We start from the raw sequence: 44,883 nt of genomic DNA, 5'->3' as shown, positions 1-44,883 counted from the left end.
GCGCCCGTCGGGCCGGTGGGGCCGGTCGGGCCGGTCGGGCCTGTCGCGCCGGTGGCGCCGGTGGCGCCGTCAGTTCCTGCCGCGCCGGTGGCGCCCGTCGGGCCGGTGGGGCCGGTCGGGCCGGTCGGGCCTGTCGCGCCGGTGGCGCCGGTGGCGCCGTCAGTTCCTGCCGCGCCGGTGGCGCCGGTGGGGCCGGTGGGGCCCGTTGCGCCGGTGGCGCCGGTGGCGCCGTCAGTTCCTGCCGCGCCGGTGGCGCCCGTCGGGCCGGTGGGGCCGGTCGGGCCGGTGGGGCCGGTCGGACCCGTCGCCCCGGTCGGACCCGTCGCGCCCGTCGGGCCCGTGGGCCCGGGGACCCAGGTGCCGTCTCCGGGGCCGCAGAACCAAGGCGGTAGCGCGTGGCACGGGCTGTTCAGGGTCTGGTCGGCCACATCGGGGGTGCTGCCCCCGCCGGTTGCCGCGCTGGCCACTCCTACGCCTGCCGTGCCCGCGAAGATGGCGCTTGCCATGGTCACTCCGCCGGCCAGACCCCAAAGCCGTTGACGGCGTGCCCGGCTGGATATGGCCCGCCTGGATCGTTCACTCATCAGCTCACCTTTGTGAGAGAGGGAAGGAAGTCGCCCGACGCAAGGGGCGACAGGTCCATGCTCACTCCAGGCGACTGGTCATGCACTCCGAGTGGGCTATTCGAGCGCGGCTTGTCCGCCGTGCGTCCCTGGCCGCCCGGCCATTCCGCCATGACGGCAGCAGCGGCTCGTGATGTGCACGGCAAACAGGTGGCAGGTCCAGGATTGTGGACTGATTCCAGGTCGCAACGAGGACCCTGTGTTGTCGAGGTCGTCCGCTCCGCTGATGAGCTGCCGCGCTGGGCGGGTGGGGCGGCTTCGCCCCGGCTGGCGGAGCGGGCGCGCGGCGTCCTGTCCCGGTGCTGATGGCACGTCAAATACGTTTGCTGCGGCGGAGAACGGGGTTTCCTGGGCGACGATGGGCAGGTGGCCTTCCCGGTTCGCGGCCCGGCGACTGGCCGGCTTGACGGATGTGCCGCGGCCGGGTCGTGTCGACTCGTGGGGCGCTGCCACAACTCGTCGGGACGGCAGTGGTGTTGAGTGTGAACGAAGGATTCAGGTCGAGGCACTGGGCGGGTTCGCTTGCACCGGCTTGCGTGCGACCTTTCATGGCGTCAGGTCAACCCGTGCGAATCCCTCCGCCCACCCGCGGTGGACCCGTCCGGCCCAGTGCCGGACGGGCGGCTGAGGCATGCGGCTGAGACGCCGTCAGTCCGGTAGCCCAGCCCCGGTGGCGGGGACCGGCCAGCGCCCATAGCTTCGATTCGGTGGGCACACGCGTCGCGGGCGTGCCCGATGGAGCACCTCCCCGGGACTCCGCGGGCTCAGATCCGAAGGAGCGTCACCCACCGCACCGCGTCCACCGCGATCGTGCCCGAAACTGCAAGGAAAGCAGGTTACGACTCATGCCCAAGCGACGGGTTCCCCACCTTGCCGGGGCCACGGCCACCGCCTCGGCCCTGGCCCTGATCACCCTGGGCGCCGCACCCCCCGCCCACGCCGCCCAGACGCACCTCGTACGCCCCGGCGAATCGATTCAGCAGGCCGTCGACGCGGCCCGGCCCGGCGACACCGTGCGGCTGCTCCCCGGCACCTACACCGGCAGCGTGCTGGTCACCACCTCGGACCTGACCATCCGCGGTGCCGGCCCGCAGAGCGTGATCAACCCGGCGGCCGGGTCTACGGGCGCATGCGCCGCCGCAGGCCACGGCATCTGCGTCACCGGTACGGAGGGCCACCGGCTGACCGACGTCCGCATCGAGGCGCTGACCGTCTCCGGCTTCGCGAAGAACGGCATCGCGGCCTCCGAGACCGACCGGATGACCGTGCACGCCGTGCAGGTGCTGGGCAACGGCCAGCAGGGCATCAGCCAGGAGAAGTCCACCCGGGGTGTGATCACCGGCAACGTGGCCAGAGACAACGGCCAGTCCGGGGTCTTCCTCGCCAACGCCGTCGAAAACGAGGGTGGCGCCATCGACACCGAGGGCGCGGTGATCGGCCAGAACCGGCTCACCGGCAACCGGATCGGCGTCACCGTCCGCCGCGCGCGCACGCTGACGATCGGTGAGAACCGGATCAGCGGCAACTGCGGCGGCGTGTTCATCGTCGGCGACGAGGGCGTCCCGCGCGCGGGCGCGCTGACCGTCAGCCGCAACGTGGTGGAGTCGAACAACAAGTACTGCCCGCCCAACCCCCGGCTCGACTTCATCCAGGGCACCGGCATCCTGCTCACCGGCGCCGAGGACACCGTGGTGACGGGCAACAAGGTCCGCGACAACGTCGGCGCCTCGTCGATGTCCGGCGGCATCGTGCTCTTCCGCAGCGTCGTCGGCGCGGCCAATGCCCGCAACACCGTCAGCGACAACCTGGCCATGGGGAACGGCCCGGCCGACCTCGCGGACCGTGACACCGGTACGAGCAACGCCTTCGTCCGCAACCGCTGCGCGGTCTCCGAGCCGGCCGGCCACTGCTGACCCACCGTCCGCATCGCACGCCCCCGTCGCACGCTCCGCCCGCGCCGCACGCCTCGCGCCGCAGGTCCCGCCCCAGGCCCCCCGCCCCACCACCCACAGGAGAGCTGGCCCCGATGACCACCGCACCAACCACCACCCCGCAGGCCGCGATGCGCCTGCGGGAGATCGTGTTCGGCGCCGCCTGCGCCGCCGCCGTCCGGGCCGCCGCCCGCCTCGGCGTCGCGGACGCGCTCGGCGAGGAGCCGACGCCCGTCGCCGAGCTCGCCGCCGCGCTCGACACCGAGCCCAAGCCGCTGCGCCGGCTGCTGCGCGCGCTGTCCTGCTACGGGATCTTCGCCGAGACGGAGGACGACCTCTTCGTCCACACCGAGATGTCCCGGCTGCTGCGCGAGGACGCCCCGAACAGCCTGCGCTACATCTCCCTCTGGTGCACCGAGCCGTGGACCTGGGAGGCCTGGCCCCGCCTGGACGAGGCCGTCCGCTCCGGGCGCAACGTGTTCCCGGACGTGTTCGGCAAGGAGTTCTTCGACTACCTGCACACCGAGGGCGGCGAGTCGGCCAAGGTCTTCGACAAGGCGATGACGACGTCCTCGCGCCAGTCGGCGGCGGACTTCGCCGAGTACCTCGACCTCACCGGCATCTCCTCGGTGGTCGACATCGGCGGCGGCCAGGGCCATGTGCTGGCCAGCCTGCTGGAGAAGCACCCGGCGCTGCACGGCACCCTGCTGGACCTGCCCAAGGTCGTCGCCAACGCCGATCCCCGGCTGCGCGAGGGCGGCGCCCTGGCCTCCCGCGCGCGGCTCGTCCCCGGCGACTGCCGCGCGGCGATTCCGGTGGAGGCCGACCTCTACATCATCAAGAACATCCTGGAGTGGGACGACGACAGCACCCGCCGTACGCTGGCGAACGTCGTCGCGGCGGCTCGCCCGGGCGCCCGGGTGGTGGTCGTGGAGAACCTGGTCGACGACAGCCCCTCGATGCGCTTCACCACCGCCATGGACCTCCTGTTGCTGCTCAACGTGGGCGGTGCCAAGCATTCCAAGGAGAGCATGGTGACCCTGATGTCGGCGGCCGGCCTGCGGGTCGGCGAGGTCCGCCCGGTCAACCCCTACCTGCACGCCTTCGAGGCCACCGTCCCGGCCTGACGGCCCGCCACGGGCCCCACGGGCCCGAGCCGTACGGCAGAACCCGCCGCCCCCACGGGGAGCCGGCGGGTTCTGCCGTGCACGCGTCGGCACCTGCTCGCGCGCGCTCGTACGCGTTCAGGCCTTGTGGGAGGACTCCAGGTGCGCGAAGACCACCACGTTGTCGAGGTAGTCCTTGCGCTTCTTGTCGTACACGCCGCCGCAGGTGATCAGCCGCAGCTGGGCCTCACCCGTGTCGCCGTACACCTTCTGGTCGGGGAAGGTGTCCTTGGCGAAGGTCTCGACGGAGTCGACGCTGAACACCGCGACCGTCTTGTCCGCGCGGGTGATCTCCACCTTGCTCCCCGGCTTCAGCATGTTCAGGAACAGGAAGACCGCGGGGCCGGTCTTGGTGTCGACGTGCCCGGCCACCACCGCGCTGCCGCGCTCCCCGGGGGTCGGGCCGCCGCGGTACCAGCCGACCAGGTTCTTGTTGTCCGCCGGCGGCGGGTTCAACGCCCCGGCCGCGTCCAGCGTCAGCTCGGTGAACGGCGCGTCGACGACGATCTGGGGGATCTTCAGCCGGGTCGGTACCGAGCGCGCCAGCGCCGGCCCGCGCTTGACGGGTGGCGAGGGCGTGCGGGACGCCGTGGCGGCGGCGCTCGCCACGGGGGCGGGGGCGGCCACCGCGGCCGGCGCGGGCGCCTCGTCCACCGAGTTGTAGATCAGCAGCAGACCCAGGGCCGCCGCCCCCATGCCCAGCTTCAGCAGCCGGGGGCTGCCGCCCTCGCCGTGCGCCGACTGTCCGCCCGTCATGACTCTCCACCCCTCATGACCCACCTGCCTCTTCCTCTCCGGCTCCAGCGCCGGTCCGGGCCAGCCAGACCCGGAAGTGGTCCGGAACGGGGTCCGGAACAAGGACGCCCTGCCGTGGCCGGCGCACTGCGACGGCCACGGCAGGGACACGCGTACGGGAACGGCCGCCGGAATCAGACCGCGACGCCCACCGGGGCCTTGCGGCGGCGCAGCGCGAAGGCGCCGGCACCGAGGCCGCCGAGCAGCAGGACGGCGCCGGACGCCAGGCCGCCGCCGGAGAGGGCCAGGCCGCCGCCGCCGGTGTGCACGCCGCCGTGCGGGGCCTTCTCCTCCTTCTCCTTGGAGTAGGACGAGGAGTCGTCCTTCTTCTCCGCCTTCTCGGACGTGTCGGACTTCTCGGTCTTCTCCGACCAGTCCTTGGAGGTGTCGGTGGTCGCGGCCTTGTCCTGCTTCTCCTCCCAGGTCAGGTTCTTGCCCTGGTCGGTGGAGCCGTCCGCGAAAGCGAGGGGGGCGCCGACGGCGACGGCGGCGGCGAGGACTGCGCCGGTCAGGAGGGTACGTGCGGAACGCATGAGGTCGGTCCTTCCAGGTGCCGGGTGCGACGGCCGACACGTCATCGGTCTTGGGATTCGCGGGGGCACCTGAATCAACGTCAGCCAGATCGGCGCGGCCTGCCACCCGGGTGCGCCCGTAGTGGTAATGCTGTGCGCCCTTCGGGTGGTCCGCATGTGATCTTCACTCGCCTGCCGCCCGGCGGGCGCACCGATGCCGGGCACCGAAACGCAGAACACGGACGCGGAGGACCGGACGCGGAGGACCCCGGACGCGGAGGACGGAACGCGGAAGCACACGGGACGCCGAACACCGAACGCCGCCGCCGGCGATCCGGCGGCGGGTCCCAACGCCGTCCAGCCGGTCCTGGCGGACCGGCTGTCGACGGGCTTCGGTGCGGCGCGGGGCCGGTCAGTTGAGGCTGCCGCGTTCCCAGCGGTAGAACTCGCGGGCCATGGCGTCCTTGGGTTCGCGCCAGGTCATCGGATCGTACGCCTGGACGTAGGCGGTGAGCCGGTCGCTGACGCTCCGGAACTCCGGGTGACCGGCGACCTTGGCGACGGCCGGGCCGGGTGGCCGGTCGGCCTCGATCAGGTGCAGGTACACGTCGCCGAACTGGAACAGGCTGCGTCCGGTGACGCCGATCAGGTGTGGCAGTTCGCCCCGGTCGGAGTCGGCGAAGATCTCGGCGATGCCCTCCGCCGAGTCCGGCTTCATCCGGGCGACGATCAGTGCGCGGTGCATCTGGTTCACTCCTTGCCCGCCTGCATCTCGACCTTCTCGCGGATCAGCTGCATCTGGATGCGGGAGTTGCGGTTGATGTGGTTGGTCATGCCGTTGTCGTCGACCGGTGCGGTGGGCTTCATCGCGAAGTCCTGGATCCAGCGCATCCGGGTGCCACCGGGGTGCTCCGCGTACTCCCAGCGGATGTCCATGTACTCGAACGGGCCGGGCTCCACGCGCCGGGCCTTGACGGCCAGCGAGGGGCGGTCGGTGGTGCGCTCGGAGACCCAGCTCCAGACCTGGCCGTTCTCGTCCGGGTGCATGGTGAGCCGGAAGGTCGTGCTGTCGCCCTCGCGCTTGAGCACCTCCACGGAGGCGTACTCGCTGAACAGCTGCGGCCAGTTCTCCAGGTCGTTGGTGATCTCCCAGACCAGGTCGACGGGGGCGGCGATGACGATCTCGTTGTCGGTGTGTCCGGACATCTCAGGCACCTGCCTTCGCGGCGAGGGAGGCGTTGACGACGTCGAGGAACTCCAGCGGCGTCCGGGACATCTCGGCGCCGGCGGTGATCCGGGTGCCGTGGCGGTTCTCCAGCTCACCGACGATGCCGAGCAGGCCGAGCGAGTCGATGCCGTACTCCTCGAAGGTGGCGTCGGGGCGGTGCTCCATGTCGGCCGGGTCGACGGCGATGCCGGCCCTGTTCTTGATCAGACTGGCCAGTTCGGCATAGGTCAGGGCGTTGCTCATGGAACGTTTCTCCTGGTCAGAGATGATTGTTCGGAGGGCGGTCGGTTCGGTCGGTTCGGTTCCGGTCAGGCCCGCTCCGGGCCGGCAGACGGGTCCGGGCCGGTCAGGTCCCGTCGGGTCCGCCGGGATCGGCTCAGGCCGGATCGCCGGAGCCCCGCCGCAGGACGAGTGCGGCGTTGGAGCCCATCAGCCCGCGGCTGAGCACGAGCGCCGTGCGGAGCTCGGCCGGGCGGGGGCGTCCGGTCACCAGGGCGAGGTCGTGGGCGACCTCGGTGACACTGGGGGTGGGCGGTAGGACGCCGTACTCCATCGCGAGCACGGCGGTCGCGACGTCCAGTGGGGGAGCGCCGCAGTAGGCCCGCCCGATGCCCGCCTTGGGGGCGGTCACCGGGACACGTTCGGCGTACGGGCCGAGCGCCTGGGCCAGGGCCAGCGCCTCGGCGCGGTCCGCCGCCGGGACGCCCAGCGCGTCGGCGAAGACCACGTCGATCTCCTCGGGCGCGCACCGCGCCTCGTCCAGCGCGGTGCGGATCGCCCGGACGAGCCCCTCCCGGGACTCCTCCCACCGCGAGGCGCCGGTGAAGGTCGCGCCGTGGCCGGCGAGCACGGCCCGCACCCTGGCGCCGCGCCGTAGCGCGGCCTCCTCGGCCTCGACCAGCAGCATCGCGCCGCCCTCGGCCGGGACGAAGCCGCCGGCCCGGGCCGAGAACGGCAGGTAGGCGCTCGCCGGGTCGTGCGAGAGGCTGAGCTCGGGGTAGCCGAGCTGGCAGACCATCGAGTACGGGGCGAGCGGGGCCTCGGCCGCGCCGACCACCACGGCTTCGGCCCCCCGCCGGATCGAGCGGGCGGCGTGCGCCAGTGCGTCCAGGCCGCCGGCCTCGTCGCTGGCAACCACCCCGCAGGGGCCCTTGTAGCCGCCGCGGATCGAGATCTGGCCGGTGCTGGCCGCGTAGAACCAGGCGATGGACTGGTACGGGCCGACGAACTTCGGGCCCTTGCCCCACAGCTGCTGGAGCTCGCCCTGGCCGAACTCGCCGCCGCCGGAGCCCGCGGCCGTCACCACGCCGACCGCGAACGGGGCGTCCGGATCGGGGGTGAAGCCGGCGTCCGCCACCGCGAGGTCGGCGGCGGCCATCGCGTAGTGCGTGAAGCGGTCGGTCTGGACGCGGTACCGGCCGTCGATCGACTCCTCGGCGTCGAAGCCCCGGACCTCACCGGCCACCTTCAGCGGCAGGTGGCCGCAGCCCGGCCGGGAGATCCGGTCCAGGACGCTGACGCCCTCCCTGGTCGCCTTCCAGAAGGCGTCCGCGCCGACGCCGTTCGGCGCCACCACGCCGAGGCCGGTGATCACCGCCCGGCGGTCGTGCTGACGTGCCGTCATCTTCTCACCCCGTTCTGCTCAGCACTACGGCCGACTGGAAGCCGCCGAATCCGCTGCCGACCGAGAGGACGGTGCGGAGCGGCACTTCGCGTGCCGTGCGCGGTACATAGTCGAGATCGCACTCAGGGTCCGGCGTCTCGTAGTTGGCCGTCGGCGGTACCACGCCGTGGGCCAGGGCGAGGGTGCAGGCGACGACCTCGATCGCCCCGATGGCGCCCAGCGAGTGGCCGACCATCGACTTGATCGAGCTCATCGGGGTCCGGTACGCGTGGGCGCCCAGCGAGCGCTTCACGGCGGCCGTCTCGTGCCGGTCGTTCTGTTTGGTGCCCGAGCCGTGCGCGTTGACGTAGTCGATGTCGTCGCTGTTGACGCGCGCGTGGGCGAGCGCCTGGTCGATCGCCTCCGACATCTCCCGGCCCTCCTGCGTCAGGCCGGTCATGTGGTACGCGTTGCCGAAGGTAGCGAAGCCGCCGATCTCACCGTAGATCCGGGCGCCGCGACGGCGGGCGTGCTCCAGCTCCTCCAGCACCAGGACGGCGCCGCCCTCGCCGAGCACGAAGCCGTCCCGGTGGGCGTCGAAGGGGCGGGAGGCGTGCGCCGGGTCGTCGTTGTTCTCCGAGGTCGCCTTGATGGCGTCGAAGCAGGCGACCGTGATCGGGGAGATCGGCGAGTCCGAGGCGCCCGCGATGCAGATGTCGGCGCGGCCGTCCTCGACCGCGTGGAAGGCGTAGCCGATGGCGTCCAGCCCCGAGGTGCAGCCGGTGGAGACCGTCTGGACCGGGCCCCGGGCGCCGGTGCGCTCGGCCACCGCGGAGGCCAGCGTGCTGGGCGCGAAGGCCCGGTGCAGCTGCGGCTCGGCCTTGTGGTGGTCCACGTCCCAGCGGGCGCCGCCGGCGCTGACCAGGGCGTAGTCGTGCTCCAGCCGGGTGGTGCCGCCGACGGCCGTGCCCAGTGAGACGCCCACCCGCCAAGGGTCCTCGGCCTGGAGGTCCAGGCCCGAGTCGCGGACCGCCTCGGCGGCCGCGACCTGCGCGAACTGCACGTAGCGGTCCGCGGCCTGGATCTCGGCCGGGCCGAGGCCGTGCTCGGCGGGGTCGAAGTCGCACTCGGCGGCGATCCGGGAGCGGAAGCCCTCCGGGTTGAAGAGCGTGATGCCCCTGGTCGCCGTCCGGCCGGAGGTGAGCAGGTCCCAGAACGCCGGTACGCCCACGCCGCCCGGCGCGACCACGCCGATGCCGGTGACCGCGACCCGTCTGGTCATCGGGCCACCGCCGCGTGTTCCGGCGGCCCGGACTCGACGGTCTCCTCGGTGTCGACGTGCCCGAGCTCCGGGCGGGGGGCCAGCGGGCCCAGGTGGAAGACCATCCGGGCCTCGGTGGTGCCCACGTTGCGGAAGCGGTGGCGCATGTTGAGCGGGATCATCAGTCCCTGCTCGGGCCGCAGTGGGTGCGGCTCGCCGTCGAGGTCGACCTCCAGCTCGCCGCACACCACGAAGACGAACTCCTCGGAGTACGGGTGGTAGTGCTCGCCGATCCGATCGCCGGGCTGCACGATCGCCAGGCCCATGAAACCGCTGGTGGCGCCGCAGGTGGTGGGGGTGAGCATGGCGCGCAGGTCGCCGCCGCGCCGGGTGTTGGGCGCGGCCTCGTCGACGTGCACGATGCGTGGGTACTGCGTGGTCATGATTGCTTCCTCCAAGCGGATCGGTGGCCCCCCGCCCCCCGGAAGGTGGTCAGGAGACCTGCGAGCTGCGGTCGGTCAGCGGGTGCATGTCGCAGTGGGCGAGGGCGCGGCCCATCCCGGCGACGGTCCGCAGGTCGACCTCCGGGCGCAGATCGAGCAGGCGCGCGAGCTCGGCGGCCTCCCGCTCGCCGGCGACACCGAGCGCCGCCGCGGGGTGGTCCTCGGCCGGCACCCGCAGGTCCACCAGCCGCACGACGCCGTCCTCACGCTGGAAGACCGTGCTGGCCGCGACCGGGCCGGTGGGATCCGCCAGCGCCGCCCGGTCCTGGGCGGCCAGCAGCTCGGCGACCGCCGCGCCGTGGCCCGGCCGCACCGGGTAGAGCAGGGCGTGCCGGCGCAGGTTGCCGCGCGGGGGCGTGGCCGGCACCGCCTGGTGCACCGCGGGCAGCGCGGCGCGGGCGAAGAACGCCCGGGCGGCCTCCGGGTTGCCCAGCTCGCGGTGCTCTTCCAGGTGCGGGTTGATGGCCTCCTCCACCGCCCGGACCTCGGGCTGCATCGCCACGTGCCGCAGCGCCGCGCCCAGGTCGCCGACCACCTCGACGGCCCGGACCACCCGGTTGCCGTGCATGAAGAGCGAGGTGCGCAGCAGCCGGGTGTTCTCGTCCACCTCCGCCTTGGGCGAGGCGTAGCCGGAGAGGATCTCCGCGACCTTGCGCTCACTGCCGGGCTTGACGGTGAAGGTCAGCGCGTGGCGCACCACGCCGTCGGGGCCGGGCACCGCCTGGGGCATGCCCGGGCGGCCGGCCGGGCGCGGGGTGCCGGCCGGGACCTCCACCGGCGGGCGGCTGCCGGTGGCGCCGTGGGCGGCGGAGGTCTCCCGCAGGATGCTGTAGCGCATCGAGCGGAACCGGTCGCTGACGCAGCCGTGCATCGGCTTCACCATCTCGCGGTGCGCCGGGCTGTCCACCCAGGTGAGGAAGGAGTGCTGGTCGTCCCACTCACTGGTGATGAGCCACTGCCGGGGATCCTCGATCGACTGGCAGAGCTGGTCGCTGACGTGGCCGGGCACCGAGGCCACCTGGTGGCGCAGCTGCTCGTAGACGTCGAGGAAGCGCTGCTGCGCGCCGTCCTGGATCTCCAGCATCAGCACCACACGGAGCCGGGAGTCCTCGCTCGCTGAGCGCTGCTGTACCTGCGGTTCGGACAGAGTCGTCATGTTCCACTTTCTGCTCGTGGCCGCGGTCGGCGGCGCTCGGCCGAGCGGGTCGGCCGGATGTGACGGTCGGTCAGGTCTCCTGTCGGCCGCCCGCCCGGACGTCCCGTCGGCTGCGGGCCGTCCCGTCGTGTGCGGGGGGTCGGCTGCTCCTGCCGGTGGTCGGAGGACGAGGCCTGAGTTCGATCGTGATGCGCTTGCACGGATGGCGCGAGATATGCGAGCCATCCGAGCGAAGGGGGCGGACAAGGCACCCGGGACGGGGGATGGACGTAGCGGGGCCTGGGCTGTCCGGGCCCGCCGATGGCGGCACCGAGCCCACTGCCGGACCGCCAATCCCCGTACAGGCTGGAGAAGTTGATGAATCCAAAGGTCGACGACCGGGTGCCGGTCCTGATCGTGGGCGGCTCCCTGGTGGGGCTGTCAGCCTCGCTGTTCCTGGGCCGACTGGGTGTCAGACACCTGCTCGTCGAGAAGCACGCGGGCACCTCGCATCACCCGCGTGGCCGAGGCAACAACGTCCGGACGATGGAGCTCTACCGGGTGGCCGGCGCCGAGCAGGCGATCCGCGAGGCGGCGGACGTGCTGGCCGAGAACCACGGCATCCTGCAGGCGGACACCCTCACCGGCGCGGAGCAGGAGTGGCTGTTCCGCGAGATCGACCCCGGCGGGGCGCTGGCCAGGTTCAGCCCCTCATCCTGGTGCCTGTGCAGCCAGAACGACCTGGAGCCGGTGCTGCTGCGCCAGGCCCGCGAACTCGGCGGCGACCTGCGCTTCAGCACCGAGCTGCTCTCCTTCGAGCAGGACGCGGACGGGGTGAGCGCGCTGCTGCGCAACCGGGAGAGCGGCGAGGAGCGGACGGTCCGGACGCAGTACCTGGTCGCCGCGGACGGGCCGCGCAGCCCCGTCCGGGAGCGGCTGGGCATCGGCCAGTCGGGCAAGGGCGAGCTGTTCCACAACGTCAGCATCACCTTCCGCGCCAAGCGGCTGGCCGACGCGGTGGGCGACCGGCACTTCATCGCCTGCTACCTGACCAACCCTCAGGGTCCGGGCGCGCTGCTGCCGGTCGACAACCACGAGGAGTGGGTCTTCCACGCGCCCTGGCACCCCGAGCAGGGCGAGCCTCTGGAGGCTTTCACCGACGAGCGGTGCGCCGAGCACATCCGTACCGCCGTCGGGATCCCCGGGCTGGAGGTGGAGATCACCGGCAAGGCGCCGTGGCACGCCGCCGAGCGGGTCGCCGACCGCTACTGCTCCGGACGGGTGTTCCTCGCCGGGGACTCCGCGCACGAGATGTCCCCGACCGGCGCCTTCGGCTCCAACACCGGCATCCAGGACGCGCACAACCTGGCCTGGAAGCTCGCCGCCGTGCTCGGCGGCTGGGCCGGGCCCGCGCTGCTGGAGACGTACGGCGCCGAGCGCCGGCCCGTCGCCCGGGCCACCAGCGAGCGTGCCTCGGCCCGCTCGGCCGAGCACCGCCACCCCGGGTACGACGCCGTGCCCGGCACCGGGCGGCAGGCGGGCGTGCTGGCGGTGGCGCTCGGCTACCGCTACCCGAGCGGTGCGGTGGCCGGCGCCGACCCGGCGCAGCCGGTGGTGCCGGAGAGCTTCAGCGCCAGCGGCGAGCCGGGCAGCCGGGCCCCGCACCTGTGGTTGCTGCGCGCGGGCGTACGGATGTCCACGCTGGATCTGTACGAGCAGGCACTGGTGCTGCTCACCGGGCCCGAGGGCGCGCCCTGGCAGCAGGCGGCGCGCCGGGTGGCCGACCGGCTGGCGGCGCCGTTGGACGGCTACCGGATCGGCACCGGCCCGCAGGACGACCTGGCACCCGAGCCCGGCGTGGACTGGGCGCAGCAGCACGGCGTCGGCGCGGACGGCGCGGTGCTGGTGCGCCCGGACGGGTTCGTCGCCTGGCGCTCCCCGGGCCCGGTGGCGGACCCGGAGGGCACGTTCGAGCAGGCGCTGCGGACGGTGCTCGGGCTGTCCTGAGTCGAGCGTGCCCGGACATGCGGGAGGGCCCGCCGGATGTTCCGGCGGGCCCTCCCGGCGTCCTGGACGCGGTGGTGCGGGGGGGCGGTGCGGGGTCAGTGACCGCCCGCGTCGACGACCTCGACGTCGGCGACGTTGCGCTCGATCTCCTCGGCGGGCAGCGCCACGCGGATCGCCCAGAAGTAGATCACGAGGGCGAAGCCGGCGACGGCGGCCATGTCCCACCACATCGGGATGTTGCCCTGGCCCTCGCCGAAGCCGCCCTGCCACGAGATCAGGCCGAGGCCGACCAGGTAGACCGGCAGCCACTGGGCGGCGCGCCAGTCCAGACGCGGGGCGTTCGGCAGGCGCTTGCGGGTGGCGTAGAAGGCGTAGCTGCCGAGCAGGACGTAGCCGAGCACGATGGCCATGCCCAGGCGGGACAGGGTGTGCCAGCCGGCCCAGTAGATGATCAGGCTGGCGACCACGAAGGCCAGCGGGGAGATCACGCCACCGGCGGGCAGCCGGTAGGAGCGCTCACGGGCCGGCAGGCGGCGGCGCAGCGCGCCGAAGGCCAGCGGGGCGCCGGCGTACATCAGGACGCTGGCGGAGGTGATGAAGCTGACCAGCTCCTGCCAGCTGGGGAAGGGCAGGAAGCAGATGACGCCGGTGACGAAGGAGAGCACCAGGCCGAACACCGGCACGCCGCGCTTGTCGATGCGCTCGAAGGCCTGCGGCGCGTAGCCGTTCTTGCTCAGGCCGTAGGAGATGCGCGAGGTGGAGGTGGTGTAGATGAGGCCGGTGCCGCCGGGGGAGACGATGGCGTCGAAGTACAGGACCCAGGCGAGCCAGCCGAGGCCGACCAGGGTGGCGAGACCGGCGAAGGGGCCCTCGATGCCGGGGAAGTCCAGCTTGTCCCAGCCGTCGATGAAGGAGCTGCCCGGCAGCGCGCCGATGAAGACGACCTGGAGCAGGACGTAGATCAGGGTGCCGATCGCGACCGAGCCGAGGACGGCGCGGGGGATGTCGCGCTTGGGGTTCTTGCTCTCACCGGAGATCTGGATGGCCTGCTCGAAGCCGAGCAGCGCGAAGATGATGCCGCTGGAGCTGATCGCGGCGAGCACGCCCTTCATGCCGAACGGTGCGAAGCCGTGCGAGGTGAAGTTGCTGCCGTGGAAGTTGGTCACCGCGAGCACGAAGATCGCGAGCAGCGGGACGAAGATCTTCAGCCAGGTGGCGATGCTGTTGGTGGCCGCCAGCACCCGTACACCCAGGAAGTTGACCGCGACGAAGACGCCCATCAGGAACACCGCGACGACGAAGCCGCTGGTGGTGAGGGTGCCGTTCTCGTTCAGGAAGCTCTTGGCGAACTCCCAGTGACCGGCGTAGCCGATCATGGCCTCGACCTCGATCGGCGCCACGGTGGCCGCCTGGAGCCAGGAGAACCAGCCGAACGACATGCCGGCCAGGCCGCCGAAGGCGTAGTGCGGGTACCGGGCGGTACCGCCGGCCACCGGGAAGAGCCCGCCGAGCTCGGCGTGCACCAGGGCGAGCAGCACGATCGCGACCGCGCCGATGCCCCAGGAGATGAGCGCCGCCGGACCGGCGACGACCACGGCGTTCTTGGCGCCGTACAGCCAGCCGGACCCGATGATCGAGCCGACCGAGGCCCACAGGAGGCCGATCAGGCCCACCTCACGGCGAAGAGAACCGCCCTTGCCGGGGGCGGGGGTGCCGGTGCTCGGCGGGGAGAGCTGATCGAGGGATGCCATGCGTGATCTCTCTACGGGTGGGGGACGGGAGAGTGGCCACACACTAGGGCTATTCATAGGCCTATGCACAGAGTTCATTGCTGAATGTTTACCTACTCGTAGCCAGATTTCCGCAGGTAGGGGGCCGTTCGCAGGCGGGCACATTACGTGACTGGCGAGTAGTTTCACTATTTGAGCTCGAATTGAGCTTTCTTCGACGCCCGGGCAATGTGGTGTGGTGAATAGGTTCATACAAATGAAGGGGGCTGCATAGTGATGCCTCCGGGTCCTCCGCCGGGTGGCTCCACTGCCCTCCGGCGCGCCCCTCGGACGCCTCTCGGACGCTCCATGTGCGCCCCCGGGCGGGCCTGAACGCCGCATGGCGGAGCACGGCCGTCCGGGTAGCGGACCTTTGAAGGAGTGGTAGTTCGTCCGCTACGGTGTCGGGCACGAGATCGAACCTCCCGCGTGCGGGCCGGAGGGCGGTCGCGCCGGGCGCTGCTGCCCGCGCATCCCCACCCTCTCTCCGGTGCGTCCCCGCCTGCCCGAGGCACCCCGCCGCGGCACAGCGCTGTGTCCCGCCCTCTGAACTCCCCCTGAGGTGCGCGCAGATGAGACTCACCCCGCATGAGCAGGAACGCCTGCTCATCCACGTCGCGGCAGACGTGGCCCGCTCCCGCCGCGCCCGCGGCCTGCGGCTCAACCACCCCGAGGCGGTCGCGCTGATCACCTCGCACGTCCTGGAGGGCGCCCGGGACGGGCGCACCGTCGCCGAGCTCATGGAGTCCGGACGCAAGGTCCTCGGCCGCGAGGACGTCATGGACGGCATCGCCGAGATGATCCCCGACGTCCAGGTCGAGGCGACCTTCCCCGACGGCACCAAGCTGGTCACCGTTCACGGGCCCATCCTGTGACGCCCGGCGAGGTGCTCCTCGGGGACGGGGACGTCGCGCTGAACGCCGGCCTGCCGGTCACCCGGCTGGTCGCGGTCAACGCCGCGGACCGTCCCGTCCAGGTGGGCTCGCACTACCACTTCGCCGAGTCCAACCCCGGCCTGGAGTTCGACCGCGCGGCCGCCCACGGACTGCGGCTGAACATCCCCGCCGGCACCGCCGTGCGCTTCGAGCCCGGCATCCCCATCCAGATCGAGCTGATCCCGATCGGCGGCCGCCGCGAGGTGGCGGGCCTTCGCGGCGAGACGGGCGGGCCGCTCGATGGCTGACCCCACCGGCGCCCAGGACCCCGCCGGCACCGCGGGCCGCCCCGGCCGCCCCGCGCTGGTGGTCGGACGGGCCCGCTACGCCGACCTGTACGGCCCCACCGCCGGGGACCGGATCAGGCTCGGCGACACCAACCTGCTGATCGAGATCGAGGAGGACCGCAGCGCCGGCGGTGACGAAGCCGTCTTCGGCGGCGGCAAGGTCATCCGCGAGTCGATGGGCCAGGCCAGGACCAGCCGCGCCGAGGGCGCCGCCGACACCGTGATCACCGGTGTGGTGGTGCTCGACCACTGGGGCATCGTCAAGGCCGACCTCGGCATCAGGGACGGCCGGATCACCGCCCTCGGCAAGGCCGGCAACCCCGAGACCATGGACGGCGTCCACCCCGCGCTGGTGATCGGCCCCGAGACCGAGATCATCTCCGGCAACGGCCGGATCCTCACGGCCGGCGCCATCGACGCGCACGTCCACTTCATCTGCCCCCAGCTCGCGGACGAGGCACTCTCCTCCGGCATCACCACCCTGGTCGGTGGCGGCACCGGACCCGCCGAGGGCACCAAGGCCACCACCATCACCCCCGGTGGCTGGCACCTCGCCCGGATGTTCGCCGCGATGGACGACCTGCCGCTCAACATCGGCCTGCTCGGCAAGGGCAACACCGTCAGCGCCGACGCGATGCACGACCAGCTGCGCGCCGGCGCCCTCGGCTTCAAGATCCATGAGGACTGGGGCGCCACCCCCGCCGCCATCGACGCCTGCCTGCGGGTCTGCGAACAGAGCGGCGCCCAGCTCGCCATCCACACCGACACCCTCAACGAGGCCGGGTTCGTCGCCGACACCCTCGCCGCGATCGCCGGCCGCGGCATCCACGCGTACCACACCGAGGGTGCCGGCGGCGGCCACGCACCCGACATCATCAGCGTCGTCTCCGAGCTCAACGTCCTGCCGAGCTCCACCAACCCGACCCGTCCGCACACCGTCAACACCGTCGACGAGCACCTCGACATGCTGATGGTCTGCCACCACCTCAGCCCGCACGTCCCCGAGGACCTCGCCTTCGCCGAGTCCCGGATCCGCCCCTCCACCATCGCCGCCGAGGACATCCTGCACGACCTCGGCGCCATCTCGATCATCAGCTCCGACTCCCAGGCGATGGGCCGCATCGGCGAGGTGGTGCTGCGCACCTGGCAGACCGCGCACGTGATGAAGGCCAGGCGCGGCGCCCTGGCCGGGGACGGCCGGGCCGACAACCACCGCGCCCGGCGCTACGTCGCCAAGTACACGATCAACCCGGCGCTCGCCCAGGGGCTGGACGGCGAGATCGGCTCCGTCGAACCCGGCAAGCTCGCCGACCTGGTGCTCTGGACGCCCGCCTTCTTCGGCGTCAAACCCGACCTGGTGATCAAGGGCGGGCAGATCGCCTGGGCCCAGATGGGCGACGCCAACGCCTCCATCCCCACCCCGCAGCCCGTCCTGCCGCGCCCGATGTTCGGTGCCAAGGGCCGCGCGCCCGCCGCCAACTCGCTCAACTTCACCGCGCAGGCCGCCATCGACGACGGACTGCCCGACCGGCTCGCCCTCGGCAAGGCGTTCACCGCCATCCGCAACACCCGCGGTGTCACCAAGGACCACATGGTCAACAACACCGCCCGCCCGGACGTCCGGGTCGACCCCGACACCTTCACCGTCACCGTCGACGGCGAGGTCGTCACCCCCGCACCCGCCACCGAACTGCCGCTCGCCCAGCGGTACTTCCTGTTCTGACCACCCCTGACCACCCCTGATGACCTCTGATGAGCACCCGATGAGCACCCGATGAGCGCCGCCCTGCTGCTGCTCGCCGACGGGCGCTTCCCGGCCGGCGGCCACGCCCACTCCGGCGGCGCCGAAGCCGCCGTCAAGGCCGGCCGGGTGCACGACAGCCCGAGCATGGCGGCCTTCCTCACCGGCCGACTGCACACCACCGGGCTCACCGCCGCCGCCCTGGCCGCCGCGGCCGCGGCCGGCCTCGACCCGGCCCACCTGGACGCGGCCGCCGACGCCCGCACCCCCTCACCCGCCCTGCGCGCCACCAGCCGGCGCCTGGGCCGCCAGCTCCTGCGGGCGGCCCGCGCCACCTGGCCGCACCCCGCCCTCGACCAGCTGGGCGCCGCCCACCCCGGCGGCGCCCACCAACCCGTCGTCCTCGGCGTGACGGCCCACGCCGCCGGGCTCACCCCCGCTGACGCCGCCGCCGTCGCCGTGTACGAGAGCGTCAACGGCCCCGCCACCGCCTGCGTGCGGCTGCTCGGCCTCGACCCGTACGAGGTCACCGCCGCCCTCGCCCGTCTCGCCCCGCAGCTGGGCGCCGTCAGCGCCGACGCCGTCGAGGCCGCCCTCGCCGCCACCCGGCACGGGGACGTCGACCTGCTGCCCGCCGCCTGCGCACCCCTGCTCGACCTCTACGCCGAGCAGCACGCCTCCTGGAAGGTCCGGCTCTTTGCATCGTGACCACGTCGACCCCACCGACGCCCCCGCCCGTCACACCCACGCCACCACCGGCACCCGCCGCGCCCTGCGGATCGGCCTCGGCGGCCCCGTGGGCTCCGGCAAGACCGCCACCGTCGCCGCGCTGTGCCGGGCCCTGCGCGAGGAGCTCTCGCTCGCCGTCGTCACCAACGACATCTACACCACCGAGGACGCCGAGTTCCTGCTCCGCAACGCCGTCCTGCCGCCGGAGCGGATCACCGCCGTCGAGACCGGCTGCTGCCCGCACACCGCCATCCGCGACGACATCTCCGCCAACCTGGAGGCCGTCGAGGAACTGGAGGAGCAGCTCGGCCCGCTCGACCTGATCCTGGTCGAGTCCGGCGGCGACAACCTCACCGCCACCTTCAGCCGCGGCCTGGTCGACCACCAGATCTTCGTGATCGACGTCTCCGGCGGCGACAAGATCCCCCGCAAGGGCGGGCCCGGCGTCTCCACCTCCGACCTGCTCGTCGTCAACAAGACCGACCTCGCCCCGCTGGTCGGCGCCGACCTCGGCGTGATGGCCCGCGACGCCCGGGCCCAGCGCGGCGACCTGCCCACCCTGTTCTGCTCGCTCACCAGCCCGGACGGCGTCGCCCCCGTCGCCGACTGGGTGCGCGAGCGGCTCGCCGCCTGGCGCGCGCCCAGGTGACCAGCACCCTGCACGCGGTGGCCCGGATCACCGCCGAGGCCGACGGGCGGGGCGGCACCGCCCTGCCCGTCCTGGCCGGGGCCGGTCCGCTCGCCCCGCGCCGCACCCGGGGCGCCGCCGGCGCCGCCCACGTGGTGCTGGTCGGCTCGATGGCCGCCCCGCTCGGCGGCGACCGGCTGGGCGTGCGGGTGACGGTCGGGCCGGGCGCGGCCCTGCTCGTCACCAGCGCCGCCGCCACCATCAGCCTGCCCGGGCCCGGCCCTGACCCACGACCGGCCCGCTACGACGTCGAGCTGACGGTCGGCGAGGGCGCCACCCTGGACTGGCTCCCCGAACCCGTGGTCGCCGCCACCGGCAGCCACCTGATCGCCCACACCCGGATCAGCCTCGCCGCCGGCGCGAGACTGCGCCTGCGCGAGGAGCAGATCCTCGGCCGGCACCACGACAGTGCCCGCGGCAACGCCCCCGGCCGGCTGACCTCCCGGCTCACCGTCCGCCGGGCCGGGGAGCTGATCCTCGACCAGCAGAGCGACCTCGGCCCCGGCGCACCCGGCTGGGACGGCCCGGCCGGGCTGGCCGGACACCGCAGTGCCGGTCAGCTGCTCAGCGTCGGCCACCCCGGGCCGCCGACCCCGCCCGCGCCCACCGACACCGCTGCCCTGCTCACCCTGCCGGGCGACGGCGCGACGCTGCTCACCGCCGTCGCCCCCGACGCGCTGGCGCTGCGCCGGGCCCTGGGCGGCTGACCGCCCTGTCCCGGGCGGGGGCGGATCGGGCGGGCTCAGCTCGGCTCAGGCCTACGGGGCGTACAGGCCGTCCAGCCAGCCCTGCCAGGACTGCGCCGTCCGCTTCCCGTCCACGCCCTCGCCGAACAGGTGCAGCGTGACGCCGACCGGCCCGCCGAAGGCGTTGCGGCCGAAGAAGCGGTACAGCCCGTCCCGCCCGCGCAGGCCCAGGAACTCCGGCGTCCGGTAGTCCACCTCGGCGTCCAGTACGCCGACGCCCGCCAGCTCCACGCTCAGCCGGTCACCGACCCGGACCTCGTTGTCGAGGTGCAGATCCTGGAGCAGCAGCTCGAACGCGTCGGCCTGCCGCGAGGCCGCCGGGCCCTCCAGCCCGACGAAGGTCGCCGGCCGGCCGTTGAAGTGCTTGAGGTACTGGCCGAGGGTGTGCAGGTAGAAGTCGGTGTGCCGGCTGCACGCCTCGTACTGGTTCTCCCAGTCGTCCTCGAACACGCCGGTGTGTGAGTAGCGCAGCAGGGCCGTGCCCCGCTCCCGCTCCTCGATCACGTAGTCCAGTGCGTTGAACCAGCCGCCGTCGCCCTCCTGGCGGACGGCGAAGCGGCCCGGCGGCTCCCAGACGGCCACGCCCGCGTCCTGCGGACCGGCGCCGCCGACGGCGGACTCCTGCTCCTTGGGGAACATCCAGGCGCCGGTGGCGGCGGTGACGGCCGCGAAGACCTCCGGCGGCCCGGCGGGCAGCACCACCTCGCGGCGGACCTCGAACTCCTTGGCCATGCTGACTCCTCGGTGCGTGAGCCGGCGGCGTGCGCGGCGTCGACCTCATTGTCCCCGCCGCGCCGACGACACCGCCGCCCGCCGCCCGCCGAAGCGACGGGGCGTGGTCACCGGCCCGACCCCCGAGCGGGCCGGTGACCACGCCTGCCGCCTGCCGCTGACGCCTACCTCGGCGCCGCCGGCACGGTCAGTTGCAGTCGGCGATGCCCGGGAACGGGTCCGGGTTGCTGGCCACGTTGCTGGCGGCCGTCCAGCCGAACCGGCCGTTGTCCGCGTAGGTGCCGTACCAGACCCGGTTCCCGCCCGGGTGCAGGTCGCCGTACCGGAAGCAGATGAATGTCCGGCTGCCGCTCGCGGAGATCGTGCCCACCACCTCCGAGCTGAGGTAGGGCTGGATCCGCACATTGCCCGTGCCCAGGCTGGCGCAGTGCATGAAGTGGTTGCCGTCCACCCAGCAGGAGGACGCGGCGAGCGGTGCGGGAGCGCCCGCGGATGTCGAGGCGGCGGAGGCCGGCCCCGACCCCGCCAGGGTGGCGGTCGCGGCCCCGAGGGCCAGCGCAACGGCGGCGACACTGGTACGGATCTTCATATCCTTGGTGCTCCTTCGGTGCTCGGCGGCCCCTCCGCCGGCGTACCACCAGGGTGGAGCCGCGACGCCGCGGCGGCCCACACCTTTCGGCCAGGCCCTAACACCCCAGGCCGGAGCCCGGTTCGGGGTCTGGCAACGCCGGTCCGGCCGTGTGAAGATGACGCGATGTCATACGGCGGGGGGACACGCACGCGATGCTCCGGATCCACTTCACCCCCGACGACCTGGCCCGCATCAGGTTGGCCCCCTGCGCGGACGCGACGGCCGAACTGACGCTCAGCCTCCGGCTGCTGACGGGCCGGCCCGCCGGCGCCCGGCTGTCGGTGTGGCGGCGCTCCCTGGGCCGCAGGCTCGGCCCGCAGAGCCGGCTGCTGCTGGATCTGCTGGGGCCCGGCGCCGGTCTGCCCGACTTCTTCCACCTGCCCGACGGGTCGGCCATCGGCCCGGAGGTGACCGGCCTGGACCAGCAGCGGGTCGACCACTACCTGGGCCGGCTGGGCGAGGTGCGCCCGCTCACGCCGTTCGCGCGGGCCCTCGGTGAAGGCAGCGTCGACGCGCGCCAGCAGCTCGGCGCCGCCGTCCAGGACTACCTGGCCGATGCCGTCGAGCCGTACTGGTCCGGGCTGCGGGCCCAGGTGGACGCGGACCGTTCGCTGCGCAGCCGCGCGCTGGCCGACGGCGGGGTCGAGCGGCTGCTGTCCACGCTGCACCCGCGCATTCGCTGGCGGGCCCCGGTGCTGGAGGTGGCGCTGACCCAGCCGCAGGACGTCGAGGTGCAGCTGTGCGGGCAGGGGCTGCTGCTCCAGCCGGTGGTCCTCGGCGGGCCCGGTCCGGTCTTCGACGGCTGGTCCGCCCTGAGCGGCGGCCGGCCCGAACTGATCTACCCGACCGCCCTGGACGGGCTGCTGACCGCCGACCGGCCGCCCGCCCCGGAGGCCCTCGCCCCGCTCCTCGGCCGCACCCGCGCCGCGATGCTGGCGGTACTCCACGAGAGCGGCGGCTGCTCCACCGGGGAGCTCGCCCGGGCCACCGGCACGGCCGCCGCGACCGCGAGCCAGCACGCCGCTGTCCTGCGTGCGGGAGGTCTCATCCTCACCCGGCGAATGGGGGGCTCGGTCCTGCACACCCTGACACCGCTGGGCCGCGACCTGCTCGGCCCACACCGAACGCACTGAACCTGCCGCTCCTGACGGTGCGCCAGGGGCTACCGCACGGCCGGCGACCCGTCGGCGGCAGCCGCCCGGTACCGCCCCGGGGTGGTCCCGAACTCCCGGCTGAAGGCATGCGACAGGGCGTACGGGGTGCCGTAGCCGACCCGGCGGGCGATGGCGGCCAGGGAGTCCTGGGTGTCGCGGAGCGAGGTGGCGGCGAGGGTCAGGCGCCACCAGGTGAGGTACGCCATCGGGGGCCGGCCGACCAGGGCGGTGAAGCGGCGGGCCAGGGTGGGGCGGGAGACGCCCGCCTCGGCGGCCAGGCGGTCGGTGGTCCACGGGGCGGACGGGGCCGAGTGCAGCGCCCGCAGGGCGGCGGCGGTCACCGGGTCGCCCAGGACGGCCGGCCAGACCCCGGTCAGGTCCTCGGCCACCCACGAACGGATCATGTAGACGAGGAGCAGGTCGACCAGGCTGGGCACCGCGACACAGGAGCCGGGCCGCTGCTCGACCAGCTCGCTGCCCAGCAGGCCGATGGCGGCGCGCAGTTCGGGGTGGCAGCCGACCCGGTTCGGCAGGTGGACGATCGTCGGGAGCTCCGCCATGAGCGGGTGTACGCGACTGCGGTCGAGCCGGTACTTGCCGCACAGCAGCTCCACCTCGCCGCCGGCGGCCCGGGGCCCACGCGGCGGCTGCGCGCCGACCCAGCGCTCGAACGGCACGGCCTGCTCCACGGCCCGCGCGTCGCGGGGGGAGTCCGCGATCACATGCCCCGTGCCGTGCGGCAGCAGCACCGCGTCACCCGGGCCGAGCGCGATCGGGGAACCGCCGTCCGGCAGCAGCCAGCAGCTGCCCTCCAGGACGACGTGGAACCCCGCGCCGTCGTACGGGGCGAGCCGCGTGCACCAACTCCCGCTCACCCGTACCCGGTTGGAGGAGGGCCGTCCGATGCGTACGGTCGAGATCGCGTCGCTCACCACATCCATCGCGCCAGCGTACCCCTGGCATCAGCGGTGAGACGGACGCGTATCCGGGAGAGCTCGATGAGCATTGAGAGACTCAACTCGCCGCTCCTAGAGTCAGGGGCATGGAGAACGAGAGCCCGCAGGGCATGGTGCTGGGAGACGTCGAGGTCATCAGGATCGTCGAGTGGAGCGGGCCGTTCACGCCTGCCCGCGACATGGTCCCGGCCTCCGGAGCCGAGCTGTGGCAGGAGAACGAGAACTGGCTCGCGCCGGATCACTGGGAGCCGGACAGTGACCGGGCGGTGGTGGCCCTGCAGACCTGGGTGCTGCGCAGCGGCGGGCGGACCGTCCTGGTCGACACCGGCGTGGGCAACGGGCGCGAGCGGCCCGGATCGCCGCAGTTCCACCACTGGCAGGGCGACTTCCTCGGCGCGCTGGCCCGAGCCGGCGTCCGCCCGCAGGACGTCGACGTCGTCGTCAACACCCACGTCCACGGCGACCACGTCGGCTGGAACACCGTCGACGTGGACGGGGCATGGGTACCGACGTTCCCCAACGCCCGGTACCTCGTCCCGGCCGCCGACGACCACCACTTCGGCCCGGCCAACGCGTACGGGAACGGCCTGCGGGAGGACGACCGGCTCATCTACGAGGACAGCATCGCGCCCGTCCACCGCGCCGGGCAGGCCGTGTTGTGGGACGGCGTCCACCGCATCGACGAGCACCTCACCCTGGAGTCCGCGCCCGGCCACACGCCCGGCTCCTCGGTACTGCGCCTGGCATCCGGCGGCGACCGGGCGGTCTTCGTCGGCGATCTGCTGCACAGTCCCGTCCAGATCCTCCGGCCCTCCTGCAACAGCTGCTTCTGCATGGACGCGGAGCAGGCGGTGGCCAGCCGCCGCCGGATCCTGGAACGGGCCGCCGACGAACGGGAACTGGTGGTGCCCGCGCACTTCGGTGGGGCCGGCGCCGTCGAGGTCCGGCGGGAGGGAGGCGAGTTCACCCTCGGGCGATGGGCGGACCACGGCCCGGTGTAGGCCGGGGCGCGGGGAAGCCCGGCGGGCGAGCTCCGGCCGGACCGGGTGCGGGGGCGCCGCGGTCGTTCGCGGTGCGCGGAATCCGCGTACGGCGCAAAGGCGTTGGCCGCGCGGCGGCGGTGGTTAGCGTCGGGGGATGGAACTCATCCAGCTCACACCCGCCGTCTGGCAGCTGCCCTTCGCGGTCGGGCACGTGCACCTCGTGCGCCTGCCCGACGGCTACGCCCTGATCGACACCGGCGTGCCGGGGTCGGCCCCGGAGATCCTCGACGCGCTGGCGCGGCTCGGCGCCCGCCCGCAGGAGCTGCGCCAGATCGTGCTGACCCACTCCCACCTCGATCACACGGGCTCCGCCGCGGACCTCGTGGCGGCCACCGGCGCCCGCGTCCTGGCCGGATCCCTGGACGCCCCGGTCATCCGCGGTGCCGCCGCCGAAGCCGAGCCGGTGTACACCGCCCAGGAGCGCGTCCTGCACGAGCAGGTCATGGCCGGCTTCGCGGCCGCCGGGATCCAGTCACCGCGACCCGTCACGGTGGATCAGGAGCTGAACGAGGGGGACACCCTCGACGGCTGGGGCCAGCCCGTCCACGTCCTGCACGTTCCCGGCCACACCCCGGGCGGGATCGCGCTCCACCTCCCGGCCGCCGGCGTGCTGTTCCCGGGCGACATCGTCGCCACCACGGACGGGCGGGCGATCCTCGGCCCGATCAACGTGGACCGGGCGCAGGCCATCACGTCCTTCCGGCGCCTGGCCGGGCTGGAGGGGGTCGAGGCCCTGTTCGTGCCGCACGGCGAGCCGGTGCTCAAGGGCGCGGGCGAGCTGCTGCGGGCGGCCACTCCCGAGCAGGACTGGGTGTAGTCCGCACGCGACGGCCCCGGGCCGGCTCTCGACAGCCGGCCCGGGGCCCGTCGTGGCCTGCTACTCGTGGAACTCGAACCTCCACGCCTGCCGGAGCTCGTTGACGTCGAGCGGCCGCAGGGCGACGCGCGGCGGGAAGATCCGCAGCAGGCTCAAGTCCATCGCCAGCTCGTCACCGTCGACCGGGCCGCCGGGCACGACCACGTGGAAGGTGAACGGCTCCGCGCTCTGGTACAGCACCCACTCGCGGGGCTCCGGGAACCCGGCGACCTGCGAGTTCGGCTTCGGGTCACCCTCGAACCCCAGGAACGTCTCGCTCCTGAGGTTGCGGATGGTGACGTTGCCGTTGGGGAGGTGCTCCACCTGCCACTCCTGCTCGCCGGGCTGGCCGGTGGGAGGCAGGACGATCGCGGGCGTGCCGGGCTGCTCGGACCCACCCTCCAGGGTGAGCAGCTGCTCGTTGGGACGGGAGATCGAGTAGACGCCGTTCGGTACGGGTGCCATCGCTGAATCCACTTCTGCCGGGCAGCGTCAGGGGACGCCGCCGATCAGTCGGTTGTTCGTGATCCAACCGCCGATGGGGGCGGCAGGCCGGACGGAAACGCCGCTGGGTCACTCGTTGAGATGAACGGCCGGGATCGAGGTTTGAGCTCGTCCGGAGCGCCCGCGCCTGCTACTCGCCGACGGCCCCGTCGATCGCCTCACGGATCAGATCGGCGTGGCCGTTGTGCCGCGCGTACTCCTCGATCATGTGGGTGAGGACGTAGCGGAGCGAGATCACCTCACCTCGGAAGTCCACCGTGTCGTCCAGGGATCCGACGGCGCTCGCGGCGGCGCGCGAGCCCTCGCACGCCTCGCGCCAGGCCACGAAGGCCTCGTCCACGTCGGCGTCGTCCACCTGGAACTCGGCGAACTCGCCGCCGGTCCTGGGCCAGAGAGGCTCGCAGTCCTCGCCGCTCAGCACCAGCCGGAACCAACCCCGTTCGACCTCGGCCGCATGCCGCACGAGGCCGAGAAGGGTCAGTGCGGAGGTCGGAACCGCCCGGCGCCTCAGCTGCTCGCCGGTCAAGCCCTGGCACTTCATGGCGAGGGTCTCGCGCTGGTAGTCGAGGAACGCGGTCAGCGACGCGCGGTCGCCGGCCACCTTGGAGGGAGGTATGCGCTGGTCGTTGTTCACCGGCCGATGATGGCAGACCGCCGGTGCCCCGAGCTGCCCGACCGCGGGTCAGACGAGGTCGAACTCGCCGTCGGCGGCGGCGGTGACGAAGTCCGTCCACGCGGCGCGGGGGAAGAGGAGGGTCGGGCCCTGGGGGTCCTTGGAGTCCCGGACGGGGACGATGCCCCGGGCCGCGATGGCCGGGGCCCACTCGACGCACGCGCCGCCGTTCCCTCCGGAGTAGGAGGACTTGACCCAGGAGGCCTTGGCGAGATCAACGGTGGCGCGCATGTTGATCACTCCTTCCATGATCGTGCGGATCAGCCGTGCCGAGTCGTCCACTGTGAGGGCATTCGACCTGATCCGATCGTATCGTCGCCGGTGTGTCCTCAACTCGGATTCATCGCTGATGAGATGCCCTCGGGTCAGGCTCTCCGAGTACAGCCATTCCTGGCCGCTCGGCAACCGCAGCACGATGGACGAAACGTCGTCCGACTGCCCACCGGAGAGCGGAAGAACCTGAAGCGTCACGTTCGGGAGCCGGCTGATGTGCAGGAGATGATCCAGCTGGCGGTACATGACCTCCGCGCCGCCGACGCTTCTGTGCAGGGCGCCCTCGTCCAGCAGTACCTGGAGGTGGAGTCGCGCCGGTCCATGGAGCCGTTCCTGTCGTGTCATCCGGGCGGCCACCCGCTCGGCGATCGAGGTCTCGTCGGCATAGGGGTCGTAGTCGCGGTAGAGGGCCTCGGCGTACTCGGGGGTCTGGAGAAGCCCTGAGACCCGTACCGCCGCCAGCTCCCACACCTGTTCTGCCTGGAGCTCGATCTCGACGAACTGGCGGAACCAGTCCGGGTGGTGGTCCGCGATGTCCCGCTCGACGTACCGGTACGAGCGCTCCAGCAGGTTGCCGGTACTGAGCGCGGTGTCGCAGTCCGTCGCGAGCCGACGGGTGAGCACGGCCCGTCCGTTCTCCATCAGGCTCACCCATGACTGGTCGACATGGATCCGTTCGGCGAGCTGGGCCTGCGTCAGACCTGCTGCCTTGCGCAACTCCTGGAGCTCCTCACCCCAGATCGCCGTGGCGGAGGAAGTTGCGCCCTGGGCGGGCTTGCGACGTGCCATCTGGTGTACCCCCTGCGGGCTCTCGGATATGAGCGGTTGAACTGTCATACGCCAACGCTTGGTGACGGGTCGGTCACCAGGCGAGACTCATTGTGCACAGCCGAGGGGGCTTCATCCCTGCTTCTCCGGAAATCCCATGGTTTGGGGGCACTTCGTGCAGCATGCCCAGTACGACAGGAGGAGCGCGTGGGCGCTCGAACGAACGGTGCGAACTACCTGCCTCGCGCGGGTGAGCTGGTCCGGGACAACCGGTCCGGGCGCAAGGGGATCTACATGGACACACAGGGGGGTCAGTACTACCTGCGTCCCGAACGCGGAGGCCGCGAGTGGACGGTGGACCCCGCGCAGGTCGCTCCGGTGCCCGACGGTACCGACCTGAGCGCCCGGCCCGCCGCCCGCGATCAGGCCTCCCGTCCGAACGAGGGGCGGGTCGGGTGAGGGGCGAACGGGCCGAACGGATGGCCCGGCTGGCCCGCCTGGCCGCGCGACCCGGCGTAGTGAACCCGCAGGTGCAGGCCGCCCGCCTCGCGCTCGTCCGGGCCTTCGTGCGGGCGTGCTGGCTGGTGATGCTGCTGGTGTACGTGACGCACGCGCGGGTCCGGCTGAGCAGGACGACGGCCGGCTTTCGCATCTCGGCTGCCACGCCGGCCGACCCGGCCGTCCAGCTGACCGTCCTCGCCGTGCTGGAGGCTGCCGACCGCTTCGGCCACTCCACGCGTACGGGCGTGTGGTGCGAGGTGGACGGCCGTACCGGTTGATCGGCGGTGCTGCTCGCCCGGCGAACGAGCTGACACGGGTGAGCAGTTGCAGCCTGGGCGGACCGAGTGAACCGAGCGTCCGCTTCCTCCGCTCCGACGGCAACGGCGAAGCCGGCCACGCCGTCCCCGGGGGGCGATCGTGCCGGCGGTCGCTGCCGAGTTCCTCGCGCGGGAGTGGGACGGGCCCGAAGGCTCAGCTCTTCTCGGTCGGGCGGGCCTGGCGGGGGATCAGGAAGGCGGTCAGGAAGGCGACGGCGAGGGCGGCGCTCGTCAGGCCGAGCGTCCAGCCCGTCGCGTGCTCGAAGCCGTCGGAGGTGGCCCGGCCGAAGAAGGCCGTACCGAGCACCGCGACGCCGATCGAGCCGCCGAGCTGCTGCGCGGCGTTGAGCACGCCGGAGGCTGAGCCGGTCTCGTGGTCGTCCACGCCGGCCAGGGCGATGTCGAAGAACGGGGCCATGATCAGGCCCAGTCCGAAGCCGGTGACCAGGATGGCGGGGGCCAGCTGCCAGCTGGTCACACCGGCGGACCACTGGGCGGTGCTCGCCCAGATGCCGAGCACTCCGGCGCCGGCGATCACCATGCCGGCGTGCAGCACCCGGCGGCCGTACTTCGGGGCGAGGACTCCGCCGGAGAGCACCGCGCCGACGACCAGGCCCAGCGAGAGCGGGATCATCGTGAGCCCGGCGTGCAGCGGGGTCCAGCCGAGCCCGAGCTGGAAGTAGAGCGTCAGGCAGAGCAGCAGGCCGGACATGGCGGCGAACAGGCCGAGCCCGGTGGTCAGGGCGGAGGTGAAAGCGCGCTTGGTGAACAGCGAGGGCTCGACCAGCGGCGAGCCGCCCCGGCGCAGGACGCGCCGCTGCTGGCGGGTGAAGAGCCAGAGCAGGGGCAGCGCGGCGGCCATGGAGAGGTACGTCCAGAGCGGCCAGCCGAGCTCGCGGCCCTGGACGAGCGGGTAGATCAGCATCAGGACGGCGGCACTGAGCAGCAGCACGCCCACCGGTTCGATCCGGGCGCCGGTGCGGGCGTTCGCGTCGGCACCGGCCTTGGCGCCGAACCCGGCGTCGGCGTCGGCGGGCAGGAACCGGGCGCCCGCCAGGACGGCGGCGATGCCGAGCGGCAGGTTGATCAGGAACACCATCCGCCAGCCGGTGCCGAACCAGTCGGCGGAGGTGAGGTAGCCGCCGAGGGTGGGGCCGAACACCGAGGACAGGCCCATCACCGGGCCGAACAGGCCGAAGGCGGTGCCCATCTCCTTCGGCGGGAACATGGCCTTGATGATGCCGAGGCCCTGCGGGATCAGCAGGGCGGCGAAGACGCCCTGGGCGGTGCGGGCGCCGATCAGCAGGCCCGGTCCGGTGGCCGCGGCGCAGAGCAGCGAGGCCGCGGTGAAGCCGGCCGCGCCGGTGACGAACAGGCGCTTGCGCCCGTAGAGGTCGCCGAGCCGGGCGCCGGTCACCAGCAGGACGGCGAAGGCGAGGGTGTACGCGGCGGAGATCCACTGGATCTGGGACTCGCTGCCGCCGAAGGCGCGCTGGATGGCGGGCGCGGCGACGTTGACGATCGTGGTGTCGAGCAGGTCCATCACCTCGGCGACGAGGATCACGGCGAGAGCGCACCAGCGCCAGCGGTAGAGCGCTCCGGGTGCCGCCTCCCCGGGGGCTGCTGCGGTCTCGGCGAGTTGTGCGGTCATGGGCTCGGCGCCTCCTGGCGAACGTCGTTCGTGCTGAACGAACGGTGTTTCTTGTGACGAACACCGTTCTTCCATGGAACGGCGTTCGTGTCAAGTAGTCTGGGTCCTGTCGACGACCACGGAGGTATCCACGTGACGACTGCCGCCTCGCGCTCCAGCTGGCCGGACCCCTGGCCCGGCCGGGAGAAGGCCGTACCCAAGCGCCGCCCGCTCAGCCGTGAGCGGATCGTCGAGGCCGCCCTCGCGATCATCGACAGCGAGGGTCTGGACGCGCTGAGCATGCGCCGCGTCGCCCAGGAGCTCGACACCGGCGCGGCGAGCCTCTATGCCCACGTCAGCAACAAGGACGAGCTGATCGAGCAGGTCCTCGACCTGGTGCACGCGCAGATCGAGCACGAGGAGCCCGACCCGGAGCGGTGGCAGGAACAGATCAAGGATCTGATGCGCCGCGGACGCGCCGCCCTCATCTCCCACCGCGACATCGCCCGCGCCGCCGTGCTGGCCAACGTGCCCACCACCCCGCACGCCATGGACACCACGGAGGCGATGCTGGCGATCCTGCGGGCCGGCGGCCTGGACGAGCAGACCGCGGCGTACGGGGTGGAGCTGCTCGGGCTCTACGTCACGGCGACGGCCTTCGAGGAGTCCAGCCGAGCCGGCCTCACCCAGGCGGACTTCGAGGCCTACACGGGCGGGGTGCGGGAGTACTTCTCCACCATCCCGGCCGACCGCTATCCGATGATCACCTCACTGGCGGGGGCGCTGACCCGCAGCGTGGGCGACGAGCGCTTCGAGTTCGGGCTGGACATCCTGGTCGCCGGTCTCGCCCGCACGTCCGGGGGCAGGTGACGCGCTGACCGCCCGGCGCGCCGACGCTCCCCGGGCATGCCGAAGCCCCGGGCATGACGAAGCCCCCCGTCCCGCGGACGGGGGGCTCGGGGCCCGGAGGGCTCTGTGGTGGGCGCCGCGGTCAGCCCGTCTTGGGTGCCGGGCCCCGGCCGCGCCTGTCCAGCGAGGCCAGGTACTCGTTGTACGCGGTCAGCTCGGCGTCGCCGTTGCGGTCCTCGGCCCGGTCGCGGCGCCGGGCCTGGCGCTCCTCGGACTTCATCCACTGGAAGACCAGCGCGATCAGCACGATCGCGGTCGGGATCTCACCGAACGCCCAGGTGATCCCGCCGGCCAGCTTCTGGTCCTCCAGCAGGTCCGTCCCCGGCGGCGCGCCGGCCACGGTGAAGGTGGTCACCAACTGGTGGCTCGCCATCATCACGGCGACCCCGAAGAAGGCGTGGAACGGCATGCCCATGAACAGCTCGATGATCCGCAGCACATGGCCGGGCCGGTGCGGGCCCGGGTCCACGCCCATGATCGGCCAGAAGAACAGCAGGCCGGCCGCCAGGAAGTGCACCATCATCGCGATGTGCCCCAGCCGGTACTGCATGAGGAAGTCGAACAGCGGGGTGAAGTACAGCCCGTACAGGCTGGCGATGAACAGCGGGATGGTGAACGCCGGGTGCGAGATCACCTTGACGTACCGGCTGTGCAGCAGCGCCACCAGCAGTTCGCGCGCACCGCGCGGGCGGCCCTTGCCGGCCGGGCGCAGCGCGCGCAGCGCCAGCGTGATCGGCGCCCCCAGCAGCAGCAGGATCGGCACCAGCATGGAGAGCACCATGTGCTGGATCATGTGGGCGCTGAACAGCACCATGCCGTAGTCGTTCAGCCCGGTGCAGGTCACCAGGATCACGGCGCCGACACCGGCCGCCCAGCCGATCGCCCGACCCACCGGCCAGCGGTCGCCGCGTCGCCACAGCCGTGCCACGCCGGCGCCGTACAGGCCCAGCGCCAGCAGGCCGCCGATCAGGAACACCCAGTCGGGGGACCAGCTGAGCACCGCGGAGAAGGAGAACGGATCGAGCGCCTCCATGCCGCCGTGGTGGTGCATCCCTGGCATTCCGTCGCCCATCGGCGGGTTCCTGCTTTCCATCCGCGCGGGCCCGAGCGGGTCCGGTTCGTCCGTTTTGCTTCGGCGTACAGCCTAGGCCGGGCTTACTTCGATCTTGCCGCCGCCCCCGGAGCCGGCACGTGACCGGCGCGGGCCCGGCGGGCTGGCGGGTGGACGGACGGAGGTGCGGGACGCACGAGCGCCGGGCCAGGGCCGCATTCGGGTCTCCCCTGCCGGCACACCCCGCACCGACCGACACAGGCCGTCACCGGTCGTTTCCGGCCTGCGACATCGGGCCATCCTCCGTGGGTGAGCCACGTCACCGGGGGCCGGGAACGGCCGCAGATTCTGTCGACCGTAAGCGAATCGACGGCATGATCTTGCGTTGACGCCCGGGGCGAGGTGTGCGCCCGGCAGCATATTGCCCCGGTCGCGGGCGGGTGCTCCGGTGGCGAATGTCCGGAATCCCGGACAACCCTGCCCACCCCGCCGTTCGGCTGTACCGGGCCGCTCGGAGGTCCTGCGAGCATGAGGCCGCGCTGATCGATCATGAAATATGCCAGCGGCACGTCCGTCAACCGATCGGCGGCCGGGCGGTTCTGACGATCAGCCAGTCCTGAGAACTGTTCTTCGCGCGCTTCGCCACCCCGGGAGCGCGCGCCAGAGGGGGTACAACCATGTCCGAAGTCACCCATGCCTCGGAAATCACACGACGGCGCATGCTCCAGGGCGCGGCCGTCGCCTTCGCCGCCGCCACCGGGACGGTGGTGCTCGGCGTAGCCGGGCCGACCAGCAAGCCCGCCACGGCCGCCGACCCCGGCGCGTCCGACGAGTTCGACGAGGTCTACCGCAACCGGCGGATCCAGGGCCGGCCCACGCACGGCACCGGCGAGCACCACCACGGGGGCGCCGGCTACACCGTCCTGATAGACGGCCAGGAACTGCACATGATGCGCAACGCGGACGGCACCTGGATCAGCGTCGTCAACCACTACCAGACGTTCAACACGCCCCGCGCGCTCGCCCGCGCCGCCGTGCAGGAGCTCCAGGGCGCCGCCCTCGTCCCGCTCACCTGACGGTCTGCACCGACCGCATCTCAGACCGTTCACAGCTCACCGAGGGGGACTCATGGCAGTCCGTAAGAACCAGGCAACCCTGACGGCGAAGGAGAAGCGCGACTTCGTCAACGCGCTTCTGGAGCTCAAGCGCTCCGGCCGCTACGACACCTTCGTCAGCACCCACAACAGCTTCATCGTCAGCGACACCGACAACGGCGAGCGGGTCGGCCACCGCTCGCCGTCCTTCCTGCCCTGGCACCGCAGGTTCCTGCTCCAGTTCGAGCAGGCGCTGCAGAGCGTCGACCCAGGTGTGACGCTCCCGTACTGGGACTGGACGGCCGACCGCACCCCGACCGCCTCGCTCTGGGGCCCGGACCTGCTGGGCGGCAACGGCCGCAGCAGCGACGGCCAGGTCACCACCGGGCCGTTCGCCTTCAGCGGCGGCAACTGGCCGATCAACGTCCGCCCCGACAGCCGCAGCTACCTGCGCCGCGCGCTCGGCAGCTCGGTGGCCTCGCTGCCGACGCGGGCCGACGCCGAGTCGGTGCTGGCGATATCCGTCTACGACGCCGCCCCGTGGAACAGCGCCTCGGACGGCTTCCGCAACAACCTGGAGGGCTGGCGCGGCGCCAACCTGCACAACCGGGTGCACGTCTGGGTGGGCGGTCACATGACCACCGGGATGTCGCCCAACGACCCGGTGTTCTGGCTGCACCACTGCTTCATCGACAAGCTGTGGGCCGAGTGGCAGCGCCGGCACCCGGACCAGGGCTACCTGCCGACCGGCGGCACCGCGAACGTGGTCGACCTCAACGACACGATGAAGCCGTGGAACGACACCACCCCGGCGGACATGCTCGACCACACCGGCCACTACACCTACGACACCGGCTTCTGATCCGGCCGCCGCAGGCGACGGGGGGAGTGAAACGGGCCCGGGGCCGGCGCGATCGCCGGCCCCGGGCCCCGTGTTCCGCCGCGTCTGGGCTCAGATGACGGTCTCGGCCTCGAGGTAGCGCTCACCGGGGACGGTCTTCAGCTCGGCGACCGCCTCGGCCAGCGGCACCAGCTTGATGCTGGTGCCGTGCAGGGCGGTGATGTGGCCGAAGGCGCCCTTGTGGACGGCCTCGACGGCGTGCCAGCCGAAGCGGGTGGCGAGCACCCGGTCGTACGCGGTGGGGGTGCCGCCGCGCTGGGTGTGGCCGAGGATGACCGGCTTGGCCTCCTTGCCCAGGCGGTGCTCCAGCTCGCGGGAGAGCTGGTTGGCGACACCGGTGAAGCGCTCGTGGCCGTAGATGTCCTTGACGCCCTCCTCCCAGTGCATGGTGCCGGGCTCGGGCTTGGCGCCCTCGGCGCAGACCACGATCGCGAACTTCTTGTTCCGGTCGAAGCGCTCGCGGACGACGGCGGTGAGCTTGTCGATGTGGAACGGGCGCTCGGGCACCACGATCGCGTGGGCGCCGGCGGCCATGCCCGCGTGCAGCGCGATCCAGCCGGTGTGGCGGCCCATCAGCTCGACGACCATCACGCGCTGGTGCGACTCGGCGGTGGTCTTCAGCCGGTCCAGCGCCTCGGTGGCGACCGAGACGGCGGTGTCGAAGCCGAAGGTGACGTCGGTGCACGCGATGTCGTTGTCGATGGTCTTCGGCACGCCGACCACCGGCAGTCCGCCGTCGCTCATCAGTTTGGCGGCCTTGAGCGTGCCCTCGCCGCCGATCGGGATCACCGCGTCGATGCCAAGGTCCGCGCAGTACTTCTTGGCGCGCTCCACACCGTCGCGCAGGTGGCTCGGCTGGACCCGGGAGGAGCCGAGGATCGTCCCGCCCTGAGCGAGGATGCCGCTCACCGAGTCCAGGGTCAGGGGGCGGTGCACGCCCTCCAGAAGACCGCGCCAGCCGTCCTGGAAACCGATGATCTCGTCGCCGTGGTCGACCACCCCCCGGTGGACCACGGAGCGGATCACGGCGTTGAGGCCGGGGCAGTCACCGCCGCTGGTCAGCACACCAATACGCATTGCTTTGCAACTCCCGAGCAGAACCGAGGAACGGCCGGACTACCAGGCTGGGACCACCGGCCGAAATCTGGACAAGCGTCCGAAACCGGCCGTGGGGTCGAGCATAGCGGCCCCTGCCTCCGGCCGGGCAGGAGCCGACGCGGGAGCGGCGCCGTCGGCGCCCCCGCGCACAAGTGCGGCCGGCCGCCGAGGAGGGTGTGCGGCCGATGCCCCATTGTCGTACGTATTCGGTTGTCGGTGGGCCGGGTGCCCGCGATGCGGTCACCCGGCCGGTCAGGATCCGGTCACGCGGGCTGGCGGGCGGCGGCGATCCGCTCGGCGCGCAGCGCGTCGTACCAGGTGGTGTCGGCCGGCGGCAGGGCGTTCACGTCCAGCGCCAGCTTGATCAGCATGTCCGCGACCGCGGGGTTGCGGGCCATCACCGGGCCGTGCAGGTAGGTGCCGAAGACGGTGTCCCGCCAGGCGCCCTCGGTGCCGTCGCCGGTGCCGTTGCCCCGGCCCGCCGTCACCGTGGCCAGTGGCTGGACGCCCTGGCCGAGGTGGGTGACACCCTGGTGGTTCTCGAAGCCGGTCAGCTGCGGCAGGCCCAGGCGCGGGTCCACGTCCGCGAGCACGTCGCCGACGCAGCGGGCGCCCTCGCCACGGGTGGACCAGACGTCGAGCAGGCCCAGGCCCGGCTCGCGCTCGCCCAGGTCGTTGATGAACTCGTGGCCGATGATCTGGTAGCCGGCGCACACCGCGAAGATGATCGCACCGTTCTCGGCCGCCCTGGTCAGACCGGTGTCCTGGCGCAGCCGCTCGGCGGCCAGCCGCTGCGGGCGGTCCTCACCGCCGCCGATCAGGTAGATGTCACCGCTGGTGGGCACCGCCTGGTCGGAGCGGACGTCGATCCGCGTCACGCCGAGGCCGCGCTGGCGCGCCCGGCGCTCGACGACCAGGGCGTTGCCCCGGTCGCCGTAGGTGCTGAGGAGGTCCGGGTAGACCCAGACCAGCCGCAGGCTGCTCTCACTCATCCTCGAAGACCTTCCGTTGGGGACGCCGTTTCCTGGAGTCGACATCAGCTCGCCACGACCTTCCGCAGCTGCTGGAACGCGGTGTAGTTGGCGATCGCCTCGATCCGGCCCGGCGGGGCCATCCGGACGGCCTGCTCCAGCGAGTCCACGACGTGGAACTGCAGGCCGGCGACCTCCAGGCGCACCGCCAGGTCCAGCTTGCGCTGGCCCATCACGAAGACGGGGTGCCCGGCGAGCCGCTCGTAGTCCACGTCCCACAGCCAGGAGGTGTCGGTGCCGTCCGCGTCCAGCGCGTTCACCGAGAGGATGACCGGCGCCGGCGGGCCGTCGATCAGCGAGAACGTCTCCAGCCAGCCGGCCGGGTTCTTCGCCAGCAGCAGCCTTATGTCGCGGCCCTGGTACTGCACCACGTCGTAGCGGCCGGCCACCGCGCTCACCGACTGCATCCGCTCCAGCGCGGTCTGCGGCGCGACGCCGAAGACCGCGGCGACGGCGGCCGAGCTGGTGGCGTTGGCGAGGTTCGCCCGGCCCGGCAGCTGGAGCTGGATGGGCCAGGCACCGCGCTGCGGGTCGATCACGTGGGTGCCCTGGAGCGCCCAGTGCGGCTGCGGACGGCGGAAGCCGCAGTCCTGGCAGAACCAGTCGTCGCCGGGGCGCTGCATCACACCGCCGCAGGCGGGGCAGGACCAGGCGTCCTCCTTCCACGCCTGCCCGGCGGCCACCCAGACCACCTTCTTGCAGGAGGACGCGGCCCAGGTCACCAGGGGGTCGTCGCAGTTGGCGATGATCACGGCCTCGGAGTCCTTGAGACCCTCGCGCCACTTCTCGGCCATCATCCGGGTCTCGGCCGCGCGGTCCAGCTGGTCGCGGGAGAGGTTCAGCAGCGCGATCGCCTTCGGGCGGGTGTCGCGGGCGACGCCGGCGAGGTACTTCTCGTCGACCTCGATCACGCCGAAGCGGGCGTCCGAGCCGCCCGCCAGGGCGGAGGTGATGCCGGCCGGCATGTTGGCGCCGAGCGCGTTGGAGACCACCGGGCCGGCGGCGCGCAGCGCCTCGGCGATCAGGCGGGTGGTCGTGGTCTTGCCGTTGGTCGCGCTGACCAGCACCACGTCGAGGTGGTCGGCGAGGGTGGCGAGCAGGTCGGGGTCGAGCTTGAGGGCGATCTTGCCGCCGATCACCGAGCCGCTGCCGCGGCCGGCCTTCTGCGAGAGGGCGGCGGCCACCCGGCCGGCCGTGACCGCGATCTTGGCACGGGCGGGCAGCGAGCCGTCGCGTGCGCCTGTGGCCTCCGTTTCGGTGCCTGCCATGCTCAGTGGTTCCTCCTTGCTGCGGCACCGCCCGTGGCCGGATAACGGACCGTCGGGCGGCGGGGACGGGGCCAGCCTACCGACTCCGCGCCCCGGCACCGAGCTGCGGACCCGGTGCTGCCAGCCGGGACGCCCTGGCCGGCGCCCTGACCCGCCCTCGGAACCCGCTCCCGTACACCCGCTTCGGCCGTACGCGGACGGGGTGCGCCGCCTGCGGCGGACAGCGCGCCCGGGCCTGCCGGGCGGCCGCCCACCGCCAGGAGCGGGAAGCCGGCCCGGCCGGCTTCCCGCTCCGGCGGCCCGGGGGCCGAGCGGGCTCAACGGGCTCAGTGGGCGCGGCGCCCGGGCCAGGGGACGGGCAGGGCGTCGGCGGCCTCGGCGAGGTGGGCGGTGATCACCAGAGTGCCGTCCTCGACCTGGTAGTCCAGCGGGGCGGCGAGCTTGCGCATGGTGGCGATCAGGCCCGAGTTCGACGCGTGGGTGATCGCGTACACCGACTGCACCCCGGCCTCCAGGGCCAGCGCGGACATCCGCCGCATCAGGTCCAGGCCGAGCCCGCGCCGCTGCCAGTCGTCCTCCACCAGGACGGCCACCTCGGCGCTGTCGTCGTCCCACATCAGGTGCCCGAGGGCGACCAGCTGCCCGTCCGCGGCCTCCACCGCGAGCGCCTGGCCGTGCCGGGCGTCCAGCAGGTGCTCCAGGTAGCGGTCGGCGTCCCGGACCGGCCCGTGGTAGCGCTTGCGCAGGGTGTCGGTGGAGCAGCGCCGGTGCATGGCCAGCGCGGCCTCCTTGTCGCCCTGGTCGGCGCGCCGGACGGTGAGGTCGGCGCCGGCGGGCAGGGTCAGCCGGGCCTTCACGTTCGGCACCCGGGGGCCGAGCAGGGTGTCCAGCTCCACCAGCGCCTGCGCCCGGGCGAACTCGGTCGGCGTGAACGGCAGGTGCGGGCGGGTGAGCTCGATGAGGTCCCCGGAGGGGACGGGCAGCCGCATCACATGGCCGTCCGCCCCGGCGGCGGTGCGCCGGCCCGCGCCCGGGTACTGGCGGATGGTGCACTGCCCGAACAGCTGCCGCAGCGCCACCGGCAGCTCGGCCGCGTCCAGCGCGGTGCGGGTCGCCAGCGCGAGGACGTGGGTGGGCACGTCCACCAGGTCGTGCGCGTCGGCCGGGTCGGTCCAGATGTCGTGCCCGCCGGCCGACGCCACCGCCTTGACCAGCTCGGCGCGGGTGAGGGCGAGCGGGGCGCGGACGAAGAACTCGTCGACGGTTCCGCTGGGCAGTGGGTGCGACTGCATCGAGATGATGTTGATCCGCTGCGCGGCGAAGGCCGTGCAGACCCGGGCCAGGCTGCCGGGGGAGTCCTCGACGGTGGTGCGCACCCGCCACAGGGTGGTCTGCTCGAAGTCGTGCAGCGGGCCGGTCAGCTGCGCCGGGCCCTCGCCGGGCGGCGCGGGCGCGTCGGGGGCCGGCGGCCCGTGCAGCTGGTGGCGGTGTGCCCACCAGCTGTGGAACAGCGCCGTGGCGAGCAGCGCGGCGGCCGAGGCGGCCAGTACCAGGGGGCCGTCGGGGCCGTGCACCACGATCTTGGCGACCAGGTCGGCGGCGGTGACGGAGAGGAAGATCGCCGCGAGTTCGACGGTGTCGCGGCGCCAGCGGTGGACTCTGGCACCGCGACGCTCGGCGCGCGAGGGGGTCGGGGCGGCGGTCGTGGATGGGGTGTCCCGGGCGGTACCGGTGGTCGGGGCCAGGGACCGGTCGTGCGTCAGATCGTCCATGCCATCAGGCTGCCGGGCCGGTGTTTCGTGATCACGAACCCCTCGTGACCTGTCGGTAAAAGTCTCCCGGAGCGATCCGAACGTCCGTCCGGGTCAATGGTTCGTCAATTCGGCCCCGGCGGCCCGTACTTCCGCCAGCAGCAGCTCCAGGTCGGCCTCCGTGGTGGCCGCGTTGAGCAGACAGGCCCGGAGCATCTCGCGCTCCGCCAGGCGCGCGCCGGTGACGAAGACCCGCCCGCGCAGCTGCACCGCCACCGGCAGCTCCCGGTTGACGGCGTCCACCGCCTCGGGGGCCAGGCCCGCCGGCCGGTAGCGGAAGGCCACGATCGAGGTCTGTACGGGCGCCAGCAGCTCCAGTTCCGGATCCGCCTCGACCAGCTCGCCGAGCCGGCGCGCCAGCGCGGTGCAGCGGGCGATGTCCTCGGCGATGCCCTGCCGGCCCCGGTGCGCGATGGTCGCCCAGACCTTCAGGGAGCGGAACGGGCGGGTCTGCTCCATCCCGTACTCGGAGAACCAGCCGAGCGCCCCGGCCGCCTCGTCGCGCAGGTAGGAGGGGACGAGGCTGAAGGTGCCGCGCAGCTCGTCGGTGTCGCGCACCAGCGCGCAGCCGCAGTCCACCGGCACACCGAGCCACTTGTGCGGGTCGAGCGCCAGGGAGTCGGCGCGCTCCAGGCCGGCGTAGCGGTGGGCGATGGCCGGGTCGAGGACGCCGAAGGCGCCGTACGCGCCGTCCACGTGCAGCCACAGCCGCTGCTCGGCGCAGAGGTCGGCGATCGGGTCGAAGGCGTCGACCGCGCCGGTGCCGACCGTGCCGGCGGAGGCGACGACCAGGAACGGCAGCAGGCCGTCGGCGCGGTCCCGGGCGATCGCGGCCCGCAGCTCGGCGACGTCCAGCAGCCCGCTCGCGTCGGCCGGGACGGTGCGCAGGTGCCGGCTGCCCAGGCCCAGCAGCTCGGCGGCCTTGCGGACGCAGGAGTGGGTCTCCCCGGTGGCGTAGGCGACCAGCGGCGGCATGCCCGCGAGGCCGTCCTCGCGGACGTTCCAGCCGGCCAGGCGGGCGGCGCGGTTACGGGCGGCGGCGAGGCACAGGATGGTGGCCATCGAGGTGCCGGAGGTGAGCAGGCCGCCGCCGGCGGGGTGCGGGAAGCCCACCAGCTCGGCGATCCAGCGCACCACGGCCCGCTCCAGGTGGACGTCGGAGTGGTCGCCGCCGGCCGAGCTGGGGTTCATCGCGGACGCGGCGAGGGTGGCGAGGACCCCGGCGGGGGCGGGGGCGGAGTTGACCCAGCCGAAGAAGCGCGGGTGGCCGTTGCCCATGGGGAACGGCAGCATCCGGTCGCCGATCTGCTCCAGCAGTCCGGCCAGCGGCACGCCGCTCTGCGGCAGCGGCGCGTCCAGCAGCTCCTGCCGGGCGGCGGGGGCCATCGGCTGCCAGACCGGGCGGGTGGGCAGTGCGTGGAGGTAGTCGGAGACCAGGTCGGCGGCGGCGTGGGCGGCGGCCCGGAACTCACCGGCGGTGCCCGCCCCGGCGGGGCCCGCCTCGCGGGCGGGTGGCGTCGCCGGCTTGCCGGCAGGGACGGTGAGGTGGTCGCGGGAGGGGCTCATCGGTGCGGCTCCGGCAGGTGGGGGGCCTGGTGGCGCGACATCCTCGGCGCACCCGGGTGAGCCGATCCTACGGCGGTACGCGCAGCGGCCCCCGCCGTGGGGCGGGGGCCGCTGCGCAGGGGATCGGCGGGGGTCAGTCGAGCGTGGCGGAGAGCCCGCCGGCCGAGCGGCAGTAGCCCTGGATCTCCTTGTTGGTGATCTTGGCGCAGAGCCGGGCGGCCGCCCCGCCGTCGGTGTAGTTGACGGTGTAGTAGCTCACCAGGCCCTCCGCGCAGGCCCGGCGCTGCGAGCCCTCGGAGGCGGTGGCGCACTGCTGGGCGGCCCAGTCCTCGCGGTCCAGGTTGTACTTCATGGTGCGCGAGCCCACGCCCCGGCTGCAGTCGGTCGACCCCCCGCCGGCCTTGGCGTTCAGGCACCACTTGAGGGCCTCGGCGAACACCTCGGGGTGGTTGGCGTAGTCGTGCGAGCTCAGGTAGAAGGTCGGCGCGTAGAAGTAGCAGGCCGACTGGAACAGCGCGGGCTGCTCCGGGCACGGGTAGAGCGGCTCGGCGGCGATCTTGTCGGCGGGCAGGTTCGCCTTCGCCTTCTCGTCCTCCTCGTCCGGGCCGAAGAGCTGCATGAACAGGCCCTCGGAGCAGCGGATCTTGTTCTGCTCGGTCGGGAACTTGTTGCACAGCGCCCGGGCGGTCGGGACGTCCTGCTTGGCGATGAACATCGTGCCGTGGCCGACACCGTGGATGCACGGGCCGGTGTTCTTCGGCGCGCACAGCTTGAGCAGGTCCTCCTCCGGGGTCTTGGAGGCGGCGAGCATCTCCTCGACCGCGCCGTGCAGATAGCCGGCCGCACAGGTCTCGTGCGGGTAGGAGATGACCTTCTGGAAGTCGGCGTTGAAGCGCTTGACCGCCGCGTGCCCGAGCTCGTGCGCGATCGGGTGGCAGAACCGCACCGTGTAGGGCTGCGCCTTGGTGATCTTGTCGAGGTCGGCCAGCGCGACCCCGGGGTCGGTCTGCTCCATCTCGGTCATCAGCTTGTTCCGCAGCGTGCTGCGGGTCCACACCGCCGGGTCGCCGGTCGGGGTCGCCGAGGCGCTCTGCGTACCGGCCGGCTTGGCGGTGCCGCCGGGCTCGCCCGACGCCGTGCCGGCGGGCTGCTCGACGAGCGCCGCCGAGGCGGCCGGAGCGGGCGTCCAGTCGGTGACGGCCACCGACCCCAGACCCAGCACCCCCAGGAGGAGCGCGGTGAGAATCGCGAAGATTCGCGGTTGCATGACGAGATCCCCCGGCGGATCGAGACGGACGGTTCGCTCCCCATCCTGACGGCATCGGACCGGAAGTCCTGGTTTCTGACCGCCATTCGGGAGGTGTCGGCGACGCTACCGCACGTCCCACCGGCTCGATGAGGCGGGTTCTGCCAGGTCACCGCGGCCCCTGGTGCGGGTGTCGGCGCAGGTCCGTGGGCGCCGCTGCGGAGAATCGCCCGTTCGACCCGTTTCCGGACGGTTCCGGGGGTGTCTCGAAGGTGTCTCGGCAGCATCCGTGGGCCGAATGTCTGAAGATCTGCCCGATTTCGGGCAGGATCTTTGATCCCGGCCGTCTCGCCGCCTAGGCTCCTCACTCGTGCCCAGCTCTCCGCATCCCCACGAGGACCTGCTCGCCCACCTCACACGCACCAGCCAGCTGGGGCCGAGGGAGGCCGCGCGGGTCGTCGCGGAGGTGCTGGCGTACTTCTCCGAGAGCACCGAGGAGTACGTCCGCCGCCGCCACGGCGAGCTCCAGGCGCGCGGACTCACCAACGAGAAGATCTTCGCCCGGCTGGCGGAGGAGCTGGCCGCGCGCCGGGTCGCGGCGCCCGAGCTGTCGGCCCGTCAGCTGCGCCGGATCGTCTACGGCTGAGCGGCACCGCTCGCCCCCGAACCTGTCTCACCTGTTTCACCCGCCTCGCCCGCTTCACGCGCTGGACCCGCCTTACCCGTTCGATGTTCTGATGACCTGACTGATTGAGGAGCCTGCGCCCATGTGCGGAATCGTGGCCTACATCGGCCCCAAGGATGCGACCCCCTTCCTGCTGGAGGGCCTCCAGCGGCTGGAGTACCGCGGCTACGACTCGGCCGGCGTCGCCGTCACCGGCCGCACCGGCGGCCTCAAGCTGCGCAAGGTCAAGGGCCGGGTCGCGGACCTCGCCGCCGCCGTACCCGCCCGCTTCAAGGGCACCACCGGCATCGGCCACACCCGCTGGGCCACCCACGGCGTCCCGAGCGACGCCAACGCCCACCCGCACCTGGACAACGCCGAGCGGATCGCCGTCGTCCACAACGGCATCATCGAGAACGCCGACGAGCTGCGCGCCCGCCTCACCGCCGACGGCGTCACCTTTCTCTCCGAGACCGACACCGAGGTGCTCGCCCACCTGATCGCCGCCCACACGGCCGAGGGCACCGAGCTGGAGGACGCCGTCCGCGCCGCCCTCGGCAAGGTCGTCGGCACCTACGGCATCGCCGTCGTCGACGCCGAGCAGCCCGACCGGATCGTCGTCGCCCGCAACGGCAGCCCGATCGTGCTGGGCATCGGCGAGAAGGAGATGTTCGTCGCCTCCGACGTCTCCGCCCTGGTGCGCTACACCCGCCAGGTCGTCCACCTGGAGGACGGCGAGCTCGCCACCGTCCGCGCCGACGGCTTCCGCACCTTCACCGAGGACGCCCGCACCACGCACCGCCAGCCGTCCACCGTCGACTGGGAGATCGACTCCTACGACACCGGCGGCTACGAGCACTTCCTGCTCAAGGAGATCCACGAGCAGCCCGGCTCGGTCGAGCGCACCCTCAGCGGCCGGCTGGACGAGCGCTTCGCCACCGCACACCTCGGCGGCCTCAACCTGGACGCCCGCGAGCTGCGCGAGATCCGCCGGGTGAAGATCCTCGGCTGCGGCTCGGCGTACTACGCCGGAGAGATGGGCGCCCAGCTGATCGAGGAGCTGGCCCGCATCCCCGCGCACAGCGAGCCCGCCTCCGAGTTCCGCTACCGCAATCCCGTCATCGAGGCCGACACCCTCTACGTCGCGGTCAGCCAGTCCGGCGAGACCTACGACACCCTGGCCGCCGTCCAGGAGATCAAGCGCAAGGGCGGGCGGGTGCTCGGCGTGGTCAACACCGTCGGCAGTGCCATCGCCCGCGAGGTCGACGGCGGCATCTACCTGCACGCCGGGCCCGAGATCTCGGTCGCCTCGACCAAGGCCTTCACCTCCACGGTCGTCGCCTTCGCCCTGCTGGCCCTGCACTTCGGCCGTATCCACGACCTCTCGCCCGCCGACGGCCGCCGGATCGTGGCCGGCCTCAAGGCCCTGCCCGGCCAGATCCGCGAGATCCTCGACCAGGGCGAGGAGATCGCCCGCCTCGCCGAGGAGTACGCGCACTGCCAGGGGATGATGTTCATCGGCCGCACCCGCGGCTACCCCGTGGCCCGCGAGGGTGCGCAGAAGCTCAAGGAGATCAGCTACGTCCACGCCGAGGCGTACCCCGCCAGCGAGCTCAAGCACGGCCCGCTCGCGCTGATCAGCCCCGAGCTGCCGACCGTCGCCCTGGTACCGGACGACGAGCTGCTGGACAAGAACCTCACCACGCTCGGCGAGATCAAGGCGCGCTCCGGCCGGGTACTGGCCGTCGCCCACCGCACGCCCGAGACCAAGCTGGCCGACCACTGCATCCTCGTGCCCAAGAGCGAGCCCGAGCTGGACGCGCTGCTCCTGAACATCCCGCTCCAGCTGCTCGCCTACCACGCGGCGGTCGCGCTCAAGCGGGACGTGGACAAGCCGCGCAACCTCGCGAAGAGCGTCACGGTCGAGTAGCCGGCCCAGCCGGTGCCCACGCCCGGCCGCCCTCCCGATCCGTCGAGGGGGCGGCCGGGCGTGGGGACTCGCCGCCGCTCGGGCGCGGATCCGCTGTGCGCCCGCGCCCTGCTGACGTATGGTCAGCCTGCTCGCAGGGGGCGACAGACGGGAGAAGCGCGATGCGGTTCGGAATCATCGGTACGGGCGCGGTCGGCCGCACACTGGCGGACAAGCTCGTCACGCTCGGCCACGAGGTGGCCATGGGCTCGCGCACCAAGGACAACTCCGCCGCCACCGCCTGGGCCGACCAGGCCGGCCCGCACGGGCGCAGCGGCACCTTCGCCGAGGCGGCCGCCTTCGGCGAGATCCTCGTCAACGCCACCGCCGGCACCGTCTCGCTGAAGGCGCTGCGCGCGGCGGGCGCCGAACACCTCGCGGGCAAGATCCTGATCGACGTCTCCAACCCGCTGGTCTTCTCGCCCGAAGGAGAGGCCAGCCTGGACCCGGTGAACACCGACAGCGTCGCCGAGCAGATCCAGCGGGAGTTCCCGGACGCCCGGGTGGTGAAGGCGCTCAACACGCTCAGCGCCCCGGTCATGGTCGACCCGGCCCGGGTGCCGGGGGAGCACAACCTC

At 72.8% G+C, this 44,883-nt stretch carries 44 protein-coding genes and 1 pseudogene (1 of these 45 running past the window's edge); 20 read left to right on the top strand and 25 right to left on the bottom strand.

Annotated features, from left to right (window positions below; translation table 11 throughout):
• Window positions 1–506 (bottom strand): annotated as a pseudogene (locus ACIBH3_RS08535) (hypothetical protein); the annotation flags it as partial.
• 962 nt (window positions 507–1,468) lie between these two features.
• On the opposite strand from ACIBH3_RS08535, the gene ACIBH3_RS08530 reads away from it, so the two are divergent.
• Both ACIBH3_RS08530 and ACIBH3_RS08525 read left to right on the top strand, forming a co-directional pair.
• Window positions 1,469–2,536: a nitrous oxide reductase family maturation protein NosD gene (locus ACIBH3_RS08530; protein ID WP_396311158.1), complete on the top strand. Its 1,068-nt coding sequence runs from the start codon at window positions 1,469–1,471 to the stop codon at window positions 2,534–2,536.
• A 113-nt stretch (window positions 2,537–2,649) separates the two neighbouring features.
• On the top strand, window positions 2,650–3,681 hold the full coding sequence (locus tag ACIBH3_RS08525) for a methyltransferase (RefSeq protein WP_396311157.1): 1,032 nt from the start codon (window positions 2,650–2,652) through the stop codon (window positions 3,679–3,681).
• Window positions 3,682–3,798: 117 nt separating this feature from the next.
• Here ACIBH3_RS08525 and ACIBH3_RS08520 read toward each other — a convergent pair whose 3' ends face one another.
• The 9 genes from ACIBH3_RS08520 to ACIBH3_RS08480 all read right to left on the bottom strand — a co-directional run bounded on the left by ACIBH3_RS08520 (window position 3,799) and on the right by ACIBH3_RS08480 (window position 10,778).
• Complete coding sequence (locus tag ACIBH3_RS08520; RefSeq protein WP_396311156.1) at window positions 3,799–4,476, bottom strand: class F sortase; 678 nt, start codon at window positions 4,474–4,476, stop codon at window positions 3,799–3,801.
• A 173-nt stretch (window positions 4,477–4,649) separates the two neighbouring features.
• Window positions 4,650–5,048, bottom strand: a complete 399-nt coding sequence (locus ACIBH3_RS08515; protein ID WP_396311155.1) for a hypothetical protein — start codon at window positions 5,046–5,048, stop codon at window positions 4,650–4,652.
• 391 nt (window positions 5,049–5,439) lie between these two features.
• Window positions 5,440–5,772 carry a TcmI family type II polyketide cyclase gene (locus ACIBH3_RS08510; RefSeq protein ID WP_396311154.1) on the bottom strand — a complete coding sequence of 111 codons (333 nt, stop codon included), beginning with the start codon at window positions 5,770–5,772 and terminating at the stop codon, window positions 5,440–5,442.
• A 5-nt stretch (window positions 5,773–5,777) separates the two neighbouring features.
• Complete coding sequence (locus tag ACIBH3_RS08505; RefSeq protein ID WP_396311153.1) at window positions 5,778–6,233, bottom strand: SRPBCC family protein; 456 nt, start codon at window positions 6,231–6,233, stop codon at window positions 5,778–5,780.
• 1 nt (window position 6,234) lies between these two features.
• The gene (locus tag ACIBH3_RS08500; RefSeq protein WP_396311152.1) at window positions 6,235–6,498 is read right to left on the bottom strand and encodes an acyl carrier protein; all 264 of its coding nucleotides are present in this window, start codon (window positions 6,496–6,498) and stop codon (window positions 6,235–6,237) included.
• Window positions 6,499–6,631: 133 nt separating this feature from the next.
• Window positions 6,632–7,879 (bottom strand): beta-ketoacyl synthase N-terminal-like domain-containing protein, encoded by a 1,248-nt coding sequence (locus ACIBH3_RS08495; protein WP_396311151.1) that lies wholly within the window; start codon window positions 7,877–7,879, stop codon window positions 6,632–6,634.
• 4 nt (window positions 7,880–7,883) lie between these two features.
• Complete coding sequence (locus ACIBH3_RS08490; protein ID WP_396311150.1) at window positions 7,884–9,140, bottom strand: beta-ketoacyl-[acyl-carrier-protein] synthase family protein; 1,257 nt, start codon at window positions 9,138–9,140, stop codon at window positions 7,884–7,886.
• Window positions 9,137–9,562, bottom strand: coding sequence for a cupin domain-containing protein (locus tag ACIBH3_RS08485; RefSeq protein ID WP_396311149.1), 426 nt, complete (start codon window positions 9,560–9,562; stop codon window positions 9,137–9,139). Before ACIBH3_RS08485 ends, ACIBH3_RS08490 begins: the two co-directional genes overlap by 4 nt.
• Window positions 9,563–9,611: 49 nt before the next feature.
• A complete protein-coding gene (locus ACIBH3_RS08480) occupies window positions 9,612–10,778 on the bottom strand; it encodes a SchA/CurD-like domain-containing protein (protein ID WP_396311148.1) in 1,167 nt (388 codons plus the stop codon).
• A gap of 357 nt (window positions 10,779–11,135) precedes the next feature.
• On the opposite strand from ACIBH3_RS08480, the gene ACIBH3_RS08475 reads away from it, so the two are divergent.
• Window positions 11,136–12,764, top strand: coding sequence for an FAD-dependent oxidoreductase (locus tag ACIBH3_RS08475; RefSeq protein ID WP_396311147.1), 1,629 nt, complete (start codon window positions 11,136–11,138; stop codon window positions 12,762–12,764).
• Window positions 12,765–12,859: 95 nt separating this feature from the next.
• On the opposite strand, the gene ACIBH3_RS08470 is transcribed toward ACIBH3_RS08475, so the two are convergent.
• Window positions 12,860–14,515: an APC family permease gene (locus ACIBH3_RS08470; RefSeq protein WP_396311146.1), complete on the bottom strand. Its 1,656-nt coding sequence runs from the start codon at window positions 14,513–14,515 to the stop codon at window positions 12,860–12,862.
• Window positions 14,516–15,105: 590 nt separating this feature from the next.
• Between ACIBH3_RS08470 and ACIBH3_RS08465 the strand changes: the two genes are divergently transcribed.
• From ACIBH3_RS08465 to ACIBH3_RS08440, 6 genes are read left to right on the top strand one after another with little or no spacing between them, the layout of a single operon-like run.
• Window positions 15,106–15,408 carry an urease subunit gamma gene (locus ACIBH3_RS08465; RefSeq protein WP_396311145.1) on the top strand — a complete coding sequence of 101 codons (303 nt, stop codon included), beginning with the start codon at window positions 15,106–15,108 and terminating at the stop codon, window positions 15,406–15,408.
• Window positions 15,405–15,716: an urease subunit beta gene (locus tag ACIBH3_RS08460; protein WP_396311144.1), complete on the top strand. Its 312-nt coding sequence runs from the start codon at window positions 15,405–15,407 to the stop codon at window positions 15,714–15,716. Before ACIBH3_RS08465 ends, ACIBH3_RS08460 begins: the two co-directional genes overlap by 4 nt.
• Entirely contained in the window at window positions 15,709–17,478 is a 1,770-nt protein-coding gene (locus ACIBH3_RS08455; protein WP_396311143.1) for an urease subunit alpha, read from the top strand. Before ACIBH3_RS08460 ends, ACIBH3_RS08455 begins: the two co-directional genes overlap by 8 nt.
• A 51-nt stretch (window positions 17,479–17,529) precedes the next feature.
• Complete coding sequence (locus tag ACIBH3_RS08450) at window positions 17,530–18,204, top strand: urease accessory protein UreF (RefSeq protein WP_396311142.1); 675 nt, start codon at window positions 17,530–17,532, stop codon at window positions 18,202–18,204.
• A complete protein-coding gene (ureG, locus tag ACIBH3_RS08445) occupies window positions 18,194–18,874 on the top strand; it encodes an urease accessory protein UreG (RefSeq protein ID WP_396311141.1) in 681 nt (226 codons plus the stop codon). The genes ACIBH3_RS08450 and ureG overlap by 11 nt, the downstream gene beginning before the upstream one ends.
• Window positions 18,871–19,620 (top strand): urease accessory protein UreD, encoded by a 750-nt coding sequence (locus ACIBH3_RS08440; RefSeq protein WP_396311140.1) that lies wholly within the window; start codon window positions 18,871–18,873, stop codon window positions 19,618–19,620. The genes ureG and ACIBH3_RS08440 overlap by 4 nt, the downstream gene beginning before the upstream one ends.
• A 51-nt stretch (window positions 19,621–19,671) precedes the next feature.
• Here ACIBH3_RS08440 and ACIBH3_RS08435 read toward each other — a convergent pair whose 3' ends face one another.
• Window positions 19,672–20,391, bottom strand: coding sequence for an SRPBCC domain-containing protein (locus ACIBH3_RS08435; RefSeq protein ID WP_396311139.1), 720 nt, complete (start codon window positions 20,389–20,391; stop codon window positions 19,672–19,674).
• A 187-nt stretch (window positions 20,392–20,578) separates the two neighbouring features.
• Complete coding sequence (locus tag ACIBH3_RS08430; protein WP_396311138.1) at window positions 20,579–20,980, bottom strand: hypothetical protein; 402 nt, start codon at window positions 20,978–20,980, stop codon at window positions 20,579–20,581.
• A gap of 194 nt (window positions 20,981–21,174) precedes the next feature.
• On the opposite strand from ACIBH3_RS08430, the gene ACIBH3_RS08425 reads away from it, so the two are divergent.
• Window positions 21,175–22,155: a helix-turn-helix domain-containing protein gene (locus ACIBH3_RS08425; RefSeq protein WP_396311137.1), complete on the top strand. Its 981-nt coding sequence runs from the start codon at window positions 21,175–21,177 to the stop codon at window positions 22,153–22,155.
• 29 nt (window positions 22,156–22,184) lie between these two features.
• Here the strand turns inward: ACIBH3_RS08425 and ACIBH3_RS08420 are convergent, their stop codons facing one another.
• On the bottom strand, window positions 22,185–23,117 hold the full coding sequence (locus tag ACIBH3_RS08420) for an AraC family transcriptional regulator (RefSeq protein WP_396311136.1): 933 nt from the start codon (window positions 23,115–23,117) through the stop codon (window positions 22,185–22,187).
• A 101-nt stretch (window positions 23,118–23,218) separates the two neighbouring features.
• Between ACIBH3_RS08420 and ACIBH3_RS08415 the strand changes: the two genes are divergently transcribed.
• Together ACIBH3_RS08415 and ACIBH3_RS08410 are read left to right on the top strand one after the other, a co-directional pair.
• Window positions 23,219–24,133 (top strand): MBL fold metallo-hydrolase, encoded by a 915-nt coding sequence (locus ACIBH3_RS08415; RefSeq protein WP_396311135.1) that lies wholly within the window; start codon window positions 23,219–23,221, stop codon window positions 24,131–24,133.
• 136 nt (window positions 24,134–24,269) lie between these two features.
• Window positions 24,270–24,992, top strand: coding sequence for an MBL fold metallo-hydrolase (locus ACIBH3_RS08410; RefSeq protein WP_396311134.1), 723 nt, complete (start codon window positions 24,270–24,272; stop codon window positions 24,990–24,992).
• A 60-nt stretch (window positions 24,993–25,052) separates the two neighbouring features.
• Here ACIBH3_RS08410 and ACIBH3_RS08405 read toward each other — a convergent pair whose 3' ends face one another.
• The 3 genes from ACIBH3_RS08405 to ACIBH3_RS08395 form a co-directional block, all read right to left on the bottom strand.
• Window positions 25,053–25,496, bottom strand: a complete 444-nt coding sequence (locus ACIBH3_RS08405) for a hypothetical protein (protein WP_396311133.1) — start codon at window positions 25,494–25,496, stop codon at window positions 25,053–25,055.
• A 169-nt stretch (window positions 25,497–25,665) separates the two neighbouring features.
• Window positions 25,666–26,169 carry a DinB family protein gene (locus ACIBH3_RS08400; protein ID WP_396311132.1) on the bottom strand — a complete coding sequence of 168 codons (504 nt, stop codon included), beginning with the start codon at window positions 26,167–26,169 and terminating at the stop codon, window positions 25,666–25,668.
• Between the two features lie 48 nt (window positions 26,170–26,217).
• Window positions 26,218–27,270 carry a Scr1 family TA system antitoxin-like transcriptional regulator gene (locus ACIBH3_RS08395; protein ID WP_396311131.1) on the bottom strand — a complete coding sequence of 351 codons (1,053 nt, stop codon included), beginning with the start codon at window positions 27,268–27,270 and terminating at the stop codon, window positions 26,218–26,220.
• A 186-nt stretch (window positions 27,271–27,456) separates the two neighbouring features.
• Here ACIBH3_RS08395 and ACIBH3_RS08390 point away from each other — a divergent pair, with 186 nt between their 5' ends.
• Window positions 27,457–27,708, top strand: coding sequence for a hypothetical protein (locus ACIBH3_RS08390; protein WP_396311130.1), 252 nt, complete (start codon window positions 27,457–27,459; stop codon window positions 27,706–27,708).
• Window positions 27,705–28,028, top strand: coding sequence for a hypothetical protein (locus ACIBH3_RS08385; RefSeq protein WP_396311129.1), 324 nt, complete (start codon window positions 27,705–27,707; stop codon window positions 28,026–28,028). Before ACIBH3_RS08390 ends, ACIBH3_RS08385 begins: the two co-directional genes overlap by 4 nt.
• Window positions 28,029–28,221: 193 nt before the next feature.
• Here the strand turns inward: ACIBH3_RS08385 and ACIBH3_RS08380 are convergent, their stop codons facing one another.
• Window positions 28,222–29,718 (bottom strand): MFS transporter, encoded by a 1,497-nt coding sequence (locus ACIBH3_RS08380; RefSeq protein WP_396311128.1) that lies wholly within the window; start codon window positions 29,716–29,718, stop codon window positions 28,222–28,224.
• Window positions 29,719–29,850: 132 nt separating this feature from the next.
• Between ACIBH3_RS08380 and ACIBH3_RS08375 the strand changes: the two genes are divergently transcribed.
• Window positions 29,851–30,567, top strand: a complete 717-nt coding sequence (locus ACIBH3_RS08375; RefSeq protein WP_396311127.1) for a TetR/AcrR family transcriptional regulator — start codon at window positions 29,851–29,853, stop codon at window positions 30,565–30,567.
• Window positions 30,568–30,688: 121 nt separating this feature from the next.
• Here the strand turns inward: ACIBH3_RS08375 and ACIBH3_RS08370 are convergent, their stop codons facing one another.
• On the bottom strand, window positions 30,689–31,657 hold the full coding sequence (locus tag ACIBH3_RS08370) for a cytochrome c oxidase assembly protein (protein ID WP_396311310.1): 969 nt from the start codon (window positions 31,655–31,657) through the stop codon (window positions 30,689–30,691).
• Window positions 31,658–32,334: 677 nt separating this feature from the next.
• Here ACIBH3_RS08370 and ACIBH3_RS08365 point away from each other — a divergent pair.
• Both ACIBH3_RS08365 and ACIBH3_RS08360 read left to right on the top strand, forming a co-directional pair.
• Window positions 32,335–32,733, top strand: a complete 399-nt coding sequence (locus ACIBH3_RS08365; protein WP_396311126.1) for a tyrosinase cofactor — start codon at window positions 32,335–32,337, stop codon at window positions 32,731–32,733.
• A 52-nt stretch (window positions 32,734–32,785) separates the two neighbouring features.
• A complete protein-coding gene (locus ACIBH3_RS08360; RefSeq protein WP_396311125.1) occupies window positions 32,786–33,613 on the top strand; it encodes a tyrosinase family protein in 828 nt (275 codons plus the stop codon).
• Between the two features lie 90 nt (window positions 33,614–33,703).
• On the opposite strand, the gene ACIBH3_RS08355 is transcribed toward ACIBH3_RS08360, so the two are convergent.
• From ACIBH3_RS08355 to ACIBH3_RS08330, 6 genes are all read right to left on the bottom strand, one after another.
• Window positions 33,704–34,729 carry a 6-phosphofructokinase gene (locus ACIBH3_RS08355; protein ID WP_396311124.1) on the bottom strand — a complete coding sequence of 342 codons (1,026 nt, stop codon included), beginning with the start codon at window positions 34,727–34,729 and terminating at the stop codon, window positions 33,704–33,706.
• A 284-nt stretch (window positions 34,730–35,013) separates the two neighbouring features.
• On the bottom strand, window positions 35,014–35,742 hold the full coding sequence (locus ACIBH3_RS08350; RefSeq protein WP_396311123.1) for a type 1 glutamine amidotransferase: 729 nt from the start codon (window positions 35,740–35,742) through the stop codon (window positions 35,014–35,016).
• A gap of 44 nt (window positions 35,743–35,786) precedes the next feature.
• Complete coding sequence (locus ACIBH3_RS08345) at window positions 35,787–37,049, bottom strand: MurT ligase domain-containing protein (protein WP_396311122.1); 1,263 nt, start codon at window positions 37,047–37,049, stop codon at window positions 35,787–35,789.
• Between the two features lie 326 nt (window positions 37,050–37,375).
• A complete protein-coding gene (locus ACIBH3_RS08340) occupies window positions 37,376–38,821 on the bottom strand; it encodes a GNAT family N-acetyltransferase (RefSeq protein WP_396311121.1) in 1,446 nt (481 codons plus the stop codon).
• A 93-nt stretch (window positions 38,822–38,914) separates the two neighbouring features.
• Window positions 38,915–40,426, bottom strand: a complete 1,512-nt coding sequence (locus ACIBH3_RS08335) for a pyridoxal phosphate-dependent decarboxylase family protein (RefSeq protein ID WP_396311120.1) — start codon at window positions 40,424–40,426, stop codon at window positions 38,915–38,917.
• Between the two features lie 133 nt (window positions 40,427–40,559).
• On the bottom strand, window positions 40,560–41,693 hold the full coding sequence (locus ACIBH3_RS08330; protein ID WP_396311119.1) for a hypothetical protein: 1,134 nt from the start codon (window positions 41,691–41,693) through the stop codon (window positions 40,560–40,562).
• A 349-nt stretch (window positions 41,694–42,042) separates the two neighbouring features.
• Between ACIBH3_RS08330 and ACIBH3_RS08325 the strand changes: the two genes are divergently transcribed.
• The 3 genes from ACIBH3_RS08325 to ACIBH3_RS08315 all read left to right on the top strand — a co-directional run.
• Window positions 42,043–42,318: a hypothetical protein gene (locus tag ACIBH3_RS08325; protein ID WP_396311118.1), complete on the top strand. Its 276-nt coding sequence runs from the start codon at window positions 42,043–42,045 to the stop codon at window positions 42,316–42,318.
• Window positions 42,319–42,439: 121 nt separating this feature from the next.
• The gene (gene glmS, locus ACIBH3_RS08320) at window positions 42,440–44,266 is read left to right on the top strand and encodes a glutamine--fructose-6-phosphate transaminase (isomerizing) (protein ID WP_396311117.1); all 1,827 of its coding nucleotides are present in this window, start codon (window positions 42,440–42,442) and stop codon (window positions 44,264–44,266) included.
• 161 nt (window positions 44,267–44,427) lie between these two features.
• Window positions 44,428–44,883, top strand: partial view of an NADPH-dependent F420 reductase gene (locus ACIBH3_RS08315; RefSeq protein ID WP_396311116.1) — the 5' portion only. The gene runs 201 nt beyond the window's last position; 456 of the gene's 657 nt are visible here — the first part of the coding sequence; it begins with the start codon at window positions 44,428–44,430; the stop codon falls past the right edge of the window.

The sequence above is a fragment of the Kitasatospora sp. NPDC050543 genome (genome assembly GCF_044457565.1).
GTDB lineage: Bacteria > Actinomycetota > Actinomycetes > Streptomycetales > Streptomycetaceae > Kitasatospora.
Note: the sequence above shows the minus strand (reverse complement) of the source record. Positions and strands in the feature narration are given on the sequence as shown.

Coding starts and splice junctions, on each gene's coding strand:
- ACIBH3_RS08355 (WP_396311124.1), bottom strand. CDS start 34,729: ATGCGTATTGGTGTGCTGACCAGCGGCGGTGACTGCCCCGGCCTCAAC.
- ACIBH3_RS08435 (WP_396311139.1), bottom strand. CDS start 20,391: ATGGCCAAGGAGTTCGAGGTCCGCCGCGAGGTGGTGCTGCCCGCCGGG.
- ACIBH3_RS08370 (WP_396311310.1), bottom strand. CDS start 31,657: ATGCACCACCACGGCGGCATGGAGGCGCTCGATCCGTTCTCCTTCTCC.
- glmS (WP_396311117.1), top strand. CDS start 42,440: ATGTGCGGAATCGTGGCCTACATCGGCCCCAAGGATGCGACCCCCTTC.
- ACIBH3_RS08455 (WP_396311143.1), top strand. CDS start 15,709: ATGGCTGACCCCACCGGCGCCCAGGACCCCGCCGGCACCGCGGGCCGC.
- ACIBH3_RS08365 (WP_396311126.1), top strand. CDS start 32,335: ATGTCCGAAGTCACCCATGCCTCGGAAATCACACGACGGCGCATGCTC.
- ACIBH3_RS08470 (WP_396311146.1), bottom strand. CDS start 14,515: ATGGCATCCCTCGATCAGCTCTCCCCGCCGAGCACCGGCACCCCCGCC.
- ACIBH3_RS08360 (WP_396311125.1), top strand. CDS start 32,786: ATGGCAGTCCGTAAGAACCAGGCAACCCTGACGGCGAAGGAGAAGCGC.
- ACIBH3_RS08415 (WP_396311135.1), top strand. CDS start 23,219: ATGGAGAACGAGAGCCCGCAGGGCATGGTGCTGGGAGACGTCGAGGTC.
- ACIBH3_RS08450 (WP_396311142.1), top strand. CDS start 17,530: ATGAGCGCCGCCCTGCTGCTGCTCGCCGACGGGCGCTTCCCGGCCGGC.
- ACIBH3_RS08430 (WP_396311138.1), bottom strand. CDS start 20,980: ATGAAGATCCGTACCAGTGTCGCCGCCGTTGCGCTGGCCCTCGGGGCC.
- ACIBH3_RS08505 (WP_396311153.1), bottom strand. CDS start 6,233: ATGTCCGGACACACCGACAACGAGATCGTCATCGCCGCCCCCGTCGAC.
- ACIBH3_RS08495 (WP_396311151.1), bottom strand. CDS start 7,879: ATGACGGCACGTCAGCACGACCGCCGGGCGGTGATCACCGGCCTCGGC.
- ACIBH3_RS08410 (WP_396311134.1), top strand. CDS start 24,270: ATGGAACTCATCCAGCTCACACCCGCCGTCTGGCAGCTGCCCTTCGCG.
- ACIBH3_RS08490 (WP_396311150.1), bottom strand. CDS start 9,140: ATGACCAGACGGGTCGCGGTCACCGGCATCGGCGTGGTCGCGCCGGGC.
- ACIBH3_RS08420 (WP_396311136.1), bottom strand. CDS start 23,117: ATGGATGTGGTGAGCGACGCGATCTCGACCGTACGCATCGGACGGCCC.
- ACIBH3_RS08395 (WP_396311131.1), bottom strand. CDS start 27,270: ATGGCACGTCGCAAGCCCGCCCAGGGCGCAACTTCCTCCGCCACGGCG.
- ACIBH3_RS08525 (WP_396311157.1), top strand. CDS start 2,650: ATGACCACCGCACCAACCACCACCCCGCAGGCCGCGATGCGCCTGCGG.
- ACIBH3_RS08345 (WP_396311122.1), bottom strand. CDS start 37,049: ATGGCAGGCACCGAAACGGAGGCCACAGGCGCACGCGACGGCTCGCTG.
- ACIBH3_RS08405 (WP_396311133.1), bottom strand. CDS start 25,496: ATGGCACCCGTACCGAACGGCGTCTACTCGATCTCCCGTCCCAACGAG.
- ACIBH3_RS08520 (WP_396311156.1), bottom strand. CDS start 4,476: ATGACGGGCGGACAGTCGGCGCACGGCGAGGGCGGCAGCCCCCGGCTG.
- ACIBH3_RS08485 (WP_396311149.1), bottom strand. CDS start 9,562: ATGACCACGCAGTACCCACGCATCGTGCACGTCGACGAGGCCGCGCCC.
- ACIBH3_RS08515 (WP_396311155.1), bottom strand. CDS start 5,048: ATGCGTTCCGCACGTACCCTCCTGACCGGCGCAGTCCTCGCCGCCGCC.
- ACIBH3_RS08480 (WP_396311148.1), bottom strand. CDS start 10,778: ATGACGACTCTGTCCGAACCGCAGGTACAGCAGCGCTCAGCGAGCGAG.
- ACIBH3_RS08475 (WP_396311147.1), top strand. CDS start 11,136: ATGAATCCAAAGGTCGACGACCGGGTGCCGGTCCTGATCGTGGGCGGC.
- ACIBH3_RS08350 (WP_396311123.1), bottom strand. CDS start 35,742: ATGAGTGAGAGCAGCCTGCGGCTGGTCTGGGTCTACCCGGACCTCCTC.
- ACIBH3_RS08340 (WP_396311121.1), bottom strand. CDS start 38,821: ATGGACGATCTGACGCACGACCGGTCCCTGGCCCCGACCACCGGTACC.
- ACIBH3_RS08335 (WP_396311120.1), bottom strand. CDS start 40,426: ATGAGCCCCTCCCGCGACCACCTCACCGTCCCTGCCGGCAAGCCGGCG.
- ACIBH3_RS08465 (WP_396311145.1), top strand. CDS start 15,106: ATGAGACTCACCCCGCATGAGCAGGAACGCCTGCTCATCCACGTCGCG.
- ACIBH3_RS08330 (WP_396311119.1), bottom strand. CDS start 41,693: ATGCAACCGCGAATCTTCGCGATTCTCACCGCGCTCCTCCTGGGGGTG.
- ACIBH3_RS08500 (WP_396311152.1), bottom strand. CDS start 6,498: ATGAGCAACGCCCTGACCTATGCCGAACTGGCCAGTCTGATCAAGAAC.
- ACIBH3_RS08425 (WP_396311137.1), top strand. CDS start 21,175: ATGCTCCGGATCCACTTCACCCCCGACGACCTGGCCCGCATCAGGTTG.
- ACIBH3_RS08510 (WP_396311154.1), bottom strand. CDS start 5,772: ATGCACCGCGCACTGATCGTCGCCCGGATGAAGCCGGACTCGGCGGAG.
- ACIBH3_RS08380 (WP_396311128.1), bottom strand. CDS start 29,718: ATGACCGCACAACTCGCCGAGACCGCAGCAGCCCCCGGGGAGGCGGCA.
- ACIBH3_RS08530 (WP_396311158.1), top strand. CDS start 1,469: ATGCCCAAGCGACGGGTTCCCCACCTTGCCGGGGCCACGGCCACCGCC.